The organism is Bacillus velezensis, assembly GCF_001461825.1.
Taxonomy (GTDB): Bacteria; Bacillota; Bacilli; order Bacillales; family Bacillaceae; genus Bacillus; species Bacillus velezensis.
On sequence record NZ_LLZC01000018.1, the window covers coordinates 57672 to 114818 of the forward strand.

57 protein-coding genes, 1 tRNA gene, 1 pseudogene and 1 other annotated feature (2 of these 60 running past the window's edge) are annotated in these 57147 nt (G+C 47.5%); of the genes and pseudogenes, 45 read left to right on the plus strand and 14 right to left on the minus strand.

The features are described 5' to 3' along the window. From AR442_RS08935 to pgmB, 9 genes are all read left to right on the plus strand, one after another. Positions 1 to 689, plus strand: partial view of a LacI family DNA-binding transcriptional regulator gene (locus AR442_RS08935; RefSeq protein ID WP_014418958.1) — the 3' portion only. 262 nt of this gene lie to the left of the window's left edge; the window shows 689 of its 951 coding nt (coding positions 263-951); its start codon lies beyond the left edge, outside the window; the stop codon is at positions 687 to 689. A gap of 101 nt (positions 690 to 790) precedes the next feature. Further along, on the plus strand, positions 791 to 2560 hold the full coding sequence (locus tag AR442_RS08940) for a glycoside hydrolase family 13 protein (protein WP_014418957.1): 1770 nt from the start codon (positions 791 to 793) through the stop codon (positions 2558 to 2560). Positions 2561 to 2653: 93 nt separating this feature from the next. Next, the gene (locus AR442_RS08945; RefSeq protein WP_014418956.1) at positions 2654 to 3910 is read left to right on the plus strand and encodes an extracellular solute-binding protein; all 1257 of its coding nucleotides are present in this window, start codon (positions 2654 to 2656) and stop codon (positions 3908 to 3910) included. A gap of 39 nt (positions 3911 to 3949) precedes the next feature. Next, entirely contained in the window at positions 3950 to 5260 is a 1311-nt protein-coding gene (locus AR442_RS08950) for a carbohydrate ABC transporter permease (protein WP_014418955.1), read from the plus strand. After that, positions 5261 to 6097 (plus strand): sugar ABC transporter permease, encoded by an 837-nt coding sequence (locus AR442_RS08955; RefSeq protein WP_014418954.1) that lies wholly within the window; start codon positions 5261 to 5263, stop codon positions 6095 to 6097. Between the two features lie 4 nt (positions 6098 to 6101). Next, complete coding sequence (locus tag AR442_RS08960; protein ID WP_053285125.1) at positions 6102 to 6986, plus strand: DUF1189 family protein; 885 nt, start codon at positions 6102 to 6104, stop codon at positions 6984 to 6986. Continuing rightward, the gene (locus AR442_RS08965) at positions 6964 to 9237 is read left to right on the plus strand and encodes a glycoside hydrolase family 65 protein (RefSeq protein ID WP_053285126.1); all 2274 of its coding nucleotides are present in this window, start codon (positions 6964 to 6966) and stop codon (positions 9235 to 9237) included. Before AR442_RS08960 ends, AR442_RS08965 begins: the two co-directional genes overlap by 23 nt. Further along, the gene (locus AR442_RS08970) at positions 9230 to 10915 is read left to right on the plus strand and encodes a glycoside hydrolase family 13 protein (RefSeq protein WP_053285127.1); all 1686 of its coding nucleotides are present in this window, start codon (positions 9230 to 9232) and stop codon (positions 10913 to 10915) included. The genes AR442_RS08965 and AR442_RS08970 overlap by 8 nt, the downstream gene beginning before the upstream one ends. After that, the gene (gene pgmB, locus AR442_RS08975) at positions 10912 to 11601 is read left to right on the plus strand and encodes a beta-phosphoglucomutase (protein ID WP_021495243.1); all 690 of its coding nucleotides are present in this window, start codon (positions 10912 to 10914) and stop codon (positions 11599 to 11601) included. The genes AR442_RS08970 and pgmB overlap by 4 nt, the downstream gene beginning before the upstream one ends. A gap of 44 nt (positions 11602 to 11645) precedes the next feature. Here the strand turns inward: pgmB and clpP are convergent, their stop codons facing one another. Both clpP and AR442_RS08985 read right to left on the minus strand, forming a co-directional pair. Then, a complete protein-coding gene (gene clpP / locus AR442_RS08980; protein ID WP_003151513.1) occupies positions 11646 to 12242 on the minus strand; it encodes an ATP-dependent Clp endopeptidase proteolytic subunit ClpP in 597 nt (198 codons plus the stop codon). 246 nt (positions 12243 to 12488) lie between these two features. Next, positions 12489 to 13463, minus strand: coding sequence for a LacI family DNA-binding transcriptional regulator (locus AR442_RS08985; protein ID WP_014418949.1), 975 nt, complete (start codon positions 13461 to 13463; stop codon positions 12489 to 12491). A 390-nt stretch (positions 13464 to 13853) separates the two neighbouring features. Between AR442_RS08985 and AR442_RS08990 the strand changes: the two genes are divergently transcribed. The 3 genes from AR442_RS08990 to AR442_RS09000 all read left to right on the plus strand — a co-directional run bounded on the left by AR442_RS08990 (position 13854) and on the right by AR442_RS09000 (position 16853). Then, complete coding sequence (locus AR442_RS08990; RefSeq protein ID WP_007613980.1) at positions 13854 to 15086, plus strand: MFS transporter; 1233 nt, start codon at positions 13854 to 13856, stop codon at positions 15084 to 15086. 14 nt (positions 15087 to 15100) lie between these two features. Next, a complete protein-coding gene (locus AR442_RS08995; RefSeq protein ID WP_014418948.1) occupies positions 15101 to 16570 on the plus strand; it encodes a glycoside hydrolase family 32 protein in 1470 nt (489 codons plus the stop codon). A 207-nt stretch (positions 16571 to 16777) separates the two neighbouring features. Next, positions 16778 to 16853, plus strand: a tRNA-Arg gene (locus AR442_RS09000). Positions 16854 to 16912: 59 nt separating this feature from the next. Here AR442_RS09000 and AR442_RS09005 read toward each other — a convergent pair. Beyond that, on the minus strand, positions 16913 to 17224 hold the full coding sequence (locus tag AR442_RS09005) for a hypothetical protein (protein ID WP_007407407.1): 312 nt from the start codon (positions 17222 to 17224) through the stop codon (positions 16913 to 16915). A gap of 16 nt (positions 17225 to 17240) precedes the next feature. Continuing rightward, a complete protein-coding gene (locus AR442_RS09010; RefSeq protein ID WP_053285128.1) occupies positions 17241 to 18668 on the minus strand; it encodes a lipase family protein in 1428 nt (475 codons plus the stop codon). Positions 18669 to 18719: 51 nt separating this feature from the next. Here AR442_RS09010 and AR442_RS09015 point away from each other — a divergent pair, with 51 nt between their 5' ends. Continuing rightward, positions 18720 to 19034 (plus strand): DUF1433 domain-containing protein, encoded by a 315-nt coding sequence (locus AR442_RS09015; protein ID WP_014418946.1) that lies wholly within the window; start codon positions 18720 to 18722, stop codon positions 19032 to 19034. 181 nt (positions 19035 to 19215) lie between these two features. Here the strand turns inward: AR442_RS09015 and AR442_RS20715 are convergent. After that, positions 19216 to 19326: pseudogene (locus AR442_RS20715) on the minus strand (sporulation transcription factor Spo0A); the annotation flags it as partial. Between the two features lie 66 nt (positions 19327 to 19392). On the opposite strand from AR442_RS20715, the gene AR442_RS09020 reads away from it, so the two are divergent. From AR442_RS09020 to AR442_RS09040, 5 genes are all read left to right on the plus strand, one after another. Then, complete coding sequence (locus AR442_RS09020) at positions 19393 to 19737, plus strand: DUF1433 domain-containing protein (RefSeq protein ID WP_014418944.1); 345 nt, start codon at positions 19393 to 19395, stop codon at positions 19735 to 19737. Positions 19738 to 20202: 465 nt separating this feature from the next. Beyond that, entirely contained in the window at positions 20203 to 20490 is a 288-nt protein-coding gene (locus AR442_RS09025) for a DUF1433 domain-containing protein (protein WP_014418943.1), read from the plus strand. A 214-nt stretch (positions 20491 to 20704) separates the two neighbouring features. Further along, entirely contained in the window at positions 20705 to 20989 is a 285-nt protein-coding gene (locus AR442_RS09030) for a DUF1433 domain-containing protein (RefSeq protein WP_014418942.1), read from the plus strand. A gap of 210 nt (positions 20990 to 21199) precedes the next feature. After that, positions 21200 to 21655, plus strand: coding sequence for a DUF3237 domain-containing protein (locus tag AR442_RS09035; RefSeq protein ID WP_014418941.1), 456 nt, complete (start codon positions 21200 to 21202; stop codon positions 21653 to 21655). Between the two features lie 21 nt (positions 21656 to 21676). Next, positions 21677 to 22165 (plus strand): phenolic acid decarboxylase, encoded by a 489-nt coding sequence (locus AR442_RS09040; protein ID WP_007407400.1) that lies wholly within the window; start codon positions 21677 to 21679, stop codon positions 22163 to 22165. Between the two features lie 40 nt (positions 22166 to 22205). On the opposite strand, the gene paiA is transcribed toward AR442_RS09040, so the two are convergent. Continuing rightward, on the minus strand, positions 22206 to 22724 hold the full coding sequence (gene paiA / locus AR442_RS09045) for a spermidine/spermine N(1)-acetyltransferase (protein WP_021495236.1): 519 nt from the start codon (positions 22722 to 22724) through the stop codon (positions 22206 to 22208). 133 nt (positions 22725 to 22857) lie between these two features. Between paiA and AR442_RS09050 the strand changes: the two genes are divergently transcribed. Next, positions 22858 to 23487, plus strand: a complete 630-nt coding sequence (locus AR442_RS09050) for a YczE/YyaS/YitT family protein (RefSeq protein ID WP_014305880.1) — start codon at positions 22858 to 22860, stop codon at positions 23485 to 23487. Between the two features lie 79 nt (positions 23488 to 23566). Beyond that, on the plus strand, positions 23567 to 24097 hold the full coding sequence (locus tag AR442_RS09055; protein WP_014418939.1) for a dihydrofolate reductase family protein: 531 nt from the start codon (positions 23567 to 23569) through the stop codon (positions 24095 to 24097). Between the two features lie 30 nt (positions 24098 to 24127). Here AR442_RS09055 and AR442_RS09060 read toward each other — a convergent pair whose 3' ends face one another. The 3 genes from AR442_RS09060 to slrR form a co-directional block, all read right to left on the minus strand. Beyond that, the gene (locus tag AR442_RS09060) at positions 24128 to 24328 is read right to left on the minus strand and encodes a hypothetical protein (protein ID WP_014418938.1); all 201 of its coding nucleotides are present in this window, start codon (positions 24326 to 24328) and stop codon (positions 24128 to 24130) included. Between the two features lie 140 nt (positions 24329 to 24468). Continuing rightward, positions 24469 to 25917 (minus strand): carboxylesterase/lipase family protein, encoded by a 1449-nt coding sequence (locus tag AR442_RS09065; protein ID WP_032863899.1) that lies wholly within the window; start codon positions 25915 to 25917, stop codon positions 24469 to 24471. An 80-nt stretch (positions 25918 to 25997) separates the two neighbouring features. Next, the gene (gene slrR, locus AR442_RS09070; protein ID WP_007407395.1) at positions 25998 to 26453 is read right to left on the minus strand and encodes an HTH-type transcriptional regulator SlrR; all 456 of its coding nucleotides are present in this window, start codon (positions 26451 to 26453) and stop codon (positions 25998 to 26000) included. Between the two features lie 244 nt (positions 26454 to 26697). On the opposite strand from slrR, the gene AR442_RS09075 reads away from it, so the two are divergent. The 15 genes from AR442_RS09075 (at position 26698) to AR442_RS09145 (ending at position 42413) form a co-directional block, all read left to right on the plus strand. Next, positions 26698 to 27405 carry a YveK family protein gene (locus AR442_RS09075; protein WP_014418936.1) on the plus strand — a complete coding sequence of 236 codons (708 nt, stop codon included), beginning with the start codon at positions 26698 to 26700 and terminating at the stop codon, positions 27403 to 27405. Between the two features lie 5 nt (positions 27406 to 27410). After that, positions 27411 to 28091, plus strand: a complete 681-nt coding sequence (locus AR442_RS09080; RefSeq protein WP_007407393.1) for a protein tyrosine kinase EpsB — start codon at positions 27411 to 27413, stop codon at positions 28089 to 28091. A 222-nt stretch (positions 28092 to 28313) separates the two neighbouring features. After that, positions 28314 to 30131 carry a polysaccharide biosynthesis protein gene (locus tag AR442_RS09085; protein ID WP_021495233.1) on the plus strand — a complete coding sequence of 606 codons (1818 nt, stop codon included), beginning with the start codon at positions 28314 to 28316 and terminating at the stop codon, positions 30129 to 30131. A 15-nt stretch (positions 30132 to 30146) separates the two neighbouring features. Further along, positions 30147 to 31286, plus strand: coding sequence for a glycosyltransferase family 4 protein (locus tag AR442_RS09090; RefSeq protein WP_053285129.1), 1140 nt, complete (start codon positions 30147 to 30149; stop codon positions 31284 to 31286). Further along, positions 31283 to 32125 (plus strand): glycosyltransferase EpsE, encoded by an 843-nt coding sequence (epsE, locus tag AR442_RS09095; RefSeq protein ID WP_012118512.1) that lies wholly within the window; start codon positions 31283 to 31285, stop codon positions 32123 to 32125. The genes AR442_RS09090 and epsE overlap by 4 nt, the downstream gene beginning before the upstream one ends. Continuing rightward, on the plus strand, positions 32118 to 33254 hold the full coding sequence (locus tag AR442_RS09100; protein ID WP_053285130.1) for a glycosyltransferase family 1 protein: 1137 nt from the start codon (positions 32118 to 32120) through the stop codon (positions 33252 to 33254). The genes epsE and AR442_RS09100 overlap by 8 nt, the downstream gene beginning before the upstream one ends. A gap of 3 nt (positions 33255 to 33257) precedes the next feature. Beyond that, positions 33258 to 34361, plus strand: a complete 1104-nt coding sequence (locus AR442_RS09105; RefSeq protein ID WP_007613926.1) for a biofilm exopolysaccharide biosynthesis protein EpsG — start codon at positions 33258 to 33260, stop codon at positions 34359 to 34361. A gap of 18 nt (positions 34362 to 34379) precedes the next feature. Then, positions 34380 to 35417 (plus strand): glycosyltransferase family 2 protein, encoded by a 1038-nt coding sequence (locus AR442_RS09110; protein ID WP_053285131.1) that lies wholly within the window; start codon positions 34380 to 34382, stop codon positions 35415 to 35417. 4 nt (positions 35418 to 35421) lie between these two features. Continuing rightward, entirely contained in the window at positions 35422 to 36498 is a 1077-nt protein-coding gene (locus AR442_RS09115; protein ID WP_053285132.1) for a polysaccharide pyruvyl transferase family protein, read from the plus strand. Next, positions 36495 to 37529, plus strand: a complete 1035-nt coding sequence (locus tag AR442_RS09120; RefSeq protein WP_053285133.1) for a glycosyltransferase — start codon at positions 36495 to 36497, stop codon at positions 37527 to 37529. Before AR442_RS09115 ends, AR442_RS09120 begins: the two co-directional genes overlap by 4 nt. Next, positions 37526 to 39043 (plus strand): MATE family efflux transporter, encoded by a 1518-nt coding sequence (locus AR442_RS09125; RefSeq protein ID WP_053285134.1) that lies wholly within the window; start codon positions 37526 to 37528, stop codon positions 39041 to 39043. Before AR442_RS09120 ends, AR442_RS09125 begins: the two co-directional genes overlap by 4 nt. Beyond that, the gene (locus tag AR442_RS09130) at positions 39040 to 39648 is read left to right on the plus strand and encodes a sugar transferase (protein ID WP_007407383.1); all 609 of its coding nucleotides are present in this window, start codon (positions 39040 to 39042) and stop codon (positions 39646 to 39648) included. Before AR442_RS09125 ends, AR442_RS09130 begins: the two co-directional genes overlap by 4 nt. Next, the gene (locus tag AR442_RS09135) at positions 39645 to 40292 is read left to right on the plus strand and encodes an acetyltransferase (protein WP_053285135.1); all 648 of its coding nucleotides are present in this window, start codon (positions 39645 to 39647) and stop codon (positions 40290 to 40292) included. The genes AR442_RS09130 and AR442_RS09135 overlap by 4 nt, the downstream gene beginning before the upstream one ends. Positions 40293 to 40296: 4 nt before the next feature. Then, positions 40297 to 41469 carry a DegT/DnrJ/EryC1/StrS family aminotransferase gene (locus AR442_RS09140; protein ID WP_053285136.1) on the plus strand — a complete coding sequence of 391 codons (1173 nt, stop codon included), beginning with the start codon at positions 40297 to 40299 and terminating at the stop codon, positions 41467 to 41469. Next, positions 41448 to 42413: a polysaccharide pyruvyl transferase family protein gene (locus tag AR442_RS09145; protein ID WP_053285137.1), complete on the plus strand. Its 966-nt coding sequence runs from the start codon at positions 41448 to 41450 to the stop codon at positions 42411 to 42413. Before AR442_RS09140 ends, AR442_RS09145 begins: the two co-directional genes overlap by 22 nt. A gap of 13 nt (positions 42414 to 42426) precedes the next feature. Here AR442_RS09145 and yvfG read toward each other — a convergent pair whose 3' ends face one another. After that, on the minus strand, positions 42427 to 42645 hold the full coding sequence (yvfG, locus tag AR442_RS09150) for a protein YvfG (protein ID WP_014418924.1): 219 nt from the start codon (positions 42643 to 42645) through the stop codon (positions 42427 to 42429). A gap of 77 nt (positions 42646 to 42722) precedes the next feature. On the opposite strand from yvfG, the gene rpoN reads away from it, so the two are divergent. After that, the gene (gene rpoN / locus AR442_RS09155) at positions 42723 to 44033 is read left to right on the plus strand and encodes an RNA polymerase factor sigma-54 (protein ID WP_032863924.1); all 1311 of its coding nucleotides are present in this window, start codon (positions 42723 to 42725) and stop codon (positions 44031 to 44033) included. Positions 44034 to 44070: 37 nt separating this feature from the next. Here rpoN and lutP read toward each other — a convergent pair whose 3' ends face one another. Next, positions 44071 to 45747: an L-lactate permease LutP gene (lutP, locus tag AR442_RS09160; RefSeq protein WP_007613900.1), complete on the minus strand. Its 1677-nt coding sequence runs from the start codon at positions 45745 to 45747 to the stop codon at positions 44071 to 44073. Between the two features lie 205 nt (positions 45748 to 45952). Between lutP and lutR the strand changes: the two genes are divergently transcribed. The 7 genes from lutR to AR442_RS09190 all read left to right on the plus strand — a co-directional run bounded on the left by lutR (position 45953) and on the right by AR442_RS09190 (position 51509). Beyond that, positions 45953 to 46672: an L-lactate utilization/bacilysin biosynthesis transcriptional regulator LutR gene (gene lutR / locus AR442_RS09165; protein ID WP_014418922.1), complete on the plus strand. Its 720-nt coding sequence runs from the start codon at positions 45953 to 45955 to the stop codon at positions 46670 to 46672. Between the two features lie 30 nt (positions 46673 to 46702). Beyond that, entirely contained in the window at positions 46703 to 47893 is a 1191-nt protein-coding gene (locus AR442_RS09170) for an aminotransferase-like domain-containing protein (protein ID WP_014721825.1), read from the plus strand. Positions 47894 to 48075: 182 nt separating this feature from the next. After that, a complete protein-coding gene (locus AR442_RS09175; protein ID WP_014418920.1) occupies positions 48076 to 48792 on the plus strand; it encodes a (Fe-S)-binding protein in 717 nt (238 codons plus the stop codon). A 27-nt stretch (positions 48793 to 48819) separates the two neighbouring features. Further along, entirely contained in the window at positions 48820 to 50250 is a 1431-nt protein-coding gene (locus AR442_RS09180; protein WP_007407375.1) for a LutB/LldF family L-lactate oxidation iron-sulfur protein, read from the plus strand. Next, positions 50250 to 50972 carry a LutC/YkgG family protein gene (locus tag AR442_RS09185; RefSeq protein WP_025649302.1) on the plus strand — a complete coding sequence of 241 codons (723 nt, stop codon included), beginning with the start codon at positions 50250 to 50252 and terminating at the stop codon, positions 50970 to 50972. Before AR442_RS09180 ends, AR442_RS09185 begins: the two co-directional genes overlap by 1 nt. Before the next feature lie 91 nt (positions 50973 to 51063). Next, the gene (locus AR442_RS21140) at positions 51064 to 51171 is read left to right on the plus strand and encodes a transposase (RefSeq protein ID WP_459178126.1); all 108 of its coding nucleotides are present in this window, start codon (positions 51064 to 51066) and stop codon (positions 51169 to 51171) included. Positions 51172 to 51224: 53 nt separating this feature from the next. Beyond that, positions 51225 to 51509, plus strand: coding sequence for a hypothetical protein (locus AR442_RS09190; RefSeq protein WP_053285138.1), 285 nt, complete (start codon positions 51225 to 51227; stop codon positions 51507 to 51509). Between the two features lie 416 nt (positions 51510 to 51925). Here the strand turns inward: AR442_RS09190 and AR442_RS09195 are convergent, their stop codons facing one another. From AR442_RS09195 to AR442_RS09205, 3 genes are all read right to left on the minus strand, one after another. Then, entirely contained in the window at positions 51926 to 53254 is a 1329-nt protein-coding gene (locus tag AR442_RS09195) for a GntP family permease (protein WP_014418918.1), read from the minus strand. Between the two features lie 26 nt (positions 53255 to 53280). Then, positions 53281 to 54825, minus strand: a complete 1545-nt coding sequence (gene gntK, locus AR442_RS09200; protein ID WP_007407372.1) for a gluconokinase — start codon at positions 54823 to 54825, stop codon at positions 53281 to 53283. Between the two features lie 184 nt (positions 54826 to 55009). Next, the gene (locus tag AR442_RS09205; protein ID WP_014418917.1) at positions 55010 to 55867 is read right to left on the minus strand and encodes a MurR/RpiR family transcriptional regulator; all 858 of its coding nucleotides are present in this window, start codon (positions 55865 to 55867) and stop codon (positions 55010 to 55012) included. 151 nt (positions 55868 to 56018) lie between these two features. On the opposite strand from AR442_RS09205, the gene AR442_RS20635 reads away from it, so the two are divergent. Together AR442_RS20635 and AR442_RS09210 are read left to right on the plus strand one after the other, a co-directional pair. Next, entirely contained in the window at positions 56019 to 56177 is a 159-nt protein-coding gene (locus AR442_RS20635; protein ID WP_014418916.1) for a hypothetical protein, read from the plus strand. A 91-nt stretch (positions 56178 to 56268) separates the two neighbouring features. Further along, positions 56269 to 56509 (plus strand) — a binding site (T-box leader). Positions 56510 to 56570: 61 nt separating this feature from the next. After that, a protein-coding gene (locus tag AR442_RS09210) for an amino acid permease (protein WP_014418915.1) crosses the window boundary here: on the plus strand, positions 56571 to 57147 show its 5' end (the start). Its footprint extends 764 nt past the window's final position; only the first 577 of its 1341 coding nucleotides appear in the window; the start codon lies at positions 56571 to 56573; the stop codon falls past the right edge of the window.

A 57147-nucleotide genomic window follows, 5' to 3' on the forward strand; every position in this document is an offset into this window, starting at 1 on the left:
TGGATCGCCATCATTATGCTTTGCAGCTTGTGACAAGAAATTCACTCAATATCGGGCAATGCGACGGCATTATTGCCACCGGCTTGAGAAAGGCCGATTTTGAATTTGTCATCAAAGCTTTTGAAAAGCCGTTAGTCGTATTTGGAGAAAATGAAATGGGCTATGATTTCGTCGATGTGAATAACGAAAAAGGGACTTTTATGGCAACCCGCCATGTCATGGGGCTGGGGGAGCGTGAGGTTGTCTTTTTCGGCATTGATTTGGATGAGCCATTCGAACGCTCAAGAGAACAGGGGTATATTCGGGCGATGAAAGAGAGCTGCAGAGAAACGAAGCTGTTTCGGATCGCTAACAGTTCAAAAAAAAGCGAAAGCCTGGCAAGAGAAGTTTTGAAAACGCTCGGCCGGCAAGCCGCGTTTGTCTGCGCCACCGACCGAATCGCGCTCGGGGTCATTCGTGCGGTGCAGTCACTCGGAAAACGAATTCCCGAAGATGTGGCCGTTACTGGAAATGACGGTGTTTTTCTTGACCGCATTTCCTCCCCGCGGCTGACTACGGTCAGACAGCCGGTTGTGGAAATGGGAGAGGCCTGTGCGAAAATGCTGCTGAAAAAAATGAATGAAGGCGGCGCAGCTCAAGGTCATTTGTTTTTTGAACCGGAGTTAATTGTGCGGGAATCAACTTTGTGAAAGCTTGATTCTGTTATCGGTAACAAGAGAAAAACGATTGCTTCTCCCGATTTCATCATGCTACCTTCAAAGCATAAGCCAGCCTATAAAAAGGGGGAAACATGATGGAATATGCCGCAATACATCATCAGCCGTTCAGTGCTGATGCTTATTCTTATGACGGGCGGACGGTGCATATCAAAATCCGGACGAAAAAAGGTGATGCTGATCAGATTCGATTGGTTTGGGGCGATCCTTATGAATACAGCGGCGGCAGATGGTCGGCAGCCGAGCAGCCAATGAGAAAAACAGCCGCAACCCAAAATCATGATTATTGGTTTGCTGAAGTGTCGCCGCCATTCAGGCGTTTGCAATATGCATTTATTGTCTCAGACCAGTATGAAAACATCTTTTTCGGAGCGTCAGGGGTCTGTCCTGTAAATAAAAAAACGCTGGAAACGATTCATTATTATTTTAAGCTTCCGTTTGTACATGAGGCGGATACATTTCAAGCGCCTGAATGGGCGAAATCAACGGTTTGGTATCAAATTTTTCCGGAACGTTTTGCGAATGGAAGAGAAGACCTGTCACCGGAAGCTGCACTGCCTTGGGGGAGCAAGGACCCGGACGTTAATGATTTTTTTGGCGGAGATTTGCAGGGGATTATCGACAAGCTCGATTATTTAGAAGAATTAGGGGTGAACGGAATTTATTTAACTCCGATCTTCTCCTCTCCATCCAACCATAAATATGACACGCTGGATTACTATTCCATCGATCCGCATTTTGGGGATCGGGAGCTTTTCCGGACATTGGTCAGCCGGCTTCATGAGCGGGGAATGAAAATTATGCTTGATGCTGTTTTTAATCATATAGGCAGCGCTTCTCCGCAATGGCAGGATGTTGTAAAACACGGGGCCCGGTCCCGCTACAAAGACTGGTTCCATATTCACTCTTTTCCTGTGAAAGAAGACAATTATGACAGGTTTGCGTTTACGCCTGATATGCCGAAGCTGAATACGGCTAATCCGGAAGTACAGAGGTATTTGTTTGAGATTGCTTTGTACTGGATTCGTGAATTTGACATTGACGGCTGGCGTTTAGATGTGGCAAATGAAGTGGATCACGCTTTTTGGAAGGCATTCAGGCAGGCGGTAACGGCAGAGAAGCCCGATCTTTATATTTTGGGAGAGATATGGCATTCCTCCGAACCTTGGCTCAGAGGAGATGAGTTTCACGCTGTGATGAATTATCCTTTCACAGAGCCGATGATTGCTTATTTTGCTGACCGGGAGATTTCTGCTTCATCCATGGCCTATCGATTAAACGCGCACTTGATGAATGGGATGCGGCAGGCCAACGAGGTGACGTTCAATTTACTGGACAGCCATGATACAGAACGTCTTCTGACAAGGTGCGGAAATGATGAGAAAACAGCCCGCGCTCTGCTGGCCTTTATGTTTGCCCAGACAGGAGCGCCCTGCATCTACTACGGAACGGAAATCGGTCTGGACGGCGGGAGAGATCCATTATGCCGGAAGTGTATGGTTTGGGAAAAGGAAAAGCAAAACCGGGAAATGCTCAGCTTTATGAAACGCTTAATCACCTTACGCAAAAAAGAAAACGCTTTATTGACGTACGGAAGTCTTGAGTGGCATCTGCTTGATGATCAAAACGATTGTATCAGTTTTTCGAGGGTTTTCAATGGCAGGCAATTGATTTTCTATTTTAATCAGGGGAACCGGGCCGGGGAAATCCGTTTGCAAGATTTTAATATGGAGAGAAGCAGAAAAGTTTACGATGCGTGGACGGATCAGATCCTTCAACATGATGCCGCTATTGCTGTTCAGCCGGGAGAATTTTTGATTTTAAGCGCTGATGCCCCTGTCTGAATTCTGTTATCGGTAACAGGCTGAAAGGCTTTGAAACCGCTTTCTCTAACAGAGTAGAATTGTAATAGATTCATAATAAAAGGGGGAAAAGATATGGCGGGGTTCGTCAAAATGGGATTGGCTTTATTGACGGCATCAGTTTTGGCATTCTGTCTCGGGGCCTGTTCAAATTCAAAAGAATCGGCCGGCTCTGACGGCAAAAAGGTACTGACCGTGTCCGTTGAAGAAACCTATAAAAAATATATTGAAAGCATTAAAGGAGAGTTTGAAAAAGAGAATCACGTCACAATCAACATTGCAGAAAAGCAAATGTTCGATCAGCTGGAGGCGCTTCCTTTGGACGGCCCGGCCGGCAATGCGCCTGACGTTATGCTTGCCGCATATGACCGGATCGGCAGTTTGGCGCAGCAAGGCCATTTGCTTGATCTAAAACCTGCTGATACAAAAAGCTTTGGAGATAAAGAGATGCAGCAGGTAACGGTTAACGGAAAGGTGTATGGAATGCCGCTGGTGATTGAGACGCTTGTTCTGTATTACAACAAAGATCTTATAAAAAAAGCGCCGGCAACATTTAAAGACCTTGAAACATTAACAGAAGATCCCCGCTTTTCATTTGCTTCTGAAAAAGGAAAGTCAACGGGATTTTTAGCAAAGTGGACTGACTTTTATATGTCGTACGGTTTGCTGTCCGGTTACGGCGGATATGTATTCGGGAAAAACGGCACAGATCCCGGGGATATCGGCCTGAACAATAAAGGGGCTGCAGAAGCGGTGAAATATGCGGAGAAATGGTTTAAAACATATTGGCCAAAAGGCATGCAGGATAACTCAAGCGCAGACGATTTTATTCAGCAAATGTTTTTGGATAAGAAAGCGGCTGCAATCATCGGCGGGCCTTGGTCGGCTGCCAATTTTCAAGAGGCCGGCCTGAACTATGGCGCCGCTCCTATTCCGACATTGCCAAACGGAAAAGAATATGCTCCGTTTGCGGGCGGCAAAGGCTGGGTTGCTTCAAAATATACAAAGGAACCCGAGCTGGCTGAAAAATGGCTTGAGTATGCAACAAATGATGCCAATGCTTACGCCTTTTATGAGAAGACAAATGAAGTTCCGGCCAACACAGCCGCAAGGAAGAAAGCGGGGGAGCAAAAAAATGAGCTGGCGTCAGCTGTTATTAAACAATATGAGTCAGCGGCACCTGCGCCGAATATTCCTGAAATGGCCGAGGTATGGACCGGCGCTGAAAGTTTAATGTTTGATGCGGCTTCGGGGAAAAAAACAGCAAAAAAATCGGCGGATGATGCGGTAAACGTCATAAAAGAAAACATCAAAGAAAAGTATGTGAAATAAAATCGGAGGGGAAGTGTCCGTAAGAATAGAGGGCGAAAAATGAATAAAGATGATACACTTTTACACCAAAAACGGAAGGCGTCATGGTTTTTATCGATCATTCCGGGAATTGGACAGATCGCGAATCAGCAGATATCAAAGGGGATCTTATTTCTGGTCATTACGAGTTTGTTTGCTGTTGAATTATGCGTTTTCGGTATTGAGGCGCTGACCGGATTGGTTACCTTGGGAAGTGTTCCCGGTGAAGATCACTCATTATTTATGCTGATTGAAGGCACGCTGCAATTGATCTTAACGTTGATTTTTCTCATGTTCTATATCTTTTCAGTTTATGATTTCCGTCATACCGCCGCTATGAAAGCGGCGGGTTTGAAGGTGAATACAGCGGCCAAGGATATCATCCGCCATGCGGGAGATAAAGGGTTTCCTTATTTATTTACACTGCCGGCATATCTCATGATGGTGTTTGTGATTATTTTTCCTGTTTTGGTGACTCTGTTTATTGCCTTAACAAACTATGATTTTTATCATATACCGCCTAACAGTCTGATTGACTGGGTCGGCTTTAAAAATTTCTTGAATATCTTTTTTGTCGGTTCCTACCGGGAAACATTTGTGAATGTGCTGGGCTGGACCATGATATGGACAATCTGTGCAACAACGCTGCAAATCATTTTGGGGATCGTGACGGCACTTTTTGTGAATCAAGATTTTATTAAAGGCAGACGGATATTCCGAATGATTTTCTTATTTCCATGGGCTGTTCCGGCCTTTATCACAATTATGAGCTTTTCCAATATTTTTAATGACAGTATTGGGGCGATGAACACGCAGGTGATTCCATTAATTAACCACCTGCCGTTTGTGGAACTGCCGGCGATCGCGTGGAAGACTGATGCTTTCTGGACGAAGACCGCTCTGATTATGATTCAGACCTGGCTTGGCTTTCCTTATATTTATGTCATGGTAACGGGGGTCTTGCAGTCGATTCCGGGTGAATTGTATGAAGCCGCAAAGATTGACGGGGCTTCTTTTATGCAGCGTTTTCGCAATATTACATTACCGATGATTTTATTTGCGACGGCACCGGTGATGATTACACAGTACACATTTAACTTTAATAATTTTTCGATCATCTATTTGTTTAATGAAGGCGGTCCGGGAAGCGCGGGAGCCGGTGCCGGGTCGACCGATATTTTAATTTCTTGGATCTATAAACTGACAACCGGCACTTCTCCGCAATATGCTGTGGCAGCGGCCGTGACACTGTTAATATCTTTCGTCGTCATTGGAATTTCACTGATTGCTTTTAAAAAGTCAAATGCTTTCGGCAATGAGGAGGTGATGTAGATGGGTTCCAGAACGGCCGGAATGCTTACGAAAATCTGTACCTATTTATTTTTGCTGGTTTTAAGCATTGTCATTTTATATCCGCTGCTGATTACGGCTTCCTCCGCTTTCCGTGCGGGAAATGTGACGGCTTTTCAGCTCGATTTCTCAGGTTCCTGGACTTTTGATCATTTTAAGCGGCTGTTTGAAGAGACGCTCTATCTTCATTGGTACAGCAATACGCTGATTATCGCGCTGTCAGTCATGGTATTGCAGGTCACGATTGTAACGCTTGCCGGGTATACGTACAGCCGCTATCGGTTTGCGGGGCGAAAAAAGAGTCTTGTTTTCTTTTTAATCATTCAAATGGTGCCCACAATGGCAGCGCTGACTGCTTTTTATGTATTGGCCATGCTGATAGGCGCTCTTGATCAATACTGGTTTTTGACAGCGATCTATATCGGCGGCGGAATTCCGATGAACACGTGGCTGATGAAAGGTTATTTTGATACAGTTCCGAGAGAAATTGATGAGGCTGCGCGAATGGATGGAGCGGGGCATTTCAGGATATTTGCCTCCATTGTGCTGCCGCTTGTGAAGCCGATGCTTGCCGTTCAAGCGCTTTGGGCGTTTATGGCGCCGTTCGGGGACTATTTGCTGGCGAAGTTTTTGCTTCGCTCGCCGGAAAGGCTGACCATTGCAGTAGGGTTGCAGTCGTTCATTTCAAATCCGCAGCAGCAAAAAGTCGCCCTGTTTGCGGCGGGGGCTATACTTGCCGCACTGCCGATATGCATCTTGTTCTTTTTTCTCCAAAAGAACTTTGTATCCGGGCTGGCGGCGGGCGGAACAAAGGGGTAGTTCAATGAAGAATGTGCAAAATGAAAGCTTTATGATCCGCAGTCTTAAAGCGTCGGTGTCTCCGTCAGGTATTTGCCGTTACGGGAAAACATTCAGCTGGCTTCAGCTTTCCTTTCTCTTTATGTTTTTGACGTCCTGCCTTATGGCGCCGTTTACGATGTCGTTTTTGAAAATGGACCGCTTCAGCCTCAAATTGGTTATGCCTGCGGCGCTTTCTGCAGTGAATGATCGTTTTGCCGAACAATTAAACGGTATTCAAATCAGGAACGGAAAACTGACAGGCGGACAGCGTTTTGATCAAATTGAAGAGGGCAACCATCTGATGGCAGTCGATATGGAGCATGAATGGAAACCAAACGGTGAAAATGGGCGTTTGCGTGTAAAAGGATATGACAACGCGGTCATATTCCAGCCTGACCGGCTGATTATTACCGACCAAAACGGAATGGGGTTTTCAGTTCGCTATGGGAAAGCGGACGCCAGTCTTACGGACCCGGGCGTATATGAGACGGAGGCTCTTATCGGTCAATTGTGGCTGGCACAGTATAAGCCGATGATCATGATGCTGGGGTGCGCAGTGATTTTTTTGATCCAGCTATTTTTTACAGCTGTGCTTGCGGGAGGCATCTGGATGGCAAAATTATCAAAAATGATCGATATCGCGTCATGTAAGGAAGCAGCTTCTGCAGCGATATGCGCATCGGCTCTGCCTGCATTCGCGGCAGCTGCTATCGGGCTGATCCGCTTTGATTTGATTACTGTATTAATGGTTCATACATGCGGCGTCACGTTGATGATTGCTTTTTTATTCAGATATATGGCCAAAACCCGCCGTCATAATGAAAATGTTCATTCGGGAGGAAGACATGATAAATCAGCGGTTGTTTGAGATTGATGAATGGAAAATCAAAACCAATACATTTCAAAAAGAGTATATACGGCTGCAGGAAAGCCTGACTTCTCTTGCCAACGGCTATATGGGCATCAGGGGGAATTTCGAAGAGGGCTATTCAGGCGGCAGCCATCAAGGCACATATATTGCGGGCGTGTGGTTCCCTGACAAAACGCGGGTAGGCTGGTGGAAAAACGGGTATCCGGACTATTTCGGAAAAGTGATCAATGCGATGAATTTTATTGGTATAGATGTGTATGTTGACGGTGAAAAAGTCGATCTCTATCAAAACCGACTCGAATCATTTGAGTTAGAGCTTCATATGAAAGAAGGAATTCTGAGGAGGAGCGCTGTTGTCCGTATTCAGGATAAAACCGTGCGAATCAAATCAGAACGATTTCTCAGCCTGGCCGTAAAAGAGCTATGTGCGATTCATTATGAAGCGGAGTGTCTGACAGGGGACGCCGTTATTACGCTTGTCCCTTATCTTGATGGCAATGTTGTAAACGAAGATTCAAACTATCAAGAGCGGTTTTGGCAGGAAAAAGAGACAGGAGCGGATTACCGCCGCGGGCATATAACGGCAAAAACGCTCGACAATCCGTTCGGAACGCCGCGTTTCACTGTCTCAGCCTTAATGGAAAATTTGACAGAAGGCTATGTCAGTCAAAGCTTTCAAACTTCCGGCATGTATGCTGAAAATCGCTTCAGCTACCAAAACAAAGCTTCATTGAAGAAGTTTATTGTTGTCACGACTTCACGCGATGTTCAAGAAGCAGAGCTTACTTCGAAAGGGGAGGAGCTTTTGGCGGCTATTCTTAAGCAAGGTTATGAAGAAGCGAGACAGCAGCATATTGCCAAGTGGAAGGAAAGATGGGCAAAAGCGGATATAGAGATAAAGGGAGATAAGGAACTTCAGCAAGGCATCCGCTACAATATCTTTCAGTTATTCTCGACATACTACGGGGCAGATGCCCGTTTGAACATCGGACCGAAAGGATTTACAGGCGAAAAATACGGCGGTGCCGCCTATTGGGATACCGAGGCGTATGCCGTTCCGATGTATTTGGCGACAGCCGAGCCGGAAGTCACGAAAAACCTGCTTTTGTACCGCTATCATCATTTGGAGGCTGCCAAACGGAACGCCGCCAAGCTGGGGATGAAGGGGGCGCTTTATCCGATGGTGACGTTTACCGGAGATGAATGCCACAATGAGTGGGAGATTACGTTTGAAGAAATTCACCGCAACGGCGCGATTTGCTATGCGATCTGCAATTATGTCCAATATACAGGGGATCGCGCCTATATGGATGAATACGGTATAGATGTTCTTGTTGAGATCAGCAGGTTTTGGGCCGGCCGTGTTCACTTCTCGAAACGAAAAAATAAGTATATGATCCATGGCGTCACAGGGCCGAATGAATATGAAAACAACGTTAACAACAATTGGTATACGAATGTCATTGCGGCTTGGACGTTGGATTATACTCTGCAAAGTCTCGAAAGGATCTCAGCGGAGAAACGCCGCCTTCTGGATGTGCAGGAAGAAGAATTGAAAGTCTGGAGAGAAATCATCCGGCACATGTACTATCCGTATAGTGAAGAACTGCAAATTTTCGTTCAGCATGACACATTTTTGGACAAAGACCTGCAATCAGTTGACGAATTAGATCCAGCTGAACGGCCTCTTTATCAAAATTGGTCATGGGACAAAATCCTCCGCTCCAGCTTTATTAAACAAGCCGATGTGCTGCAAGGCATTTATTTATTTCCTGACCGTTTCTCTATAGACGAAAAACGCCGCAACTATGAATTTTATGAACCGATGACGGTTCATGAATCAAGCTTATCGCCCTCCATTCACGCGGTGCTCGCTGCCGAATTGAGGATGGAAAAGAAGGCGCTTGAATTATATAAGCGTACAGCAAGGCTTGATCTCGACAATTACAATCGCGATACGGAGGAAGGTCTTCACATTACTTCAATGACGGGAAGCTGGCTGGCGATCGTCCAAGGGTTTGCCGGCATGCGTACTTTAAAAGGAACGCTCTCATTCACCCCATTTTTGCCGAATGAATGGGACGGTTACTCGTTCCATATCAATTATCGAAACCGCTTGATCAAGGTGACGGTCGAAGAAAGGCGCGCCATTTTTGAGCTTGTCAAAGGCGAACCGGTGTCCATCACAGTTTATGGAGAACCGATGGTGCTGAATGAACGATGTGAAAGGAGAATGCCTGATGAGTGAATGGTGGAAAGAAGCTGTCGTGTATCAAATTTACCCGCGCAGTTTTTATGATTCCAATGGAGATGGATTTGGGGATTTACAAGGCATTATCAAAAAGCTTGATTATATCAAAAGACTTGGCGCGGATGTGATCTGGCTGTCGCCCGTGTTTGATTCTCCGCAGGATGACAACGGTTATGACATCAGTGACTACAGAAACATGTACGAAAAATTCGGAACAAATGAAGATATGTTTCAGTTAATTGATGAAGTGCATCAGCGCGGAATGAAAATCATCATGGATCTGGTCGTGAACCACACGTCGGATGAACATGCCTGGTTTGCTGAAAGCCGCAAGTCGAAGGACAATCCTTACCGGGATTATTATTTTTGGAAAGACCCGAAATCGGACGGTTCTGAGCCGAATAATTGGGGATCGATTTTTTCAGGCTCGGCGTGGACGTTCGATGAAGGGACAGGACAGTATTATTTGCACTACTTTTCGAAAAAACAGCCTGATTTAAATTGGGAAAATGAAGCCGTTCGCCGGGAAGTGTATGATCTGATGAAGTTCTGGATGGATAAAGGCGTTGACGGCTGGCGGATGGATGTGATCGGCTCCATTTCCAAGCACACTGATTTTCCGGACTATGAAACAGATAACAGCCGCCCCCATATCGTCGGCCGTTATCACTCTAACGGCCCCCGCCTGCATGAATTTATTCAAGAGATGAACAGGGAAGTGCTTTCTCATTACGACTGCATGACAGTCGGAGAGGCAAACGGTTCTGATATTGAAGAGGCGAAAAAATATACGGATGCAGGCAGGCAAGAGCTGAATATGATCTTTACATTTGAACATATGGATATCGATACAGAACAAAACTCGCCAAATGGGAAATGGCAGATCAAGCCGTTTGATGTGATTGCTTTAAAACAAACAATGACAAGGTGGCAGACCGGGTTGATGAATAGCGGCTGGAATACCCTGTATTTTGAGAATCATGATCAGCCGAGAGTGATTTCCCGCTGGGGCAATGACGGTGAGCTGCGAAAACAATGTGCGAAAGCATTCGCAACGGTTCTCCACGGGATGAAAGGCACACCGTTTATTTACCAGGGAGAAGAAATCGGCATGGTCAACAGTGATATGCCGCTGGAGATGTATGACGATCTTGAAATAAAAAATGCATACCGTGAACTAGTCATCGAAAACAAAACGATGTCAGAAAAAGAGTTTGTCAAAGCCGTGATGATAAAAGGAAGGGATCACGCGAGGACGCCGATGCAATGGGATGCAGGAAAACATGCCGGATTCACAGCCGGAGACCCTTGGTTAGCGGTCAATTCCCGCTATCAAGAAATCAATGTGAAAGAATCCTTGGAAGATCAAGATTCAATTTTCTATTACTATCAGAAGCTCATTCAATTACGAAAGCAATATAAGATCATGGTATACGGAGATTATCAGCTGCTGCTGGAAGATGATCCGCAAATCTATTGTTATATCCGTAAATATCAAGGGAAAAAGCTTCTCGTCGTTGTGAATTTGTCGGAAGACAAGGCCCGGTTCGAAGCGCCTCCGGAACTGATCCATGAGCGCTGGAAAATCCTGATTTCGAACTATCCGCAGGAGCGGGCTGACTTGAAGAGTATCAGCCTCAAACCTTATGAAGCTGTGATGGGCATCAGCATATGAAAGCGGTTATTTTTGATTTAGACGGAGTGATAACAGATACGGCTGAATATCATTTTCTCGCTTGGAAGCACATCGCAGAACAAATTGATATTCCCTTTGACAGGAATGTGAATGAAGGCCTGAAAGGAATCAGCCGGGAAGAGTCACTGGAAAGCATACTGATCTTTGGCGGAGCGGAAAAAAGGTTTACACATGCGGAGAAACAAGAACTGCTGCATCAAAAAAACCAATATTATCAAACGTTGATCAGCAGATTGACGCCGGAAGATCTCTTGCCGGGAATCGGCAGGCTTCTTTGTGAATTAAAAAATGAACATATAAAAATCGGGTTAGCATCTTCAAGCCGCAATGCCCGCGCGATCTTAAAACGTTTGGCGATTATCGATGATTTTCAAGCCATTGTTGACCCGGCGGCTCTTGCGAAGGGGAAGCCTGATCCCGAAATCTTTTTAACAGCTGCAGCGCTGCTCGGTGTTTCCACGGCTGAATGCGCGGCAATAGAAGATGCTGAAGCAGGAATATCTGCAATTAAATCTGCCGGGATGTTCGCGGTCGGTGTCGGGCGTGAACAGTCGATGCTTGGTGCTGATCTGGTTGTGAGGCAAACCGGTGAATTGTCGTTTGAGCTGTTGAAGGAAGAATGGAAGCAGTATAGGGGAAAGGTTTTAAAAAGCATCAGAGAGTGAAAAAAACCTGCAAGAGACATCATCTCTTGCAGGTTTTTTGGGCATTACTTCTGGTCTTCTGTATTGCGTGTCAGCACTTTATCGATTAAGCCGTATTCTAAGGCTTCATCAGCTGATTTGAAGTTGTCGCGGTCTGTATCACGCTCAATGACTTCAAGCGGCTGGCCGGTACGTTCAGCAAGCACTTTGTTTAATTTGTCGCGAAGCAAGAGAATGCGTTTTGCCGCGATTTCAATTTCTGTCGCCTGTCCTTGCGCTCCGCCAAGCGGCTGGTGAATCATAACTTCACTGTTAGGAAGCGCGTAACGTTTGCCTTTTTCTCCGGCTGCAAGTAAAAATGCTCCCATAGAAGCGGCCATACCGATGCAGATCGTGGATACTTTCGGTTTAATGAACTGCATTGTATCATAGATTGCCATACCGGCAGTGATTGATCCGCCAGGGCTGTTAATGTAAATGGAAATATCTTTTTCAGGGTCTTCCGCTTCAAGGAATAAAAGCTGTGACACGATGGAGTTCGCAACGTTGTCATCAATCGCAGATCCAAGCATGATAATACGGTCCTTCAAAAGACGGGAGTAAATGTCATAAGCTCTTTCTCCGCGGTTCGTTTGTTCAATGACTGTAGGTATTAAATTCATAATGCTCCTCCTTCACCTTTTAGGTAAGTATGTATTTACATGATACATTTTTGGTCAATAAAGGTCAAACAAAACGCTGACCAAAATGCCAACCTTTTCTTCTAACACCATTTTTCCCATAAAACAAAAAGTTCAAACAGCAAAGTGGAAATGAGGATGATCAGCACCGGCGCTTGAGAAAATGATATGGCCGGAGCGCTCAAAATAGACCGCAATCGCGTCGCTACGTACGGCTGAAGGGTCTGACTACGTTGTCCGCCCTTCCAAAAGCCGTACCGGCAAATACGTTTCCAGCGGCAAATCATCAAATTCGCCTTCAATTTCTTTTGCTAAAATCTCGATGGCTGTTTTGGAAATCAATTCAATCGGCTGCTGGATGGTTGCCAAGTCCGGCAGAACCGATTGAACGGTTTCAGTGCCGTCATAACCGATCACTTTTAATTGATTCGGGATGTCTATTCCCCGTTTTTTGGCCTCAGTCATCACTGCAGCCGCCATGATATCATCGCTGGCAAAAATTCCGTCGGTGTCAGGCTGTTCATCGAATAATGTTGAAATAATGTCATGGTAATGCTGATAAAAGGGTACTTCATATGTAATGGGCTTTCGTCCGTGTTCGTGCATGACGTCTTCGTATGCTTTTCTTCTGAGGTTTGCCGGTGTTTCGAGTTCAAGCGGGCCGTTGATATGGACGATGTGCCGGCACCCTTTTTCAATCAGCAGTTCTGCCGCCTTTTTTCCGCCGTCATAGTTGTCTGAGCCGACGACGGGAATCGTGTCCGATAAGTAATGATCAATGGCGACAATCGGCAGATTTTGCTTGTGATCATTGAGAATTCCCCGGTTGTAAGTCACGGCGATCACGCCGTCCACTTGGTTTCTTATCAGCATCTCCAAATATTTTTCTTCCTTATCCTTTCGATGTAAACTGTTGCAAAGCAGCAGTTTGTAGCCCATGGACGTACAAATGCTTTCAATATGAAAGGCGAGTTCGCCGAAAAATGGGTTGCTGGAGTTTGGGATGATAAGCCCTATTAAATTGGTTCGTTTTCGGAATAAAGAGCGGGCCAGATCGTTTGGAAAGTAATTGATTTCTTCCATCGCCTTGTACACTTTTTCTTTTGTTTTTTCGCTGATATAGCCGCGGTTATTTAATACCCGCGAAACGGTTGTAGATGAAACTCCCGCTATTTTCGCAACATCATGAATGTTAGGCTTCATTCCCGTGCCCTCCTGCTTACTGAAATGGCTTACAATTTCCGTCACGCACTTATTTTAGAGAATCAGGCTGACATGTGCAAGGACATTCCATGTTTCTGTTTTCATATAAAGAGGGTGTGTTTGATTTGATTGAAATAATCAGAAAATTTTATGTCAACCGATTGACATATGAAACCGGTTGACATACAATTCTTTTTGAAAGCGCTTTATTTATGGAGTGAGGGGAAGTGACGGGTATGGAGAGATGGCTGACGGCAATGAAGTGAAAGAATCAAGCAGCGATGTTAGGTAAGCGCTTACTCGGAGCTCGCATGTATGTGATGAAAATGAAGAAGGAAGTATGCGGCTCTAAAACGGCTATTAAAAGGTCCTATTAAAGGAGCGGTGCAAATGAAAAGCTCAAAAAGTCTGTATTGGAAACTGAGTGCTTATTTCTTCTTTTTCTTTTTTACTTGGTCTTCCAGCTATTCTTTATTTGCGATTTGGTTAGGGCAGGAAATCAATTTAAACGGATCAGCGACAGGCATTATCTTTTCTGTAAACGCCGTATTTGCCCTGTGCATGCAGCCTCTTTACGGTTTTATCTCTGACAAATTGGGGCTGAAGAAAAAGATATTGTTTATGATCAGCTGTCTTCTCATATTCACGGGTCCGTTTTATATCTTCGTCTATGGACCGCTTTTACAATACAACGTCTTTCTTGGCGCCGTTGTCGGAGGCTTATATTTGGGAGCCGCTTTTTTGGCGGGGATAGGCGCGATTGAAACGTACATTGAAAAGGTCAGCCGTAAATATGATTTCGAGTATGGAAAATCTAGAATGTGGGGCTCGCTGGGCTGGGCGGCGGCTGCATTTTTTGCAGGTCAGCTTTTCAATATCAATCCCAATATCAACTTCTGGATCGCGTCTGTTTCAGCCGTCATATTAACGGCCATCATCATGTCTGTAAAAATAGAAATGACCGATCATGAGAAAAACAGAGCGGATTCGGTCCGGTTAAAAGATGTGGGGCGGCTCTTTTTACTAAGAGATTTCTGGTTTTTTATGATGTACATTATCGGGGTGACTTGCATTTACGGTGTATATGATCAGCAGTTCCCGATCTACTATGCGTCTTTGTTTCCTTCAGTGTCGACGGGTAACCAAGTATTCGGCTATCTGAATTCATTCCAAGTGTTTTTGGAGGCCGGTATGATGTTTCTTGCCCCTTTTATCGTCAATAAGTTCGGGGCGAAAAACAGTTTGATTTTAGCGGGGTTTTTAATGGCTTTCCGCATCGTCGGGTCGGGAATTGCAGTTGAACCTGTAGGCATTTCATCAATGAAACTCATCCACGCACTGGAACTGCCGATTATGCTGATCGCCGTTTTTAAATATTTGGCTGCCAATTTTGATACGCGTCTGTCGTCCGTCCTTTATCTCGTCGGTTTTCAATTCGCATCTCAGGCAGGCGCGTCGATTCTGTCGCCGCTTGCGGGAGGATTATATGACAGTGCGGGGTTCCGTCAAACCTATCTCATCATGGGAATCGTCGTCTTCGGTTTTACCGTCATTTCCATATTTACTTTATTGGGCCCGAAACAAAACAGCAGGCGTGTCCAGCGTCTGCAAAAAATCGGATAGAGAGGATGTTACAAATGGATAGAATTCAGCAGGCGGAAGAAGCTTTGAAGGAAGCCGAGGGTAAAGTGAAACAAAGATATCGATTGGGGTACCATATTATGCCCCGGGCGAATTGGATCAATGATCCGAACGGACTTATTCAGTTTAAAGGAGAATACCACGTCTTTTTTCAGCATCATCCGTATGATGAGCATTGGGGGCCGATGCATTGGGGACATGTAAAAAGTAAAGATCTCATTCATTGGGAGCACCTGCCGGTTGCCTTAGCTCCGGGGGATGAATTCGACCAAAGCGGCTGTTTTTCGGGAAGCGCGGTCGATGATCATGGAAGATTGGCCCTCATCTATACAGGACATAATATAATTGATCAAGAGAAAGACCTATTCTATCAAACTCAAAATATCGCTGTCAGCCAAGATGGAACCGTGTTTGAAAAGCTTCAGGAAAACCCTGTTATTGCGGAACCGCCGGAAGACAGCGCCCGTCATTTCCGCGATCCGAAAGTATGGAAGCATCGCGATGTTTGGTATATGGTCATCGGCAACTCCTCAAAAGAAAACGTCGGACGGGTCGTTTTATACCGTTCACCTGATTTGCGTGATTGGGAATACGCGGGGGTTCTCGCCCAAAGTGACGGTAATCTCGGCTATATGTGGGAATGTCCTGATTTCTTTGAATTAGGCGGCAAACATGTCCTGCTGATTTCGCCCCAGGGGATCGAGGCGGACGGTGATTCCTATCAAAATTTACATCAAACCGGTTATTTAATCGGTGACTATCATGATGAAACAAACAAATTTACACACGGCGCTTTTAAAGAACTGGATCACGGCCATGACTTTTACGCCGTGCAAACATTATTAGATGATAAAGGACGCAGAATTGCCATCGGCTGGATGGATATGTGGGAATCTGAGATGCCGACAAAAGCGGACGGATGGTGCGGTGCACTGACTTTGCCGCGAGAACTGACTTTGCGTGATGATCATAAACTTTTGATGAATCCCGTGGAAGAAACCAAGCAGCTGCGGAAAATGGAATATCGGGAATGTGCCGGACGATCGGTTTCAGGGAGTTACTTGGCAAAGACGTCCGAAGACCTGCTTGAAGTCCGAGTCGTGTTTGATATAAACGATTCTGATGCCGAAACGGCAGGTTTTAAGATTCGCGGCCTTGACGAAGAAGAACTTGTGCTGACATACAATCTGACGGATAAAAAGCTGACACTTGATTGCACCAAGATGGGGAAAGCGAAAGACGGTGTGAGAAGGGTGCAGACAGATACAAACGGCAAGCTGGCGCTGCGTATCTTTATTGACAGATCCTCGATTGAAGTATTCGCCAATCATGGAGAAACAACGATGACAAGCCGTATCTATCCGAATGAAGGCAGATTGGGGATTGAGCTGTTTTCTGAGAAAGGCGCCGTAAAGGTTGAGGAATTCACCTATTGGACGTTAAAGGACATTTGGAAAAAAAGCTGAAATGTGCTTTTTCTGAAGTGGCTGGAAATGTACCGATCCGGGGGCAGTCCGCCTGAAATGGTTTTTTTGTGAAAATCAATGCCGTTATACGATGCAGGATTATGCTGCATGAGGAAGCTGCATAATCCTGTTGTTGCATTATCAAAAAAGAGTTGCTTTCTGTGCGTTTCTTTATTATAATATAAAGGTATCTGATTGAAAAAACGTGCGCTCGTAGCTCAGTTGGATAGAGCGGTGGTTTCCGGTACCACGTCTGTCGGGGGTTCGAATCCCTCCGAGCGCGTCTCAGTTAAGACGATAGGAAAAACCTCGCAGATGTTAAATCTGTGAGGTTTTTTTATTTTATCTTGTTTTGAAACTGTTAACGAATGTGTCTCTGTTATGTTCGGTGCCGGCAATCAGCCGCGCACTTTCACTGATCCGCTGCGCGAGAGCTTTTTGCGCCTTGCCTTCAAAGCTGTTCAATAGTGCTGAATACACTTCATATAATTCATCTTTCAACGTATCCATTTCGAATGTCGGTTTCAGCGTTCGGCGCACTGTCTCCAATTTTGTCCCCGCTGCCTGCGTCATCCCTGTTTTCAGCATCTGCCGCTGCAGCATTTTCTTCATTGGATCGTCCTTGTGTTCTAAAAGTTCGTCTAATGTCGGCATTATGTATCCACCTCTATCATCTTAACCAGTTTGCGAGCATCTGGTCTTTTTCCTGAAATTCGTCTGCTATTTTATGTAAGAATCCGCCGATCTCTTCAAGGTCTGTGATCGCTGCCTGCAAAGAATCAATAAACGCCTGCTCAGCCTGAGTGTCATAAAAAATCGGGCCTTTATCGTAAGATAGCGCAATATCTTCAATGGTATTGGTCACGTCCTGTGCTTGAAGCTGATCATACAAGCCGTGTCCGACTTGGCCGTAAAATTCCGTTTTCAGCTCGGCGATTTTTTCATCGTGTTCTTGATAGGCGTTTTGCGCTTCTTTTTTCATCGTCCGCAAATCCTCAGTCATAGCCTGCACCTTTTCAGCCAGCTTCTTTGCGTTTGTCGGCGTTACTTTTATTGTATCTGCGCTTCCGATTGCACCGGCCGGCAGAAGAGCGCCGAGGTTTTTATCAAAGACTAATTCATCTCCGTTCGGATTTGCGATAGTTCCGTTTCTGTCGAACACGAAATTTGCTTCGTTTAAGCCGTGTGTATCCGGATTTCTCAGAATGACGGTAGTGAAGAAATAAGCGAGATTTTTTCCGATCTGCTCGCTCAATTTCCCATCAAGCCGCTGCTTTCGGCTGAACTGTGAGAGAGAGGGGTTTTTCGTGTAAATCGTTGTCCCGTTGTGGCGGTCATATTCGTTCCAATAACCTGCCCCGACCATGTCGTCCGGATTGATAATTGACCGGATGTAAGGATCATATATGCCGCTGTTGATCTCTTTCTGTGTTTCTTCATCGTGCAGCTTCACGACGGAAGGACTGTTAAACGCGACGGCATACACATCATTATTCACCGCGCTGTATTCGGCCTCAGCGCCGCCGAGTGAATGGCCGGTTGTTGAAATAATCGTTGACGTTCCGGCATACTTTTTCTTTACGCTCCGTACCAGCTGATCGGCTTGGTCGATTTGCGATGTTTTCGTCATCAGCTTATACTTTCCGGTTGTGAGCTTGGCGTCTTGAGAAGGTGTGCCGTTATATTTTCCGAGTGTTTTAGACGTATCCTTCGCGTCCTTTTCAACGATATAATGAGCTTCTTTTTTGGGGTCGCTTCCAAAAACAATGTTCCCGCCGTCCGCTTTTACGCCGTCATTGATCGGGTCTTTTGCGATATCGGTTCCCGCAAAGGCGACGACCACGTTTTCGGGGCTTTTTGATTTTATCCATTTACCGTTTTTGGACTTGATGCCTTTTGAGAATACAAAGGCATCAAGACCCGTATCAGAATCCTGCTTCACTTTCTCAACGTACCAATATGACGTCTTACTTATTTTATAAGGAGTTTTATATTTCATATGCAGGGCTAACATTTTATAATGGTAAGCTGCTTGACTCAAACGGTAATATTCTTTATCTGTGACATTAGAGACGGTTATTTCTTTTCCTTTTGGCATATATACATCACCTTTCTTATATTGTAAAATAGTTCCGAAAGGATGATACGCATGAGAAAATACATTATTATCCTAATTGTTATAATTATAGCAGTGGGAGGGTTTTTCGTGAAGCGTCAATATGATAAACATAAAAACGAAGAAAAACTTGTGATTGAGGCGCAAGAGCACATGAAGAATTACTTAAAAAAAGACTATAAAAATGTAAAGGAAGTTCATTTTTCAAAAGACTACAATATCGATCCGACAGGCGGAGTTGAAGTTTCAGGCTACATAAATAATAATAAAGAAAAAGAATTTTCCGGTATATATGATCCAACGAACAAGGAGATAGGTATTTCAGTGGTCAATGCCGAAGAAAGGTAAAATACCCACATCAGGGATGAGTGGGTATTTATTTTGTTTAATTATCTTACAAAATTCGTGATATGTTTCTCATACAGTTCAAACCTATTCCTGAGACCAATCGCCTCTACCGTCTCATTTGTCGAGGTATCTCCGATATTAACGGTACAAATATCATGATAACTCAACGATAGGAAAAACGTCAGATCAGCATTTCACTCGCTTTAAGTTCCAATCTTAACTTGTCAGCAACAATCGCGATGAATTCTGAATTGGTTAGCTTTGCTTTTGACATGCTGAAAGTATATTCATATCAAGTTTTCGCTCATTTCGTTTACTTAAGAACGACAGTTATTTATAGGAAAGGGTTGATTTCCAAATGAAAAAGAAAAAGTACATAATTATCCTTATTTTAATAATTATAGCAGTTGGGGGACTTTTTAAGAAGCATCAGTATGATCGAAAGGAAAAAGAGATTGCGTTATTCGAAGAAGCCCAGAATCATATGAAAAAGTTTTTAACAACGAACTATAAAAATGTGAAAGATATCCATTTTTCTGAGGATTACTATATTAACCCAATGGGCGGTATTAGTGTTAAGGGTTATACTAATGGAAAAAAAGAGTTTGAAGGTCTATATGACCCAGGCAATAAAGAAATATTGTCATATACGGTTGATGCCGAACCAAAAGAAGAATGTAAAGATAAGCTTTGTACAAGATAAATTAGCCCGCTCAATCGAGCTGGGCTAATTTTGTTGTATTGCTCTTCCTCTAATCTCCTGGACATAAAACAAATTTTTCATAGGTACATTTTTTAATCCTCTGTTAATAATGAATAGTGTTGTGATATCATATCTTGTATTTGTTTTAAATCTGCTTATCATAACCTCAGTTGAACCAACTAAATCAGCCAATTCCTTCTGGCTTTGAATTCTCTTCTCCTTCATAACTTCATTAAATCTAGATCTGACTATAAACTTTTTAGAAATTCACACACCCTTTAGGCTAGTCTAACTAATGCTTATATAAAAGTATTCTCGATCACTGATATTTGATACATTGATGTTTTTTAGACATGTACAACACTCTGAGGTTGATGTAAATTTAATCTAAGAAAGGATGAGTCTGTGAAGAAATACATGGTTGTCCTGATATTTGTAATAACTATAGCGTCAGGAAGTATCTACATGAAGTACCAACATGATAAAAAAGAAGCAGAACAAGAACTTTTTATCCAAGCGAAAGATAAAATGGAAAGCTATATAAAAGCTAATTACAAAAATATAAAGCACATTACATACGATAACGATTACAAAATAGACCCTATGGGAGGAATTTCCATTGGAGGGTACTTGAATGGTAATAAGGAAAAAGAATTTTTGGGACTTTATGACAAAACGAATGATGAAATAGGAGTTTCGTCAGTCGATGCGGAAGAGAAACCCGAATGTCAGGAAAAAGAATGTGAATACTAAAAAAGACGCTGGAATAAAGAAGTACTCTGGAATGCCGCTTATATGATCCTCTGTGGACACTGAAGAAAAATCTTAAGACGCCTAAATGCACCGGATGTCACCGGTCATTTTTTTCCAGTCCGCGAGCTTCATCATAACTCATGGAAAGGATGATTCTGTGAAAAAAAACATTATTATCTTCATGGTTATTTTTATAGCAGCCGGAGGCTTTATAATGAAGAGTATGAATGATAAAAATGTTCAGGCTGAAGAGATAAAGATTGTGCAAGAACGAATGGAGAAATTTATCAAAGCGAATTATGAAGGCATACATAACGTTACATTTAAAGATAAATACGAGATAGATCCAATGGGCGGGATAGAGGTATTTGGCTATTACAACGGTGATACATCGAATAAATTCGATGGTATTTACGATAAGGCAAATGACAAGATCATGGGGCACTCAATAGACGCTGTAAGAAAGAAAGAATGCAGAGATAAAGATTGCGATTATTAATAAAGACGCTCGTCTGGCATTTTTTATATATGAGCATAATGAAAAAGACAAGGGTTTCGGCATGTGCCGCCCTTGTCTTTTTTTATTGAACACTGTAAAACATAACCGGAAACAGCTCATTATTTGACAGTCCGTTTTAACAGCGTTACAATTAAACATGTAAATAGTTACATGTTTAAGTAAACATAATAACTCGGGAGGTGATACGTCTTGAAGGAACCTTCTTTAAAAAAAGTGATGTCTCTGCAGATTGAAGTGGATGAACCGATCGTTGCGGGGCAGACTGGATTAGGGAAAAGGCAGTTGATTCCGATACGGGGCGGAACGGTCAGCGGCGCCGTAAAGGGACGTGTTCTTCCGGGCGGAGCAGATGCCCAGATCATCCGTCCGAACGGCCGGGTTGATCTTTCTGCCAGATATGCGCTGGAGACGGAGGAGCATGAAGTCATCTATGTAGAGAACAACGGCATCCGCCAAGTCAGTGAACCGTTCCGCCAACAGGCTGCAGAGGGGCGCATCATTGATCCCGAGCACGTGTATTTCCGCACTGTGCCTGTGTTTGAAACAAGCAGTGAGGCATATCAGCATCTGCAGGACCGGCTGTTTATCGGGGCTGCGGTCAGATTGCCGGATGACATTCGGTTAGATATTTATGAAGTTCAATAATAATATGGAGAGTGAGTCAACATGGAAAACTTTATCGGAAGCCATATGATTTACACGTATGAAAACGGCTGGGAGTATGAAATCTATATTAAAAATGATCATACGATCGACTATCGGATTCATAGCGGAATGGTAGGCGGCCGCTGGGTGCGCGACCAGGAAGTGAATATCGTCAAGCTGACAGAAGGCGTATACAAAGTGTCATGGACTGAACCGACAGGCACAGACGTTTCCTTAAACTTTATGCCGAATGAAAAACGGATGCACGGGATTATTTTCTTCCCGAAATGGGTGCATGAACATCCGGAAATCACGGTGTGCTACCAAAATGATTACATTGACGTGATGAAAGAGTCACGTGAGAAATATGAAACGTACCCGAAATATGTCGTTCCCGAGTTTGCGGATATTACGTATCTCAACAATGCGGGAATCAATAACGAAGCACTGATTTCAGAAGCGCCGTACGAAGGAATGACCGATGATATCCGCGCGGGAAAATTAAAATAAGAGAAAAAACCCGGCCTTGTCCGGGTTTTTTTGTATCCTTTTACGAGAGGGTTTTGGTCATGATAAAGTCGACTTGTTTATCATCCCCCATATAAAAAGAGTGTTCTCCGGTTTGGACAAACCCCATTTTTTGATAAAAGGCGATTGCATTTTCGTTTTTTTCCCATACGCCCAGCCAGATGTTCTTTTTATTGTGTGCTGTTGCGATTTTCACAGCTTCATTCAGCAGATATTTGCCGAGTCCGTGTTTCTGGTGGTTTTTTCTTATATAAATTCTCTCAATCTCAAGAGAATCTTCCCCCATTTTTTCTGACTGTGCTTCGTTCATGTTGACTTTTATATACCCCGCAAGGTCATCATGATAATAAACAAAATAGAATTGAGAAGACAGATTGGATAATTCCTTTTTCAGCTGTTCAGAGCGGAATGCATTTTCCAAATAAGCTTTCATATTTTCAGGTGAATTTTGATCCTTAAATGTATCATTGAATGTTTCAATGCTTATCTCCCGGAGCTCTGTAATATCGTTAAGGCTGCACTTTTTTAATTGAATACTCATGGTCATACAGCTCCTTTCTTCATTTATCATATCAGCTGATTTTTTGTTGTATTTGCAATGAAAATACCGTATAGTAAACATACCGTAATTTTGTTGTATTTGCAACATAAAATAAGAAAATGAGGACGATAAAGTGAAATATGTTTTTTATGTTTTAGGAATCATGATCTTGACCTTTGGTATTTCTGTCACGATTCAATCAGATCTTGGAACGTCGCCTTTTGATGCGCTTATTGTGGGATTGTCCGTCCATGCAGGGCTTACCGTGGGAAGCTGGGAAATCATCATCGCTTTCCTGTTAATTTGCTGTAATTCAATGTTAAAAAGGCAAAGGCCGGAATTTTCAGGGATGATTACGGCGTTTATAACGGGAATCGGGATTGATATGTGGCTTTTTTTTCTGCATCGAGTCATAACGCCTGAACTATGGTACGGAAAAGCGGGCTGTTTTGCAATCGGTTTAGTTGTGATAGGGATAGGAACCGCAACCTATCTGCACACGAATTTCGCCCCGATCCCGGTTGATCGGTTAACGCTAATTGTCCGCGATTTAACCGGGAGAAGCATCTTTTTTTCAAGAACGGTCATTTACTTCATATTTTTCATACTGGCCGTGATGCTAAAAGGTCCGGTAGGCATCGGAACGTTATTAACCGTTTGTTTAGGCGGGATCATCCTTCATTTCTTTATGCCGATTACCGGAAGATGGATAGACGGCATATTAACAGCATCTCCAAAGCAGGAAGAAACGAAAACCCGGTAGCAGGGGTTTTTATCCGGTTCTATCATTTTTCATTTCATCCGCATGTTCAAGGTATAATAAAAAAGGGGGAGGGATTTTTATGAGCGGTCAAAGAAAGCTCGTTTTTTACGGAGCTGTCAGCGCAGATGGCTATCTTGCGCGGGAAAATCACTCTTTAGATTGGTTAATCGGAACTGAAGGTGAAGACGGCACCGATTATGAAGCTTTCTATGAATCTGTCGATACGATTATCATGGGCAGAAAAACATACGAGGACATATTGGTTTTATTGCCTGAGGAATTTCCGTACAAAGGTAAAGAATGCTATGTGTTTTCGCGGACATTGACCGGGTGCACTGAACATGTGCGGTTTATTCATGAAGAGCCTGCCGATTTTATAAAAGCATTGAAACGCCAAGAAGGCAAGCGGATTTGGATTGTCGGCGGGAGTGATCTGCTGCACCCGGTTTTGGAGGAAAAACTTGTCGATGAGTTTATCATTCAGATCGCCCCCGTTCTGCTCGGCCGCGGAATTTCTTTGTTCAAACCCGGAGACCGGGAGACAGGGCTGAAGCTGACTGATGTCAGGCGCTATAAGCAATTTGCGGAGTTGCATTATGAAGTGAGATAAAATGAAGTGTATGAAAGAAACCCAAGAAGGTTACCGGGTTTCTTTTTCATGTTTGTTTTTATGTTTTGAAATGGTGTGGGCCGGCCCGCATGAAAACCCTGCAACCATGATAACAACCCCTATCCACCTCACGGCATAGAAATCAGTGTCGCGCAGGAAGATAAATGAAACTAAGGTCATAAGCGCCCCGATTATAACGGCAGCTGTGCCGATAATACTTGATTTCTCCATATAAAACTCCTTTATGAATGTTTGTTTAACTTATTGGGTTAGAATATAACATATCAGGGGTAATATGGAAATGGATATTCTGCGATGTCTGAAGTAAGATGAAAACGAAACGCCAAGGGAGCCGGCTCCCTTGGCGTTTTTTATGCTTGAAACAGGATGCGGCGTTTTGCTGCATCGGGATCACTTTCGACAGCGGTATCCGTGTTGAGAAGCAAAGTATCGCGTGAATCGGTTTCATATTCAGGCCAATTGAAGTGAGAGGTGTTCGGGTTTCCGGTTTTTGCAAAAGCGAGCCATGCGGATTGGATTTGTTTGGAAAGCTGTTCTGCGTCGTCACCGAGCGGTTCTTGCAGCGTCTTTCTCAAAGAATCAAAGTTTCCGAACACAAACGGCAATTCCAGAGCGTGAACGGCTTTATGAAACGGCGGTGTTTCGCCATGCCAATCAAAGCGGTACATCCAGACCGGTGCGTGCTGCGACTGTCCTTGTGCGAAAGCGACAGCCGGCCGCCAGAAAATCAGATCCGTCATCATATCGATTTGTCCCTTTAATGAATGCGGATATAAATCTGCCGCTTGCTCGGTGCAGTTTTCTCCGAGGTGATAATGCAAATAATCTTGCTGCTTTTTCTCGGAATGAATATCTGTATCAGGGGTGAAAAACAAATATGCTTCATCACGATTGGTTCCGATGATCATAGGTATGCCTTCTGCGGCCCCGTCTGCTATGGCTTTCACCGGTTCCGCAGGCAATGTGGCCGGATCGATGGCGGGCTGAAACAAAAGCTGGAAAATGTTTTGATCTAGTGAGCGCCGCACTTTATCCGCAGTCTTAAGCAGGTCATTAACGGAAAGCTCCTGCAATTGATCAGTGCCGGCTTCATGAATAAATGCCGCCGCGATGTCTTTTGCCATGTCCGCCGGGATCGTATGAGAGGCGCCGCTTTCTAAAATGGCTTTATGAAACAGGCCTTTTGCGTCAGGCATTGCCATAAGGGAGGCGATACTCATGCCGCCTGCCGATTCACCAAATATCGTGACGTTATCCGGGTCTCCTCCGAATTCGGAGATATTGTCCTTCACCCAGCGCAGGGCGGCGATCTGATCGAGCAGCCCGATATTGGAGGAATACGCGTCATGAATAGAAGACAAATGTAAAAAGCCTAACGGTCCGAGCCTGTAATTGAGTGTCACTACAATGACATCTCCGTCAGCGGCAAGGGCAGATCCGTCGTAAAGCGGTTCGCTTCCGGCACCTAAATAAAATGCCCCGCCGTGTATCCATACCATGACAGGCTTTTTTTCGCCCTCTGAATCGGGGGCGAAAACATTGAGGTAAAGGCAATCTTCAGATTGAGCCGGTATATCTCCGGAAAACGATATAGACAGCATATCATCCGGCTGCGGACAAATCGGCCCGAACGAGTCGGCATGTTTTACGCCGTCCCAAGGTGCGGGCGGCTCCGGCGCTTTAAATCTGAGCTCTCCGACGGGCGGCTTCGCGTACGGTATGCCCTTCCATGTGCGGACGCCGCGGCCGGCAGTTCCTTTCAGTGCGCCGCAGCGGGTTTGAACGGTAAGTTTTGTCATCATTTCATCCCCTTTTTTCTTTTCATTATAAACAGAGATGAAGACATGAAGCGAATAAAAGCCTTTTCATCAGCATATCATTAGTAACGCTTCCGTTCTAAAAATGATCTGACTTCCTGAACGGACAAGCCGAGTTCTTTGGCTTCCTGCATCAGCGCTTTCCATTCCTCAATGTTGGATTCAGTCAGTTTTCTGTTGCGGTAGGGTGCGGGCTCCGGGCGTTTTTCAGTCAGTTTGTTCGTAAAGGTGAACAGTTCTTCTTTCGGCATGCCTGACTGCACGGCCTGCACAAGGTGGATGCGCCACTCATCTTCCGTGTCTCCCATGTGATGCAGCATCGTTTCGGCATCAAAAAGCTCCGTCAGATCCACCTGCAGGGTGGCGGATACTTTTTTCAGAAATTGGATGGACGGATTTGAGTGAACCCCCCGTTCTATCTTGCTTAAATAAGATTTAGAGACACCTGCTTCAACTGCTAGCTGATTAATAGAGTAGCCTTTTCTTCTGCGGTATAAACGAATTATTCTTCCAATCATTGTGCTGAATTCTCCCCTGTATACTGGCATTTTTTTGTTCATTATAAGAAATTTTTCGTTCTTTATAAAATTTAAAATTATAAGGTAAGTGCAGTAAATAAGAGGAAAATCATGATAATGTTCTCTAAAAAGAACTAAATGGCTTAATTTGAAATTTTCAAATTTCGACCTTTTCTTTTATAATCCAATCATTAACAGAAGGGGGCGTTTAAGCCTGATGCAATAAGGATGAGGCTGTAATTACATGAATGAGAATATGAGTTTTAAAGAATTATTTGACATTATTAAACACAGACTTTTACTGATTTTTATCATGACAGCAGTTGTAACGCTGGTGACGGGATACATCCAATTCCGGGTGATTTCGCCCGTTTATCAGTCATCGACCCAAGTGCTCATTCATGAAACAAGCGGTGAAAAAAATTCGAATCTCAGCGACGTTCAGCTGAATCTTCATTACAACAATACGTTTCAAACGATAATGAAAAGCCCGGTAGTGCTTGAGAAAGTGAAACAGACGCTGCATCTTTCTGAGACGGCATCCGCTTTAAAAGCAAAGATCACGACAAGCAGCGAAACCGATTCAGAGATCATTACCGTAGCGGTGCAGGACGAGAACCCGAAACAGGCCGCCGCTATAGCGAACACGCTGATGAAGACATTTAAAAAAGAAGTCCGTGACAGGATGAATATAAAAGGCGTCATTGTTTTGTCTGAGGCAAAAGCATCGGAAAGCCCGATGGTCAAGCCTTCGCGCATCCGGAATATCGTGATGGCGTTCGGTGCGGCTCTCATGGCGGGTGTGACGCTTGCGTTTTTTCTCCATTTTCTTGATGAAACCGTTAAAAGCGAGCGGCAGCTCAGCGAAAAAACAGACTTGCCTGTTTTAGGGGTTGTGTATGACATCAAAAATCAGCAGACACGGTCTGATGAAAAACATTTCGGGGAGTGAGGCGTTTGGGATTCAGAAAAAAGAAATCAAGAAGGGGACTGGCTCAAATATCCGTTTTACATCACAAATCATTGGTGGCTGAACAATACCGCACCATTCGGACAAATATTGAGTTCTCCTCTGTTCAGACCCATTTGCGCTCTATTCTCGTCACTTCTTCCGTTCCGGGAGAAGGAAAATCATTCAGCGCCGCCAACCTTGCCGCGGTATTTGCGCAGCAGGAAAAAAAGGTGCTGCTCGTCGATGCGGATTTACGAAAACCGACGATACACGAGACCTATCAGCTTGAAAATGTACAAGGCCTGACGAATGTGTTAGTCGGAAACGCTTCCCTCGGCGAAACGGTGCAAAAAACGCTGATTGATAACCTCTATGTCTTAACGAGCGGGCCGACGCCGCCGAATCCGGCTGAGCTTTTATCTTCAAAGGCGATGGGAGAGCTGATTCAGGAGATGTACAGCCGGTACAGTCTGGTTATTTTCGATTCACCTCCGCTTTTGGCGGTGGCGGACGGACAGATTTTAGCGAACCAGACAGATGGAAGCGTTCTCGTCGTCTTGAGCGGAAAAACGAAAATGGATACCGTCCAAAAGGCGAGAGACGCGCTCCAGCAGTCAAAGGCAAAGCTTTTGGGGGCGCTGCTGAATAAAAAGAAAATCAAAAAAACGGAGCACTACTCGTATTGAGCGGTGCAGGTGATGTCTCCTTACCTTTATCAACGGAGGCACTCGGCTCTGCTGTGGGCGGCGTTTTTCGCTGCCTTAGATGCTGGTCGTCGGTGGCGGGGTGTGAGGACGGGTTAAATGCCCAATTTATCTTAAGATGATGCATTGTTATCGGCTTAGCTGTTATGTCTGTTTTTTTACGAAAACCGTATCAGCTAAACCGATAAATGAGGAGGGGAAAGATTGACTTACCGGAGAAGACTTTCAATGATTTTTGCATTGGATACGTATCTCGTTTTACTTTCCGTTGTTATAGGATATCAATTTTTTGAGGATTCTTATCACTTTTATGACTCCGGAGCGTTGCTGCTGACTGCCGTGAGCATGCTGATCAGCCATCATGTATGCGCTTTTATGTTTCACCAGTATAAGCAGGTATGGACGTACACGGGAATAGGCGAGCTGCTTGATCTGCTGAAGGGGATCACGCTGTCCGCAGCTGTGACAGCCGCCGTCCAATACGGGGTGTTCCACACGATTTTGTTCCGGCTGTTGGCCGTCAGCTGGATGGTTCAGCTATTGTTCATCGGAGGAAGCCGGATGATTTCACGGGTGCTGAAAGAAACGATCGGCAGGAAGCAAAATGACTCTTCCAGGGCGCTGATCATCGGTGCAGGTGCGGGGGGGACGCTGCTCGTCCGTCAGCTTACCCAGAAAAACGATCTCGGAATCATGCCTGTGGCTTTTATTGATGATGATCAGACGAAGCATAAGCTCGAAATCATGGGCCTGCCCGTCATCGGCGGAAAAGAAAGCATTATGCCTGCGGTGCAGAGGCTGAGAATTCACCATATTATCATTGCCATTCCGTCTCTTTGCACCCATGAGCTTCAGACGTTATACAAAGAATGTGTGCAGACGGGCGCCCATATTAAAATCATGCCGCAATTTGATGAGATCCTGCTCGGAACGCAGGCTGCCGGACACATCAGGGATGTAAAAGCCGAAGATCTGCTCGGCAGAAAGCCGGTCACCCTTGATACGAGCAAAATTTCTGACAGCATCAAGGGAAAAACGATTCTGGTCACGGGCGCCGGCGGCTCAATCGGTTCTGAGATCTGCCGCCAGATCAGCGCGTTTCTTCCGCGGGAAATCGTCCTTCTCGGCCACGGGGAGAACAGCATTCATTCCGTACATACCGAGCTGTCCGCACGCTTCGGCAAAGAGGTGCTCTTTCACGCGGAGATCGCCGATATTCAGGACAGAGATAAAATCTTTACTTTGATGAAAAAATACGAGCCGCACGTCGTCTATCATGCGGCTGCCCATAAACATGTGCCGTTAATGGAACATAATCCGGAAGAAGCCGTTAAAAACAACATCATCGGCACGAAAAATGTCGCCGAAGCCGCCGACATGTGCGGAACGGAAACATTCGTGCTGATTTCTTCTGACAAAGCGGTCAATCCGGCCAATGTCATGGGCGCGACGAAACGGTTTGCGGAAATGGTCATCATGAACCTCGGAAAGATCAGCCGCACCAAATTCGCCGCCGTCCGTTTCGGAAATGTGCTCGGAAGCCGCGGCAGCGTCATTCCGATTTTCAAAAAGCAGATTGAAAAAGGCGGACCCGTCACCGTCACGCATCCGGCGATGACAAGATATTTTATGACGATCCCCGAAGCGTCAAGACTCGTCATTCAGGCGGGGGCGCTTGCAAAAGGGCGGCAGATTTTCGTTCTGGATATGGGAGAACCCGTCAAAATTGTCGATCTGGCAAAAAACCTGATTCATTTATCAGGCTATACGACAGAACAGATTCCCATCGAATTCTCCGGCATCCGTCCGGGAGAAAAGATGTATGAAGAATTGCTGAATCATAATGAAGTACATACGGAGCAGATTTTTCCGAAAATCCATATCGGGAAAGCGGTGGACGGGAATTGGGCCGTGCTCATCCGTTTTATGGAGGAATTCAGCCGTCTGCCTGAAGAAGAGCTGAGAAAAAGGCTGTTTGAGGCGATCGAATCAGTACATGAAGAAGCGGCCGCAGGCGTGTGATGGGAGGACAGAAAGATGACGAAAAAAGTATTATTCTGCGCCACAGTCGATTATCATTTTAAAGCCTTTCATCTTCCGTATTTTCAATGGTTTCAGGATATGGGCTGGGAGGTGCACGTCGCGGCAGGCGGCAACATGAATCTTCCATTCGTTGATGAAAAGTTTTCCATTCCGATCCGGCGCTCGCCGTTTCATCCCGAAAATCTTTCTGTTTACAGGCGTCTGAAACGGCTCATTCAGGACAACGGCTACGACATGATTCACTGCCATACGCCGGTCGGCGGCGTGCTTGCACGCCTTGCGGCGAGACAAGCGCGCCAAAAAGGGACAAAGGTGCTGTACACCGCGCACGGCTTTCACTTCTGCGACGGAGCGCCTCTGAAAAACTGGCTTCTTTATTACCCGATCGAAAAATTTCTTTCTTCTTATACGGATTGTCTGATTACGATTAATGAAGAGGATTACGAACGGGCCAAGCAAATGAAAAAAACAGATTGCAGCGCGAAAAAAATACACGGCATCGGGGTGAATACAGACAGGTTTCACCCTGTGAGCCGGGAAGAGAGTGAACGTCTGAGAGAAAAACACGGCTTCGGCGCCGGGGAATTTATTCTCGTATACCCCGCTGAATTAAACGGCAATAAAAACCAGGGACTTCTCATTGAGACTGCGGCATTGCTGAGGAACCGCATCCCGGAGCTGAAACTCGTATTTGCCGGAGAAGGCGCGATGGAAGAGCCGTACAGAAAAAAGGCTGAATCACTCGGTGTATCCGACATGGTGCGGTTTTACGGTTTTTGCCGCGATATTCATGAACTGATTCAGCTTGCTGATCTGTCTGTCGCCTCAAGCATCCGCGAAGGACTCGGCATGAATCTGCTTGAGGGAATGGCTGCCGAAAAGCCCGCCGTTGCCGCGGACAACAGGGGGCACCGCGAGATCATCGAAGACGGTGTGAATGGTTTTCTCGTGCCGGCCGGGGACAGCGCGGCGTTTGCCGATCGGATTGAAAAGCTGTACCGCTCCCCGGGGCTGCGAAAAGCAATGGGACAAGAAGGGCGCAGGACGGCGGAATGTTTTTCAGAAACACGTACGGTAAAGGAAATGGCGCACATTTACGCCGGTTATATGGATAAAAAGGAGAAAAGCGTATGAATGCAGGAGCACAACCGAAAATTTCCGTCATCATGGGAATTTATAATTGCGAAGAGACTTTAGCGGAGAGTATTGAATCCATCCTGAGCCAATCTTATAAGAATTGGGAACTGATTATGTGTGATGACGCGTCAACTGACGGAACGTATCAGATTGCGCGCCGTTACGCGGATCATTACGGCGACCGGATTACGCTGATTCAAAATAAGACAAATCAACGGCTTGCCGCTTCGCTTAACCGCTGTCTGACATACGCAACGGGGGATTATATCGCCAGGCAGGACGGTGATGACATCTCCAACCCGAGGAGACTGGAAAAACAGGCCGCTTTCTTAAACAAGCACGCCCACTATCAAGTCGTAGGCACGGGCATGCTCGTATTTGACGAATTCGGTGTAAGGGGCGCCCGGCTTTTGCCGCCCGTGCCGAAACCGGGAATTATGGCGAAAGGCACACCGTTCTGCCACGGCACCATTATGATGCGAGCTGAAGCGTACAAAGCGCTTGGCGGCTACCGGTCAGTCAGGCGGACGCGGCGGATGGAGGATATTGATTTGTGGCTGCGCTTTTTTGAAGCGGGTTTCCGGGGATACAATCTCCAAGAAACGCTGTATAAAGTAAGAGAGGACAGTGATGCGTTTAAAAGGAGATCGTTTACGTATTCCATTGATAATGCGGTGCTCGTTTTTCAGGCGTGCAGACGGCTGAAGCTGCCGCTTTCCCATTACGCGTATATCGCAAAACCGCTCATCCGCGCCATTACGCCGCCCGCGGTCATGAACCGTTATCATAAAAACAGGGACATCCGCCAAAAAGAAGGGCTTGCCGAACATGACTGACAAACCGATGCGGGTGCTGCACGTCTTCAGCGGGATGAACAGGGGCGGCGCAGAAACGATGATGATGAATTTGTACCGGAAGATGGACAGAACGAAGGTGCAGTTTGATTTTTTAACCCATAGGAACGATCCGTGCGCTTATGATGAGGAAATTCTCGCTCTCGGCGGACGGCTTTTTTATGTGCCGAGCATCGGCAGCACAAACCCGATTACATTTGTAAAACAGGTCAAGCGGGTGATTCAGGAAAAAGGCCCGTTTGCCGCCGTGCACGCCCATACCGATTTTCAGTCGGGATTCATCGCGCTTGCCGCTCGTTTAGCCGGCGTCCCGGTGCGGATCTGCCATTCGCACAGTACGTCGTGGCGGGGGCGGGCGTCGCGGCTTGCCGGGATGCAGCTGTTTGTTTTCAGACGGCTGATTACGGCAAACGCCACGGCACTGTGCGCCTGCGGAAAAGACGCGGGCCGTTTCTTATTCGGGAAAGAAAAAGACGTGCATCTTTTGCCGAACGGCATTGATCTCGACTTATTTGCCGGCGGGTGCGCGGACACAGAAACTGAAAAAAGGAAGCGGGGCATTGCAGGCGGCCGTTTGGTGATCGGCCATATCGGCCGCTTTACAGAAGAAAAAAACCACGAATTTCTGCTCCGGCTGGCCGCTGATATGAAAGAGCGGGGCATCGGTTTACAGCTGATTCTCGCCGGAGACGGTCCGCTTCGCACCGACATGGAAAATCTGGCGGCGAAGCTGGGGCTTGATGATGATGTGCGTTTTATCGGCATAGAAGACCGCGTTCATGCCCTGCTGAAAACGCTGGATGTATTTGTCATGCCGTCTCTTTATGAAGGGCTGCCTGTCACGCTCGTTGAAGCGCAGGCCTCCGGGGTGCCGTGCGTGATATCAGACGGCATAACGGAAGAAGCCGATGCCGGGCTCGGGCTGGTCAAAAGGCTCAGCCTTAAAGAACCGCCCCGACAATGGGCAACAGCGGTTTTACGGGCAGCAGAGGCGGCAAAGCCTGACGGGGCGCGCATTAAAGAAAACCTCAGACGGCAGGGATATGACGCGGGAGAAAATGCGGGGGCTGTTATGAAGCTTTACAATATGAATTGGAAAAAGGAACAGTAACGAATGATTGTATACGTAGTCAATATGGGAATTGTGTATATTTGGTCATGGTTCGCGAAAATGTGCGGCGGGCGTGATCAATCGCTTTCGACCGGATACCGGCCGAATCAGCTCGTCATGATCGTTCCGCTGCTATCGCTCGTATTGGTCTCCGGTTTGCGCTACAGAGTCGGGACGGATTTTCAGACGTACGCGCTGATGTACAAGCTGGCGGGAAATTACGGCAGCATTTGGGAGATCTTCGGGTTCGGAGCGAAAAAAGCAGCCGTTGATCCGGGGTTTACGGCTCTCATCTGGCTCATGAATTTTATCACGAAAGATCCGCAAATCATGTATTTCACCGTGGCGGTCGTGACGTGCAGCTTTATTTTAAAGGGGCTCGTTGAGTTCGGCCGTCCGTTTGAGCTGAGTGTGTTTTTGTTTTTGGGCACGTATCACTATTATGCTTCCTTTAACGGGATCAGGCAGTATATGGTGGCGGCCGTTTTGTTTTGGGCCGTCCGCTACGTGATCAGCGGAAGCTGGAAGCGTTATATGTCAATCGTGCTGCTGTGTTCGCTTTTTCATTCCTCAGCGCTGATTATGATTCCGGTTTATTTTCTCGTCAGAAAAAGAGCCTGGTCGCCCGCGATTTTCGGACTGTCGGCATTGTTTCTTCTTATGACGTTTCTGTATCAGAAGTTCATTTCGCTGTTTGTCGTCGTGCTGGAAAACAGCTCGTACGGCCATTATGAGAAATGGCTGATGACCAATACGAACGGGATGAACGTCGTAAAAATCGCGGTGCTGCTTCTGCCGCTGTTTTTGGCTTTCTGCTATCGGGAGCGGCTGCGGAAGCTCTGGCCTGACATTGATGTCATCGTGAATTTCTGTCTGCTCGGCCTGCTCTTCGGTCTTTTGGCGACAAAGGATGTTATTTTTGCCCGGTTTAATATATATTTCGGCCTGTACCAAATGATCTTGATCCCTTATTTTGTGAGGATTTTTGATGAAAAATCAAATGCGCTGATTTATATCGCCATTATTGTCTGTTATTTTCTTTACAGTTACTTGCTTATGCCGGTCGATTCGTCTGTGCTTCCGTACAGAACGATTTTTTCCCGGTAATGGACACTGGAGGTTTATATGGAAACACCCGCGGTCAGTTTATTAATTGCTGTGTATAATACGGAAACTTATTTAGAAAGATGCTTAGATTCATTGCTCAATCAGTCGCTCGCCAATATCGAAATCGTGGCCGTTAATGACGGGTCAACGGATCAAAGCCCGGCGATTCTTGAAACCTATCAGAAGCGGGATGAGAGAATCAGGGTCATTCATCAGCAAAACCGGGGGCTCGGCGCGGTCCGCAACAAGGGCATTGAGGCGGCGCGCGGCGAATTTATCGCTTTTATTGATGCGGACGACTGGGTTGAGCCTGATTATTGCCTCAGCATGTATGAAAAAGCGAAGGCTGATCAGGCTGATCTCGTGATTTGCGAGTATGCGGCCGAATTTGCGGATACGGGGAAAACCGCCGTTTCAACGATCGCTTCAGCGTACGCGGGCCGCCCGAAACAACGGTACCTGAAAGATTTATTTGAAGGAAGAGTCAGCGGTTTTTCATGGAACAAGCTGTACAAAAGAACGATGATCGAGCATCATCAGCTGCGCTTTCCGCTTCGTGATGAGCTGGAGCACGTGGAGGATCAGTACTTCAGCCTCAGGGCGCATGTTTTCGCAGGTGCGGTCTCGTACGTGGATCAGCCGCTCTATCATTATCGGATTCACTTGACTTCCATTGTGCAAAGCTATCAGAAAAAGCTGTTTGACTCAGGTCTCGTTCTCTATCGGCTGAACGAGGCTTTTTTGCGTGAAAACGGCTGCTTACAGGAATACCGGCAGGAGCTGGATTTTTTCATCGTTCAGCACGGAACAGTCTGCCTGCTGAATGAATGGAAGCGGAATAACGGCGGCCGGTTTTCTGAGAAATGGAAGAATATCAGCCGGATATGCGCTGATCCCGTGTTCCGCCTGAGCCTTTCCAAAACCGGAACGGCGCCGTTTGACGCCAAACGCTCATGCCTTCTGCTTTTGGCGAAGCTGAAGCTGATTCCGTTCGTGTCGCTGGCATCAGCCGCGTATCAGCGGGCAATCGAGTACAAAATGAAAATCAGAGGGTGAAGACATGTCGATACAATCTTTAAAAATCAATCTCGCGGAATGGCTTTTGCTAAAGGTCAAATACCCGTCCCAATTTCATTTCGGAACGGCAGCGGATGGGTCGGGGCTTTCAGCGGCAAGAAAAAAGATCATTCTGACGCTGCTCCCGTCCCACGATAATCTCGGCGATCACGCCATCGCCTACGCAAGCAAAACGTTTCTTGAACGGGAGTATCCCGATTTTGACATTGTCGAGGTGGATATGAAGGATATATACAGATCGGCAAAAGCGCTGATCAAAAAGCGCCACCCCGATGATATGGTATTCATCATCGGCGGCGGGAACATGGGGGATTTGTACCGGTATGAGGAATGGACGCGCCGCTTTATTATCAAAACATTCCGGGAATATCGGATCGTTCAGCTTCCGGCGACGGCTCACTTTTCTGAATCAAAAAAGGGACGGAAGGAACTGAAGCGCGCCAGAAAAGTGTACAATGCGCATCCCGACCTTTTGTTAATGGCGAGAGATGAGACGACGTATCAATGGATGAAGCGTCATTTTCCCGGAAAAACAGTGCTCAAACAGCCTGACATGGTCTTATATTTGGATAAAAGCGAGCGGCACATCCCGCGGGAAGGGATCTACCTCTGTTTACGGGAGGATAAGGAGAGTGCGCTGACGGCTGAGGACAGAACGATGGTAAAAGAAGCTTTGGCAAAAGAGTACGGAGAGCTGCATTCCTTTACCACGACGGTCGGCCGGAGGGTCAGCCGCCATACACGCGAAAAGGAGCTGGAAGCGCTTTGGAATACGCTGAAAGGCGCGGAGGCCGTCGTCACTGACAGACTTCACGGGATGATTTTTTGTGCGCTGACGAAAACGCCTTGTGTCGTCATTCGTTCGTTTGATCATAAGGTAATGGAAGGCTATCAATGGCTGAAAAACATACCGAACATGACATTGCTTGAACGTCCCGACCCTGAAGCCGTAACGTCCGCCGTAAACCGGCTGCTCAGCGGCAAGCATGAGGAAGGCGGTTCATTGCGAAGTGTTTATTTTGCCGGGCTGCGCTCGAAAATCAGCGGTGATGCCCAATGACCGCGCCGCTTGTGAGCGTGATCGTGCCGATGTATAAGACAGAGCCTTTTATTAAAAAATGCGCGGTTTCTTTAACAAAACAGACGCTGAGAGACATCGAAATCATTTTTGTCAATGACGGTTCACCGGATCAGTCAGGCCGGATTGCCGAACAATTCGCCGCAGAAGATACGAGGATCCGGGTGATTCATAAAGAAAACGGCGGCCTCAGCTCGGCCCGCAATGCCGGAATAAAAGCCGCCCGCGGCCGTTATATCGGTTTTGCGGACGGCGATGACTATGTGACGGAAACGATGTTCGAGCGGCTTTATGAAGAAGCGGAGAAGAACCGGCTGGATATCGCCGGCTGCGGTTATTATAAGGAAACGCCGTCTAAAGAAAGAACATATATGCCGCCGTCCATTCCGGCGGGCCGCGTCTTCACAGCGGATGAAATGACTGCATTGCTGACACGCGCGCACGAACATCGGTTTATTTGGTATGTGTGGCGCTATATATACCGGCGAGAAGCATTGCAAGGGCTGTTGTTCCATGAAGATATCCGTTTTGCCGAGGACTCTCCGTTTAACTTGGCAGCGTTCCGCCAAGCCGCGCGTGTCAAAGTGATAGACGAAGGGCTGTATATCTACCGGGAAAATCCGCAAAGTCTTACAGAAACACCGTTTAAGCCCCACTTAGATCAAGAACTGCAAAAGCAATATAAAGCGAAAATGGCTTTTTATGAGGAAAACGGGCTGACGGACGCCTGCCGGAGCGATATCGATACATATTTGTGCAAGCATCAGATTCCGATGCTGATCGCCAACGCATGCGCCGCGCCGCAGCCGTCACACCAGATTACGGCGCACATCGGCAGAATCTTAACGTATGACATGGTAAAAACGGCGGTGCGCAGGACGCCGTGCCGCCATAAACAGCTGCTGGCGGGGGAGCGCGTGGTGCTCGGCCTGTGCAAAATGCGCCTTCCTCTTCTTCTGCATGCGTTTTTCGAACGGAAATCGAAAGAGAAAGGCAGTGCGGAAGGAGCATGAAATTTGCCATTAATTTCGGCGCCAATGTGACGGCGTTTTTACTATCGGTGTTTTTATCAGTGTGGATGACTCCCTTTATTGTGAAAACATTAGGTGTGGAGGCTTTTGGGTTTGTCCATCTGACACAGAATATCATTAACTATTTCTCTATAATTACCGTTGCGCTGAGCTCTGTCGTTGTGAGGTTTTTCTCCGTCGCCGCCCACAGGGGGAACAAGGACGAGGCCAATGCGTATGTAAGCAATTATTTAGCCGCGTCTGTCGTGATATCTCTATTGCTCGCTGTGCCGCTCGCCGGGACGGCTTTTTTTATTGACAAGATTATGAATGTACCGGCCGGGCTCTTAACGGATGTGAGGCTCTCTATCGTGATCGGCAGCGTGCTGTTTATGCTGACGTTTTTTATGGCGGGGTTCGCGACGGGGCCGTTTTTCGCCAACAAGCTTTATATCACAAGCTCCATTCAGGCCGTGCAAATGCTGGTCAGGGTGCTGTGTGTGCTCGCTCTGTTTACGTGCCTGCCGCCGAAAATCTGGCAGATCCAGCTTTCGGCATTAGCGGGAGCCGTCTGTGCGGCCGTGCTGACTTTTTTCTTTTTTAAGAAATTGATTCCGTGGTTTTCTTTCAGCCGTAAAACCTTGTCATTACAGACGAGCAAAGTGCTGTTTTCGGCCGGTGCCTGGAGTTCTGTCAACCAGATCGGCGTGCTGCTGTTTCTGCAGATTGACCTCATGACGGCCAACCTCGTGCTGGGGCCGTCTGAAGCGGGTGTCTATGCGGCGATTATTCAATTCCCGCTCCTGCTCAGAAGTCTTGCCGGGACGCTTGCTTCACTGTTTGCGCCGGTTTTGACTTCCTACTATTCAAAAGGCGATATGGAAGGCCTCCTGTCTTACGCCAATAAGGCCGTGCGGCTGAACGGGCTTCTGCTCGCGCTTCCCGCCGCATTATTAGGAGGGCTCGCCGAACCGTTTCTGGCGATTTGGCTGGGCCCGTCGTTTGTGCAGACGGCGCCGCTTTTATACATTCACGCCGCGTATTTGGCGGTCAGTCTCTCTGTCATGCCGCTTTTTTACGTATGGACGGCTTTTAATAAACAAAAAACGCCCGCCGTCGTTACTTTATGTTTAGGCGGACTGAATGTCATATTGGCCGTGGTTCTCAGCGGACCGGCACATCTCGGGCTGTACGGCATCACCATCGCCGGTGCAGTCTCGCTCATTTTGAAAAATGCCGTCTTCACGCCGCTGTATGTTTCGCATATTACGGGCTTTCAGAAAACCGCGTTTTACAAAGGCATGTTCGGCCCGTTGGCGGCGGCCGTATTTGCCTGGGCTGTCTGCCGGGGTATCCGGCTGTTTTCACCGCTTGACAGCTGGGCCGGCCTGATCGCCGCGGGGCTTGCCGTATGCATAAGCTATGCCGCATTCGCTTTTTTCTTCATTTGTACGAAAGAAGAAAGGTGGCTTGCTTTACAGAAATGCCGAAAAGTGAAAGGAGCTGTTCAGATTTGAAGGCGAAACGTGTATTTGATATAGCGGCCGCGGTGTTGTTATTGTGCGGCGCGAGCGTTATCCTTCTCTTCGCCATGGCCGCCGTCAGATGCGCCATCGGGTCTCCGGTATTGTTCAAACAGACGAGACCGGGGCATAACGGGCGTCCGTTTACGTTGTATAAACTCAGGACGATGACGGATGCGCGTGATGAAAACGGTGTGCTGCTTCCGGATCATCTCCGCCTGACCAAAACGGGAAGGCTGATCAGAAAACTGAGCATCGATGAGCTTCCCCAGCTTTTTAATGTGCTCAAAGGAGATATCAGTCTGGTCGGCCCCCGCCCTTTGCTGATGGATTATCTGCCGCTTTACACGGCGGAGCAGGCGCGGCGCCACGAGGTGAAGCCGGGGATTACGGGCTGGGCGCAGATTAACGGGAGAAACGCGATTTCATGGGAGGAAAAATTCAAGCTCGACGTGTGGTACGTCGACAACCGCACATTTCTTCTCGACTTAAAGATTCTGCTTTTAACAGTGAAAAAAGTTCTCGTGTCAGAAGGCATACACCAAGCCGGCCATGTGACGGCAAAGCGCTTCACAGGCAGCGGAGATATGTCATCGTGAAAAAGATCGTGCTGATCGGAAACGGCGGACACGGAAAAGTCGTGAAGGAAATCGTGCAGGCCCGTTCCGATATGGAGCTTGCGGGCGTATTGGATGACGGATTCAGCGGTTTTGCCGTTCGGAACGGTTTATATACGGGTCGGACGAAAGACGTGCCCATGCTTCGGAAACTCGTCCCCGAGGCCGTATTCACGATATGCATCGGCCGCAACGGCGTCAGAAAGCAGTTCGCTGAAACGCTTGGGCTTGAAGATGACAATTATGCCGCACTCATTCACCCCGGGGCGATCGTCAGTGAAACGGCTTCCGTCGGACACGGAACGGTTGTGATGGCGGGCGCCATCATTCAGGCGGGCGCTGACATCGGCGCCCATTGCATCATCAATACGGGCGCGGTTGCCGATCATGACAATGCAATCGGAGATTACGTCCACCTTTCACCGCGCGCGGCGCTTGCCGGCGGAGTGAAAGTCGGGGAAGGAGCGCACGTCGGAATCGGGGCGTCCGTCATACCGCAGATGGACATCGGTCCTTGGTCCGTGATCGGCGCGGGGGCTGCCGTCATCAGCCGGATTCCCGATCATGTGACGGCGGTCGGCGTTCCGGCCCGCGTCATCTCCTCTATTCATAATGAAAAAGGATGATTTCATGCATACAAACAAACGGATTTATTTATCTCCGCCGCATATGAGCGGAAAAGAACAGGAATACATCGCGGAAGCCTTCCGTTCCAATTGGATTGCGCCGCTCGGTCCGCTCGTCAATTCGTTTGAAGCGCGGCTGGCGGAATATGCGGGAGTGAAAAGCGCGGCGGCCGTAAGCTCGGGAACGGCGGCCATCCATCTTGCCCTGCGGCTTGCGGGTGTGAAAAAAGGAGACGCTGTATTTTGTCCTTCCTTTACGTTTGTCGCCACGGCGAATCCGATTGTGTATGAGCAGGCTGAGCCCGTTTTTATTGATTCGGAATGGGAGACGTGGAATATGTCGCCCGATGCGCTTGAGCGGGCGCTGCGGGATGCAAAGCGGCGCGGCAGACTCCCGAAAGCGGTGATCGCCGTCAATCTTTACGGCCAAAGCGCGAAAATGGATGAATTAATGAGCCTTTGTGACGCATACGGCGTCTGTCTGATTGAAGACGCTGCCGAGTCCTTAGGATCAACATATAAAGGCAGGCAGAGCGGCACGTTCGGCCGTTTCGGCATTTATTCCTTTAACGGCAACAAAATCATTACAACATCGGGAGGCGGCATGCTCGTATCTGACGATGAAGCCGCGATTGAAAAAGCGAGGTTTCTTGCGTCACAGGCGAGAGATGCCGCCGTTCATTACCAGCACAGCGAGCTCGGGTATAACTACAGGCTCAGCAACATTCTCGCGGGCGTGGGGATATCGCAGCTGGAAGTGCTTGAAGATCGCGTCCGGGCGAGGAGAGAAATCTTTCACAGGTATCGGGAAGCGCTGGAAACGTATCCGGGCATCCGCATGATGCCGGAGCTTGAAGGAACGGTTTCAAACCGCTGGCTGACGGCTCTGACGCTTGATAACGGCGTGACGCCGGAAGAAGCCGTCGCCTGTCTTGCGGAACAGAATATTGAGGCCCGGCCGCTGTGGAAACCGCTGCATACGCAGCCGCTTTTCTCATCTTCCGTCTTTTATCCTCACAGCGAACATGAGCGTGTCTCTGAGAACCTTTTCAGCCGGGGCATCTGTCTGCCGTCCGGGTCTGACCTGTCTTCTGAGGAGCAGCAGCGTGTCATTGACGCACTTGCGCAACTGTTTGAAACGAAAGGGGAGAAAACATGGACAGCCGCCATGTTATGAGCCGATTAAAAGAGACGCTGACGGGTCTGCTCAGCGTTATACCGCCGCAATCTGACATCATATATGCCGACTATCCCCTCTACGGAAATGTAGGGGATTTATTGATAATGAAAGGGACGGAGGCGTTTTTTAAAGCACACGGCATCTGCGTGAAACAGCGCTGGAATCCCGACAATTTTCCATTCGGGCGCCGGGCGGACAAAAAGACGATCATCGTCTGTCAGGGTGGCGGAAATTTCGGGGATCTCTATCAGTACTATCAGACGTTCAGGGAAAAAATCGTCAAATCCTTCCCGGAAAACAGGATCGTCATCCTGCCGCAATCCATCTATTATCAGGATGAGACACGGCTTGGGAAGACATCGGCGCTTTTTGCGGAGCACAAGGATCTCCACCTGTTTACGAGAGATCGTGTGTCATACGAGACCGCGAAACGCTTTTTTTCGGCGAATCATATCGGGCTTATGCCTGATATGGCCCATCAGCTGTATCCGATCGCGGCGTCAGCGGCTCCGTCACGCGGCAGGCTTCATTTTAGCCGCACGGATGGGGAAATCAATCCGAAGCTGCAAAACAATCCTTCCGTTAAAAGCTGCGACTGGCAGGATGTGCTGTCAGCAAGCGACCGCAGGGGAATCGCTTTTTTCCAAACACTGAATGTTTTGAATAAAAAAGCGGGAAACCCGCTGCCGATTGCGCGGTTTTGGAAACGCTATTCCGATTTCTTGACGAAAAAAGCGGTTCTGTTTTTCAGCAGGTACGAATCGGTGGAAACGTCAAGGCTTCACGGCCACATCCTGTCCTCGCTTCTCGGGAAACCGAATACCGTCATTGATAATTCATACGGGAAAAACGCCAACTATTATTACACCTGGATGCACGAAGCGCCGGACGTCCGTCTGATCGGGGAAACCGCCGGCACGAAGGAAAACCTTCCGCTTTGAATAAGCGGAAGGTTTATTTTGTTTCTCCGCGTTTTACTTTGTTGTACGCCTCATCCAAATGCTGAATTCTTTTGAGCACAACCGAGTTTTTCGTCAGCTGATCCTGAACAAGGGTTGAGACGACGGAGCGGTAATAGCTGTTCATCGCATGATTTCGGTCTTCATTCGGATTCATTTCAATGTGCTGTGTAAAGTTTTCAATAAAATAAGGAACAGAAAAAAGTTCTGACATCTATAAAGCAACTCCTTTTAATAAGTATATACGGTATGAAACCAATCATGTACAATGAAAAAAGGGGAGTGAGCATGATGGATATCAAACTTCAGCAAACACAAATGTTAAAGCCTCAATTAACGCAAGAGCTTAAACAGGCTATCACATTACTCGGATACAATTCCGCGGAACTGGCCGGATATATTGATGAGCTCTCACTGGAAAACCCTCTGATTGAACGAAAGGAAACAGACACGCCGCCACTATCTTACCATAAAACAAATAAAAACAGGATGAAAGAACGGGACGGAAGCCAGCAGATCAGACATACCCGCAAAACGCTGCAGGATTCGCTCAAACAGCAAGCCTTAGACATGAAGCTGTCCGATGATGAGAAAAAGATTTTCAATTATCTGATACATTCATTGGATTCAAACGGATATTTAAAAGAGGACATACCAGCTGCCGCCGACCATGTATCCGCTTCACAAGAGGAGACGGAAGCGGTTCTGAAAAAGCTTCAATCCCTTGAGCCCGCGGGAATCGGCGCCCGGTCTTTGCAGGAATGCATCCTTCTTCAGCTCCGCCGTCTTCCCGAGCGGAACGAACAGGCGGAATGGATTGCCGACGCCTATTTTGAGCTATTTGCAAGAAAGAACTGGAAAGCGCTTACAACGAAAACGGGCATTCCGCTTAAAGACATTCAGGACATCGCTGACATGATCAGCGCGCTTGATCCGAGGCCGGGGCTCCGTTATGCGCATGAGGAGCCGGGTTTTTACGTGGAACCGGATATTTTCATCACGGTGAAAAACGGCATCATTCAAGCGCGGCTCAACAGCCGTTCGTTTCCTGACATCCAGCTTCATGCCCATTATCAGCCGCTCTTGTCAGCTGCCGGGTGCCGTGACACGAAAAATTATCTGTCGGCAAAATATCAGGAATGGCGCTGGCTGAACCGGGCTTTGTCGCAAAGAAAACAAACGATCACGAGAATTATCGGCGTCCTGACTGAACGGCAGGAATCCTTTTTTCTCACAGGAAAAAGCGGAATGCAGCCGCTGACCTTAAGAGAGGTGGCGGAAACGCTGGAGCTCCACGAATCAACGATCAGCCGGGCCATCAAAGGGAAGTACGTTCAGACGCCGTACGGACTGTATGAAATGAAAACATTTTTCTCGGCGAAAGCTGAATCATCGGGGGACGGCGGCGCCTCCAATTATGCCGTAAAAGCGCATCTGGAGGCATTGGTCCATAAAGAAGATAAAAAGAAACCTTTTTCAGACCAAAAGCTTGCCGATCTGCTGCATGAACAATATGACATCCGAATCTCAAGGCGCACCGTCGCCAAATACCGTGACCAATTAAATATTCCGCCGTCATCGGCGAGAAAACGGTACAGCTGAAACCTCCCCGAGCCAAACCCCGGGGAGGTTCTCCGTGTTACGGGATCATCCATGAAAACAGATGATGCTGTAAAAATGTAATAAGACAGACGAGCAGAAGCAAAAACAGACTGTGCTTAATCGTAAAACGGAAAAGGTCGGCTTCCTTGCCCGCCAGACCGACAGCGGCACAGGCAACCGCAATGGATTGCGGAGAAATCATTTTTCCGGTGACACCGCCCGATGAATTGGCAGCGACGGAGAGAACCGGGTCCATTCCGACAGAGAGCGCCGTCACCTTTTGTAATCCGCCGAACAATAGGTTGGCCGACGTATCAGAGCCGGTAATAAATACGCCGAGCCAGCCGAGCACCGGCGAAAAAAAGGTAAACATCGCGCCCGTCATGGCAAGCGCAAGACCGAGTGTCGTGCTCATGCCGGAAGCATTCGTCACATAAGCAAAGCCGACAACAGAAACAATGGTGACGACCGGAAGCGTTAACTCTTTCACCGTCTCTATAAACGCTTCGCCCCATGTCTTCCACGACATGCCGAGGGCGAACTTGGAGATGACGGCGGCAATCAGAATCGCCGTTCCCGCTGAACCGAAAAGCTCAAGTTTGTACACGGCTTCAATCGGCGTGCCGTCCGCCTGAAGAATCTGCTGATTTACAAATGGTACGGGAGGCGTGAAGGTCAATGCACGCCCGGCTGCATTCAGCCAGGAAAGCCACATTGACGTTCCTTCGTAATGACCGGTTAAGGCAGCCTTCACGCCGGGAATCCCCCAGACGGATATCATGGCCGTCAGAAGAAGGAAAGGAGACCACGCTTTAAACACCGCGGCGCCCCCGTACTTGATCGGCGCCCGGTCAGCGGCCGCTGCTGATTCCCGTTCTGCCGCGAAACGAAAGGCCGTTTTCGGTTTCCAAAATTTCAAAAACACAGCGAGCGCGGCCATGGAAACAAGCGCCGACAGCACATCCGGCAGCTCAGGCCCTAAAAAATTCGAGCTTGCGTACTGCACGGCCGCAAAGGAGACGCCGGAAACAAGAATGGCCGGCCATATCTCAAAAGCCTTTTTAAACCCGCTCATCAAAATGATTAAGTAAAGCGGAATAAAGACGGATAAAAACGGAAGCTGCCGGCCGACCATTTGAGAAATTTCCATTGCCGGTATCCCGGTCGGACCTTCGACAGCGGTAATCGGAATGCCGATCGCACCGAAGGCAACGGGCGCCGTATTGGCAATCAGGCAAATCCCCGCCGCATACAGCGGCTGAAAACCAAGTCCGACGAGCAAAGCAGCCGAGATCGCGACGGGAGCGCCGAAACCGGCGGCGCCTTCTAAAAACGCCCCGAATGAAAAGGCGATGAGCAGCGCCTGCAAACGCCGATCATCTGTAATTGAGAGCACCGAACTCCGGATAATCTCAAACTGTCCCGTTTTCACGGTGATTTTATACAGAAAGACCGATGTGACGATAATCCAGCCGATCGGAAGCAGCCCGTACACCGCTCCCTGAGAAGCGGACATCACCGCTTTTTCCGCCGGCATGCCGTAAACAAATACAGCGATTAAAAGTGAAACGGCTAACGTTAAAAGCCCCGCGATGTACCCCTTCATCCGTTTCACCGCAAGCGCCCAAAAAAAGAAGATAATCGGCACGAGCGCGCAAGCTGCCGATAAAAGCAAATTTCCCCCTAAAGGAGCGTACCCCTGTGTCCATTGCATCCCTAAAAAACCCCTCCTTATGTCATGTAAGCGATTACTTTTTATGATAAGGTCATCTGATGACCGGGTTAATTAGCATTATATTTTGAAAGTTTTGAAAGTACAATACTTTTCTTGAACAAATTGTCTGAACCTGTCGGCGGTGCGAAAAAAGAAGTATAATAGACGATAAACATCAAGATTCACAAGTGACGGGGTGATCGCGTTGAAATATAAACAAATTAAAACGAAAAAAATCTACGAGGAAGTCGCTGACGCATTGCTGGAGAAGATAAAAGCGGGCGAGCTTAAGCCGGGTGAAAAGCTTGATTCCGTTCAGGCGCTTTCTGAGAGTTTTCAGGTCAGCCGCTCGGCGGTCAGAGAAGCGCTGTCGGCTTTGAAAGCGATGGGGCTCGTCGACATGAAGCAGGGAGAAGGCACATACATAAGAGAATTTGAGCCGTCTCATGTTTCCCAGCCGCTTTCTTCCGCCCTCTTGATGAAAAAAGAGGACGTCAAACAGCTGCTCGAAGTCAGAAAGCTGCTTGAACTCGGCGTCGCAGCCATGGCCGCTGAAAAACGCACTGAAGACGATTTACAAAAAATCCGCCAAGCTCTCCTGGAGATGAAAGGCATTGACGGAGACGAAGAATTGGGCGAAAAAGCGGATTTCTCCTTTCACATGGCGCTGGCAGAAGCATCACAAAACGGGCTGCTCAAGCATCTCATGAATCATGTCTCCGCGCTCCTTTTGGAAACAATGAGAGAAACGAGAAAAATTTGGCTGTTTTCTAAACGAACGAGCGTGCAGCGATTGTATGAAGAGCATGAACGCATTTACAGCGCCGTCGCCGCCAAAGACGCGGATGAAGCGGAAGCCGCGATGACGGCGCATCTGACGAATGTGGAAGAAGTGCTGGGGGCTTATTTTGAAGAAAATGTATAGAAGCTGACTTGTGAAAGGGGATAACATCACATGCAGGCCGAATCTTTTTTTTCTGACCATGTAAAGAAAGCTCTGACAAACGATCCTCCCGGGGAATGGATGCCGGCAGTTCCGAAAGCGTGCATCCCCCTGCATTCCGGCTATCCCGATCCCGCACTCGTTCCTGATAAGGAGCTGAAAGAAGCCGCCGCCCGCCTTCTGGATGAGGAGCGCGATCTGCCGCTGCATTATATGGGAAGCCCGAGGACGGCCGTTTTAAAAAAGCAGATTCAAGAACGGTTAGCCACCCGCGGCATTCACTGTCGGGACGATGAGCTGCTCGTGACGTCAGGCGCCTGTCAGGCGATAGATCTGGCAGCCCGGGTTTTCCTCGATGAAAAAACCGCCGCTGCCGTTGAAGCTCCGGTCTATATGGAAGCGCTCGAGATTTTTAAAAATTACACACCGCATATCATGAGCATTCCGACAGATCAAGAGGGCCTGCAAACAGAAACATTAGCGTTCATGCTTGAGGAAAGAAAACGAAAAGGGCTTCTGATTCCCCGTCTTCTCTACACGATACCCGCTTTTCAGAATCCTGCGGGAACCGTAATGTCAGCGAAGCGGAGAACCCGCCTGCTTCAGCTTGCCGAAGCGTATGATTTTCTCATCTTGGAGGATGATGCATACGGCGAGCTCGGATTCACCGATATTCCGCCGCCCTTGAAAGCCATGGATCAAAACGGCCGGGTGCTGTACGCCGGTTCATTATCAAAAGTCATCGCCCCGGGTATGAGGATCGGCTGGATTGCAGGGGACGCCGCATTCATCACGGCATTGTCATGGTTAAAAAAAGACTTAGGCCACCCGTTTTCCCAAGCGGTGACCGCCGTCTATCTGGAACAAACGAATGTGGAAAAACGGCTCGCTGCCTTGCGGGAAGCATATCGAAGCAAACGTGACGTTTTGCTCGCCGCATTAGCGCGATATCTTCCGGAATCCGCATCTTGGCACGTGCCTAAAGGCGGTTACTTTGTATGGGTGAAAGCGCCTGGGGCGGATACATCCGCAATGCTGGCGAGGGCTCTTTCTCACGGCGTTTCCTATGTACCCGGTAAATATTTTTTTCTGCATCAGGAAGACGGTGCCGAATATCTTCGCCTGTCGTTCAGTTATGCCGGTAAAGCCGCGATAAAAGAGGGTGTGCAAAAACTGGGACGTCTGCTGGAAAACGGGATGTAGAGCAGCATGAGAAGCTTTCGGGCTTCTCTTTTTTTGTCCCCCTTCAGCGCATCGGACGAAAGGATTTTTCAGAAAAAACTTCCAATCCATATTCAGAATAGTGTAGGATATTCATAGAGCTTTCCTAAAAACAGGTCATCAGATGACCGGATCACATATTGAGGATGAAAGAGGGGTTCATCATGAAAGTCTCATTATTTGTCACGTGCCTTGTGGATATGTTCCAGACCAATGTCGGAAAGGCGACGGTTGAGGTGCTGGAACGGCTCGGGTGTGAGGTGGATTTTCCCGAGGGGCAGATTTGCTGCGGGCAGCCCGCATACAACAGCGGGTATGTGACGGATGCGAAAAAAGCGATGAAGCGGATGATTGCCGCGTTTGAAGAAGCGGAGTACGTCGTCAGTCCGTCAGGTTCCTGTACGACGATGTTCCGTGAATATCCGCATCTGTTTCAGGATGATCCGAAGTGGGCGGCAAAAGCGCAGCAGCTTGCGGACAAAACATATGAGTTAACAGATTTTATCGTCAACGTTCTCGGGGTGGAGGATGTCGGGGCGGTGCTGCAAAAAAAAGCGACAGTCCATACATCGTGCCACATGACGAGGCTGCTCGGCGTGTCGGAGGAGCCGATGAAGCTTTTGCGCCATGTCAAGGGGCTCGAGCTGACCGCGCTTCCCGGAAAGCACCAATGCTGCGGATTCGGAGGAACGTTTTCTGTGAAAATGGCGCAAATCTCTGAACAAATGGTGGATGAGAAGGTCGCCTGCGTGGAAGACACGGAGGCCGAAGTGCTGATCGGGGCGGATTGCGGCTGTCTGATGAATATCGGCGGGCGTCTTGACCGTAAGGATAAAAACGTCAGAGTCATGCACATCGCCGAAGTGCTGAACAGCAGATAACACGGGAAACAACAAGGGGGGAAAATTATGGCGATGAAAATCGGTACCGCCGCTTTTAAAGAGCGGGTATCAGAAGGAATAGATAATGAGTTTATGAGAGGAGCCGTCTCCGGAGCGCAGGAACGGCTCAGGACAAGAAGGCTTCAGGCGGCCGAGGAATTGGGAAACTGGGAGGATTGGCGTTCCCATGCCGAAGAAATCAGACAGCATGTGCTGGACAATCTTGATTTCTATTTGGAACAGCTCGCCGAAAACGTCGCCAACAGAGGCGGACACGTCTTTTTCGCCGAAACGGCGGAAGAAGCGTCCTCCTATATCCGCGATGTCATCCGGCAGAAAAACGCCAAAAAAATCGTAAAATCCAAATCCATGGTGACAGAAGAAATCAATATGAACGAAGTGCTTGAGGAAGAGGGCTGTGAAGTCACAGAAACGGATCTCGGCGAATACATTCTCCAGATTGACGACCACGATCCGCCGTCACATATCGTTGCTCCCGCTCTTCACAAAAACAAAGAGCAGATCCGTGACGTGTTTAAAGAGAGACTCGAATACAAACAGACGGAAAAACCGGAAGAGCTCGTCATGCACGCGCGCAGCGTTCTCCGGAAAAAATTTCTCGAAGCGGATGTCGGCATTACAGGCTGCAACTTTGCGATCGCGGATACCGGATCGGTCAGTCTCGTGACGAACGAAGGAAACGGCCGCCTTGTATCCGCGCTGCCGAAGACGCAGATCACCGTGATGGGAATGGAGCGGATCGTTCCGTCATTTTCTGAGTTTGAAGTGCTTGTCAGCATGCTGACGAGAAGCGCGGTCGGCCAGCGGCTTACAAGTTACATTACGGCGCTGACGGGACCTCGTCAGCAAGGAGAAGCTGACGGGCCTGAGGAATTCCACCTTGTGGTTGTGGACAACGGGCGTTCCCGCATACTCGGCACGGAATTCCAATCGGTGCTGCAATGTATCCGCTGCGCCGCCTGCATCAACGTCTGTCCGGTGTACCGGCATGTCGGCGGACACTCGTACGGGTCCATCTATTCGGGGCCGATCGGCGCCGTCTTATCGCCTCTTCTCGGCGGATATGACGAATACAAGGAGCTCCCGTACGCATCTTCCTTATGCGCGGCCTGTACGGAAGCGTGTCCCGTTAAAATTCCGCTGCACGAGCTGCTGCTCAAGCATCGGCAGAACATCGTGGAAAAAGAGGGCAAAGCGCCGATCAGCGAAAAACTGGCGATGAAAGCCTTCGGGCTCGGCTCGTCATCCCCGTCCCTTTATAAAATGGGATCGAAATGGGCGCCTGCCGCCATGACGCCGTTTACGGAAGATGACAAAATATCAAAAGGGCCGGGGCCGTTAAAAGAATGGACGGCAATACGGGATTTCCCGGCGCCGCATAAATCGAGATTCAGAGATTGGTTTAAAGACCGGGAAAAACAAAAGGGGGAAGAATGATGATGAAAGGGACGGTTACACATCAGGAATCCTTTTTAAACCGGATCGCCGAAAGTCTGGGCAGAGAGCGCAGGAAATCAGGCGTGTCCCTGCCTGAATGGAAGTATCAGCCTCAATATCAAACGCATGCGGACTGTACGGAAGACGATCTTGTCACGATGCTGAAAGACCACTGCGTCAACATTCATACCGAACTGATCGAAACGGATGCAGCCGGGCTTTACGACGCTTTGCGCACGCAGGTGAACCGCTTTGAAGGAGGGCCTGTCATCATTCCGAAGGACAGCCGGTTTGAAACGTACGGCTTGCAGACCCTTATGACAGAAGAGTGGCCGGATGAAGGGATTCCCGTTTGGGAATGGGACGCGGAACAAGGAGCGAAAAATATTGAAAAAGCGGAACAAGCGAATGTGGGCATTACATTCAGCGAGATCACGCTTGCGGAATCAGCCACCGTCGTTTTGTATGCGTCAGAGCATGCCGGCCGTTCCGTCAGCCTGCTTCCGACCACCTATATCGCAATCATCCCGAAATCTTCCATTGTGCCGAGAATGACACAGGCCAGCGATATACTGAAACAGCAGATCAGAGACGGCGTCACCGTTCCTTCCTGCATCAACTATATTACTGGACCGAGCAACTCGGCCGATATCGAAATGGATTTGGTTGTCGGCGTCCACGGACCCGTTAAAGCCGCTTATATCCTTGTGAATGACCGATAAAAAAACAACCCCCGGTTTTCTGATATGATCCCCTCATAGCAGACAGAGAAAAGAAAGCATACTGATCTGTCTGCAATGGAGGGGATTTTATATGGGGAAAACACGTAAAGCTTATGATATTCACTTTAAGAAAAAGGTTGTTGATCTTCACCTAAATGATGGGATGGGTTATCAGACAATCGCCATTGAAAATGATTAGGCGCATATTATAAGATTTAGGAAATATTGTTATAAGGTGGTTTTGAACAACTCATGAACAGTATTCAAAAAGAAACTGAAAAGAGCAATACATCTAGGGACTGGTTGATTTATATTACAGTATCAGTAATCTTTTTAATAGGAGTATCGATATTTAGCTTTTTTGAGTCGGAAGTTGATTTTAACGTTATGGCTCTCCGATTATTTGATGCCTTGATCAGCTGTATCTTGGTTATAAACGGTCTTTATTTTATGCAGAAAAACAAAGGGGTAGCGGTCGTTTCCTTCCTTTTAGGAATAATTAATCTAGGGATATTAGCTGTTCTTTTGTTTCGTTAAAGAAAGAGGAGCCCAGCTCATATTGATATGAGCCCCTGATAGCAGACAGAAAAAAGAAAGCATACTGATCTGTCTGCAATGGAGGGGATTTTTTATGGGGAAAACACGTAAAACTTATGAATATTCACTTTAAGAAAAAAGTTGTTGATCTTCACCTAAATGACCAGAGAAATGAACATTGATAAAAACCAAGTAAGGAGATGGGTTAACCACTTTCAGACAGAGGGGATGAAAGGGTCAAAACAGCTGAAGCAGTTCAAGAAGCAGTATGTAAATATATTCATTTTTACAACCATCAACGGTTCCAAAAGAAGTGAAACAACCTGAGCCCTTATCAATACAGGACTCAGGCTGCTTCGTGTCTTTTTAACACTGTCTACTTGACAGGGGTCACTTCATTCGGCCGGGGTTTGTTTTTATATAAACGCGTTAATGATCATGATAAAACAGATCGCACTGACAGAAATAATCGTTTCCATCGCCGTCCATGTCAGGAACGTTTCTTTGACCGTCATTCCGAAATACTCTTTAATGAGCCAGAAACCGGAGTCATTGACATGTGACAGAATCAAAGAGCCCGCTCCCGTTGCCAAAACGAGAAGTTCACTGCTGACGCCCGGCATGACAGATGCAATCGGTGCAACAATGCCGGCCGCCGTCATCATGGCGACAGTCGCTGAACCTGTGGCGACACGGATGACCGCTGCGATCGTCCAGCTTAAAAGAACGGGAGAGAAGCTTGAATGCTTCGCAATGTCAGCAATATACGTGCCGACGCCTGAATCAATCAGGACGTTGTTAAAAGCGCCGCCGGCTCCGATCACAAGCAGAATGGAAGCGATCGGTCCGAGACAGTCATTGCTGAATTTTAAAATGCTTTCTCTGTCAAAGCCCTGATAAAAACCAAGGCTGAAAAAGGAGTAAACCGTGGCGATCAAAAGCGCCGTGACAGGGTCGCCGATAAATTTAAAAGTTTCATAGAGCGCGCTTTTTTCCGGAAGCGCAATTTCGGCAAGCGTTGCCATAAGCATCAGGATCACCGGTACCAATATCGTAAACAATGTATTTGCGAATCCCGGAAGCTTGCGTTTTTCATTCCGTTCAATAAATTGTTTTTTCAACAGTTCGGGAACGGGTTTATGAATGCGCTTACCAATCCATTTTCCGTAAAGCGGCCCTGCGATGATGGCAGTCGGAATGCCGACGATTAAAGAAAACAAAATCGTTTTTCCGACATTGGCGTGATAAATGCCGACAGCCGCCATCGCCGCCGGGTGGGGCGGAACCAATCCGTGCACGACGGAAAGTCCCGCAAGGAGCGGAATCCCGATCGTCACTAATGAAACGCCGGTTTCAATCGCAATCGTAAACAAAAGCGGCACGAGCAGGACGAAGCCGACCTGGAAAAAGACCGGGATGCCGACGATAAAAGCGACGGCCATCATCGCCCAATGCACTTTCTTTTTGCCGAAGCGGCCGATCAGGGTGTGGGCGATACGCTCCGCACCGCCTGATTCAGCCATCATTTTTCCGAGCATCGTACCGAGGGCCAGCACGATCGCAAGCAGCGACAGCGTATTGCCGAGCCCGGTTTTCATCGAAGCGATAATGTCCGGCAGATTCATGCCCGTTGCGAAACCGACAAGGATGGATGTAATCAAAAGACTGATAAACGGATTTAATTTAGCGACCGTAATCAATAAGAGTAAAACGATAATAGCGGCAATGACAATAAACAGTAACATGACCTTTTCACCCTTTCAAAGAAGAATTAACGGCTTTGTTTGAGCTGAAATTCACTGATGACGTCAAATTCATCTTTGAGCTTGTCATACAGCCGCTCGTATAAGTAAAACAGCTCAATATATGTTTCGCTGTTTTTGACGTTCGGTTCATGGCGGTGAGAAATTCTGATCCAGTCCTGAACATCCTCGATCCGTTCCATTTCGCCAAGGCTGTGCAAAGCGAGAACGGCCGCTCCGAGCGCCGAGGCTTCGTAACTTTCCGGAACGAGGACTTCCCGTCCCATCGTATCGGACAAAATCTGCCTCCAAAGCGGTGATCTCGCAAATCCTCCCGAAGCCCGCACGTCTTTTGCGGGGCCCGCCAAATCTCTCAGTGCGACACCGATTGAAAAGACGCTCATGATGACGCCTTCCAGCACCGCTCTGATAAAATGCTCCCGTTTATGGCGGAGGCTGATGCCGAAAAACGTTCCGCGGGCATTCGGATTCCAAAACGGCGCGCGCTCCCCTGATAAAAACGGCAGAAACAGCAATCCCTCAGAGCCTGCGGGCACTTTATCAGCGATATCAATCATTAAATCGTACGGATCAATGCCGAGCCGCTTCGCCGTTTCGACTTCCGGAGAAGCGAATTCGTCTCGAAGCCAGCGCAGCATAATGCCTCCGTTATTCGTCGGGCCTCCGATGACCCAATGCTTGTCAGTCAGCGCGTAACAGAATGTCCGCGCTTTTTCATCCGTAATCGGCGCATCCGTCACCGAACGCACGGCTCCGCTCGTTCCGATCGTAACGGCCACTTCGCCTTTGCCGATCGCGCCGACTCCAAGGTTGGCGAGCACGCCGTCATTTGCGCCGATAATAAACGGTGTATCCGCATGAATGCCCATCCGTGCAGCGATTTCCGGCGCAAGGCCGCGCAGCTGATGAGTGGTCGGCACGATGTCCGACAGCTGATCTTCCCGGATTCCGGCAATCCGGAGCGCTTCTTCATCCCAGGAAAGCGTATCTAAACGGAACAGCCCCGTTGCCGAAGCGATCGAATAATCGACGACATAAGTTCCGAAAAACTCGTGCAGAATATATTCTTTAATACTGATGAATTTGGCGGTTTTCGCGAATGTCTCCTTGTCCTGTTCTTTCATCCACACAATTTTGGAAAGCGGAGACATCGGGTGAATCGGCGTACCCGTTCTTTTATAAATATCAAAACCGTTCATCTCTTTTAAAATCCGTTTTGATTGCTCGGCGCTGCGGTTGTCCGCCCAAATGATGCTTTTGGTCAGCAGGCCGCCGTTTTGATCGACAGCTATCAATGAGTGCATGGCGGTGCTGATGCCGATTGCAAGCAGATTGTCAGGACTCAGTCCGGCCTTTGTGACGGCGCCCCTGATGCTTCCGATAACCGCTTCCAAAATGTGCTCAGGATCCTGCTCGGCCCATGCCGGTTTTGGCTGTATTAAATCATAGTGAACCGAATGCTTGGCTAACACTTTGCCTCTTGGTCCGAACAGAACGGCTTTCGTACTGGTCGTGCCGATATCCAGACCGATAACAGCTTGGGTTTCTTTCATAATATATCCCGCCTAATCTGATTGAATAATAAGATAGATTGATAATGTATGCCCTTACAAAGTCAATTATAGGAATAATTTTTTTATAAATCAACGATGAAGAAGAAAATTTTTTTCATAAAATTGCCTCAATTCCCGCTGTATCGGCATTCTCTCTTTTGAAAAATAAATATTCAGAAAGCGATTACAAACGTTTGTGCGCGATCATTTTTCTGATTTGCTGCAAGTTGGCGAGCGTTTTCTCCTGCCGCAGCCGGGCCGTGGCGAAATACAGTGTATCAATGACCGACAGCTGGGCAAGCCTTGCGGACATTGCTTCCGTTCTGAAAGCCGTCTCCCTTGTTGACGTATACAGCACCACGTCGGAAATCTGGGTGAGCGGCGACTTTTGGTAGCTTGTAATGCCGATCGTACCGGCGCCGAGCGATTTGGCCATTTTCACCGCGTCAAGCACGTCCTTATTGCTTCCCGAATGAGAAATGCCGATGACTGCGCTTTCGGGACCGAGAAGACCCGCTGACATCGCCTGAAAGTGAGAATCTGTGTGCGCGATGCAATTTATACCCGTACGCATAAATTTATGATACGCGTCTGTGGCGATCAGTCCGGAACCGCCGTTTCCGTAAAATTCAATTCTGTCTGCGCGGTGGATCATTTCTACCGCTTTTTCAACGTCGGCCGGATCTAATAATTGAAAGGTATCGGTCAGACCGGAAATGTTTGTGCGGAAAACTTTCTGGATGATGACTTCGATATCGTCGTCGGGGCTCATTTCTTCATGAATGTGCTGCACCGGCTCCTGAACGATCTCCTGAGCAAGCGCGATTTTTAAATCCTGATAGCCGGAAAAACCGAGCCGTTTGCACAGCCTGAAAATCGTCGCTTCAGAGCTTTTCGTTTTTTCCGCCAGCTGAATGATGGAAAGGTGAACCACGTCTTTCGGTTCCTTCACGATATGGTCTGCAATCGCTCTCAATTTTGGCGACAAACCTTTGCTGGCCGCCTGAATCTTCCCGATGCTGCTTGAATTCACAGGGGTCATGCTATAACCTCCCTACTTGAATGTAAACGCATACTTTTATGATAAAGCAAGTTTCAATATAAGGAAAACAGAATTTTAAAATTGTTTTTTCAATTTTGTATATAAAAAAAGAGAAAAAGCCGCCGATGATAGAAAGTGAGGAGGCACCTGAATGAAAAAAGTATGGATTCTCGTCATATCATTCGGCATTGCGCTTGCGCTGTTTTTATACGCAAACACAAAGGTGAAAGCGGAAAGCGCGGCGCCCGGAAAGCAAAGCCTTGTGTCCGGATTTCAGCTGAAATTTCCGAATCACCGGGTAGGACAATAGGCGGCAAAAATTAGTATTGACTTTGAAAATAGAAGACTGTATATTATGATACTATATTCAGAAAATAAAAACTCAAGAGATTCATTTAACATAAAACACTGTGAACGGGAGCAGTAAAAGAATCCAATCAGAAAAAGAGAGCCGCGGGTTGGTGCAACGCGGACTGATTGTTCTTTGAACTCGCCCGGAAGTGGCAGGGCGGAACGGAATTGTCGGAATATTCCCTATGTCCTAACGGCTGACCTTCGTTAAAAGGTTTTTAAGCTGGATTCCGGATATTTCGGGATCAACAAGAGTGGTACCGCGGCTGCCTGAGGCACGCCGTCTCTTTTCCTAAAGAGGCGGCGTGCTTTTTTATGTGATGAACACTTTTTGCGAGAGGGCGTGTGATAGATGGAAAAGGACAAGCAAACGTTAAAACGGACGATGTCGTCCAGACACATTATGATGATGGCGCTTGGAGGCGCAATCGGGGCCGGGCTCTTTAAAGGCAGCAGCACGGCGATTGATGAAGCGGGGCCGTCCGTGCTGTTGGCCTACCTCCTCGGCGGAATCATTCTGCTGTTTATTATGCAAGGGCTGGCCGAAATGGCAGTCAGAAACAAACATGCAAGGACGTTCCGTGATTTGGTTCAGCAGTCGCTCGGATCGTACGCTGCATACTTTTTAGATTGGATCTATTGGAAAATGTGGGTGCTCAATATTGCCGCGGAGGCGGTCGTAGCCGCCATTTTCATTCAATATTGGCTGCCGGAATGTCCGATATGGATACTGGCTCTGATCATTTCCATCGTGGTGACGGTCGTAAACATGCTTTCTGTGAAACTGTTTGCCGAGACGGAGTACTGGCTCGCGCTTATTAAAATTACAGTGATTGTCATCTTTATTTTATGCGGTATTCTGCTTTTATTTTTCTCATTCGGCAATCACACGGCGCCGGGGCTGTCTCATTTAACGGATCACGGAGGGT

What these genes read in the sequence shown, in the direction of transcription:
- paiA (WP_021495236.1), bottom strand. Translation starts at nt 22,724, where the DNA reads ATGAGTATTCAATTAAAAAAGTGCAGCCTTAACGATATTACAGAGCTC.
- AR442_RS08995 (WP_014418948.1), top strand. Translation starts at nt 15,101, where the DNA reads ATGGATAGAATTCAGCAGGCGGAAGAAGCTTTGAAGGAAGCCGAGGGT.
- AR442_RS09010 (WP_053285128.1), bottom strand. Translation starts at nt 18,668, where the DNA reads ATGCCAAAAGGAAAAGAAATAACCGTCTCTAATGTCACAGATAAAGAA.
- AR442_RS08960 (WP_053285125.1), top strand. Translation starts at nt 6,102, where the DNA reads ATGAAGAATGTGCAAAATGAAAGCTTTATGATCCGCAGTCTTAAAGCG.
- AR442_RS09005 (WP_007407407.1), bottom strand. Translation starts at nt 17,224, where the DNA reads ATGCCGACATTAGACGAACTTTTAGAACACAAGGACGATCCAATGAAG.
- AR442_RS08970 (WP_053285127.1), top strand. Translation starts at nt 9,230, where the DNA reads ATGAGTGAATGGTGGAAAGAAGCTGTCGTGTATCAAATTTACCCGCGC.
- AR442_RS09100 (WP_053285130.1), top strand. Translation starts at nt 32,118, where the DNA reads ATGACTGACAAACCGATGCGGGTGCTGCACGTCTTCAGCGGGATGAAC.
- AR442_RS09030 (WP_014418942.1), top strand. Translation starts at nt 20,705, where the DNA reads ATGAAGAGTATGAATGATAAAAATGTTCAGGCTGAAGAGATAAAGATT.
- gntK (WP_007407372.1), bottom strand. Translation starts at nt 54,825, where the DNA reads ATGAAAGAAACCCAAGCTGTTATCGGTCTGGATATCGGCACGACCAGT.
- AR442_RS08955 (WP_014418954.1), top strand. Translation starts at nt 5,261, where the DNA reads ATGGGTTCCAGAACGGCCGGAATGCTTACGAAAATCTGTACCTATTTA.
- AR442_RS09140 (WP_053285136.1), top strand. Translation starts at nt 40,297, where the DNA reads ATGCATACAAACAAACGGATTTATTTATCTCCGCCGCATATGAGCGGA.
- AR442_RS09055 (WP_014418939.1), top strand. Translation starts at nt 23,567, where the DNA reads ATGAGCGGTCAAAGAAAGCTCGTTTTTTACGGAGCTGTCAGCGCAGAT.
- AR442_RS09060 (WP_014418938.1), bottom strand. Translation starts at nt 24,328, where the DNA reads ATGGAGAAATCAAGTATTATCGGCACAGCTGCCGTTATAATCGGGGCG.
- slrR (WP_007407395.1), bottom strand. Translation starts at nt 26,453, where the DNA reads ATGATTGGAAGAATAATTCGTTTATACCGCAGAAGAAAAGGCTACTCT.
- AR442_RS08945 (WP_014418956.1), top strand. Translation starts at nt 2,654, where the DNA reads ATGGCGGGGTTCGTCAAAATGGGATTGGCTTTATTGACGGCATCAGTT.
- AR442_RS09090 (WP_053285129.1), top strand. Translation starts at nt 30,147, where the DNA reads ATGACGAAAAAAGTATTATTCTGCGCCACAGTCGATTATCATTTTAAA.
- lutP (WP_007613900.1), bottom strand. Translation starts at nt 45,747, where the DNA reads ATGCAATGGACACAGGGGTACGCTCCTTTAGGGGGAAATTTGCTTTTA.
- AR442_RS09145 (WP_053285137.1), top strand. Translation starts at nt 41,448, where the DNA reads ATGGACAGCCGCCATGTTATGAGCCGATTAAAAGAGACGCTGACGGGT.
- AR442_RS09015 (WP_014418946.1), top strand. Translation starts at nt 18,720, where the DNA reads ATGAGAAAATACATTATTATCCTAATTGTTATAATTATAGCAGTGGGA.
- AR442_RS08965 (WP_053285126.1), top strand. Translation starts at nt 6,964, where the DNA reads ATGATAAATCAGCGGTTGTTTGAGATTGATGAATGGAAAATCAAAACC.
- AR442_RS21140 (WP_459178126.1), top strand. Translation starts at nt 51,064, where the DNA reads ATGGGGAAAACACGTAAAGCTTATGATATTCACTTTAAGAAAAAGGTT.
- AR442_RS09115 (WP_053285132.1), top strand. Translation starts at nt 35,422, where the DNA reads ATGTCGATACAATCTTTAAAAATCAATCTCGCGGAATGGCTTTTGCTA.
- AR442_RS09195 (WP_014418918.1), bottom strand. Translation starts at nt 53,254, where the DNA reads ATGTTACTGTTTATTGTCATTGCCGCTATTATCGTTTTACTCTTATTG.
- epsE (WP_012118512.1), top strand. Translation starts at nt 31,283, where the DNA reads ATGAATGCAGGAGCACAACCGAAAATTTCCGTCATCATGGGAATTTAT.
- AR442_RS09170 (WP_014721825.1), top strand. Translation starts at nt 46,703, where the DNA reads ATGCAGGCCGAATCTTTTTTTTCTGACCATGTAAAGAAAGCTCTGACA.
- AR442_RS09110 (WP_053285131.1), top strand. Translation starts at nt 34,380, where the DNA reads ATGGAAACACCCGCGGTCAGTTTATTAATTGCTGTGTATAATACGGAA.
- AR442_RS09105 (WP_007613926.1), top strand. Translation starts at nt 33,258, where the DNA reads ATGATTGTATACGTAGTCAATATGGGAATTGTGTATATTTGGTCATGG.
- pgmB (WP_021495243.1), top strand. Translation starts at nt 10,912, where the DNA reads ATGAAAGCGGTTATTTTTGATTTAGACGGAGTGATAACAGATACGGCT.
- AR442_RS08985 (WP_014418949.1), bottom strand. Translation starts at nt 13,463, where the DNA reads ATGAAGCCTAACATTCATGATGTTGCGAAAATAGCGGGAGTTTCATCT.
- AR442_RS09175 (WP_014418920.1), top strand. Translation starts at nt 48,076, where the DNA reads ATGAAAGTCTCATTATTTGTCACGTGCCTTGTGGATATGTTCCAGACC.
- AR442_RS09120 (WP_053285133.1), top strand. Translation starts at nt 36,495, where the DNA reads ATGACCGCGCCGCTTGTGAGCGTGATCGTGCCGATGTATAAGACAGAG.
- AR442_RS09025 (WP_014418943.1), top strand. Translation starts at nt 20,203, where the DNA reads ATGAAGTACCAACATGATAAAAAAGAAGCAGAACAAGAACTTTTTATC.
- clpP (WP_003151513.1), bottom strand. Translation starts at nt 12,242, where the DNA reads ATGAATTTAATACCTACAGTCATTGAACAAACGAACCGCGGAGAAAGA.
- rpoN (WP_032863924.1), top strand. Translation starts at nt 42,723, where the DNA reads ATGGATATCAAACTTCAGCAAACACAAATGTTAAAGCCTCAATTAACG.
- AR442_RS09065 (WP_032863899.1), bottom strand. Translation starts at nt 25,917, where the DNA reads ATGACAAAACTTACCGTTCAAACCCGCTGCGGCGCACTGAAAGGAACT.
- AR442_RS20635 (WP_014418916.1), top strand. Translation starts at nt 56,019, where the DNA reads ATGAAAAAAGTATGGATTCTCGTCATATCATTCGGCATTGCGCTTGCG.
- AR442_RS09075 (WP_014418936.1), top strand. Translation starts at nt 26,698, where the DNA reads ATGAATGAGAATATGAGTTTTAAAGAATTATTTGACATTATTAAACAC.
- AR442_RS08940 (WP_014418957.1), top strand. Translation starts at nt 791, where the DNA reads ATGATGGAATATGCCGCAATACATCATCAGCCGTTCAGTGCTGATGCT.
- AR442_RS09020 (WP_014418944.1), top strand. Translation starts at nt 19,393, where the DNA reads ATGAAAAAGAAAAAGTACATAATTATCCTTATTTTAATAATTATAGCA.
- AR442_RS09180 (WP_007407375.1), top strand. Translation starts at nt 48,820, where the DNA reads ATGGCGATGAAAATCGGTACCGCCGCTTTTAAAGAGCGGGTATCAGAA.
- AR442_RS09040 (WP_007407400.1), top strand. Translation starts at nt 21,677, where the DNA reads ATGGAAAACTTTATCGGAAGCCATATGATTTACACGTATGAAAACGGC.
- AR442_RS09205 (WP_014418917.1), bottom strand. Translation starts at nt 55,867, where the DNA reads ATGACCCCTGTGAATTCAAGCAGCATCGGGAAGATTCAGGCGGCCAGC.
- AR442_RS08950 (WP_014418955.1), top strand. Translation starts at nt 3,950, where the DNA reads ATGAATAAAGATGATACACTTTTACACCAAAAACGGAAGGCGTCATGG.
- AR442_RS09125 (WP_053285134.1), top strand. Translation starts at nt 37,526, where the DNA reads ATGAAATTTGCCATTAATTTCGGCGCCAATGTGACGGCGTTTTTACTA.
- yvfG (WP_014418924.1), bottom strand. Translation starts at nt 42,645, where the DNA reads ATGTCAGAACTTTTTTCTGTTCCTTATTTTATTGAAAACTTTACACAG.
- AR442_RS09190 (WP_053285138.1), top strand. Translation starts at nt 51,225, where the DNA reads ATGAACAGTATTCAAAAAGAAACTGAAAAGAGCAATACATCTAGGGAC.
- AR442_RS08990 (WP_007613980.1), top strand. Translation starts at nt 13,854, where the DNA reads ATGAAAAGCTCAAAAAGTCTGTATTGGAAACTGAGTGCTTATTTCTTC.
- AR442_RS09185 (WP_025649302.1), top strand. Translation starts at nt 50,250, where the DNA reads ATGATGAAAGGGACGGTTACACATCAGGAATCCTTTTTAAACCGGATC.